57 protein-coding genes (2 of these 57 running past the window's edge) are annotated in these 56,116 nt (G+C 68.9%); 41 read left to right on the top strand and 16 right to left on the bottom strand.

Annotation, left to right across the window (positions count from 1 at the left end):
- The 3 genes in view from hisD to HDC37_RS05570 are tightly spaced (at most 12 nt apart) and all read left to right on the top strand, a layout consistent with a single transcriptional unit that may run on beyond the window.
- Positions 1-306, top strand: partial view of a histidinol dehydrogenase gene (hisD, locus tag HDC37_RS05580; protein ID WP_179559406.1) — the final stretch only. 993 nt of this gene lie to the left of the window's left edge; 306 of the gene's 1,299 nt are visible here — the last part of the coding sequence; its start codon lies off the left edge, out of view; it ends in the stop codon at positions 304-306.
- A gap of 12 nt (positions 307-318) precedes the next feature.
- Positions 319-804: a transcriptional regulator NrdR gene (gene nrdR / locus HDC37_RS05575; RefSeq protein WP_179559405.1), complete on the top strand. Its 486-nt coding sequence runs from the start codon at positions 319-321 to the stop codon at positions 802-804.
- A gap of 10 nt (positions 805-814) precedes the next feature.
- Positions 815-1,855, top strand: a complete 1,041-nt coding sequence (locus HDC37_RS05570) for a quinone-dependent dihydroorotate dehydrogenase (RefSeq protein ID WP_179559404.1) — start codon at positions 815-817, stop codon at positions 1,853-1,855.
- A 1-nt stretch (position 1,856) separates the two neighbouring features.
- On the opposite strand, the gene HDC37_RS05565 is transcribed toward HDC37_RS05570, so the two are convergent.
- Entirely contained in the window at positions 1,857-2,456 is a 600-nt protein-coding gene (locus tag HDC37_RS05565) for a DUF3043 domain-containing protein (protein ID WP_308472105.1), read from the bottom strand.
- Between the two features lie 49 nt (positions 2,457-2,505).
- Between HDC37_RS05565 and HDC37_RS05560 the strand changes: the two genes are divergently transcribed.
- The 6 genes from HDC37_RS05560 to HDC37_RS05535 all read left to right on the top strand — a co-directional run bounded on the left by HDC37_RS05560 (position 2,506) and on the right by HDC37_RS05535 (position 8,449).
- The gene (locus tag HDC37_RS05560; protein ID WP_179559402.1) at positions 2,506-3,900 is read left to right on the top strand and encodes a dipeptidase; all 1,395 of its coding nucleotides are present in this window, start codon (positions 2,506-2,508) and stop codon (positions 3,898-3,900) included.
- Positions 3,901-3,990: 90 nt separating this feature from the next.
- Complete coding sequence (gene erpA, locus HDC37_RS05555; RefSeq protein ID WP_179559401.1) at positions 3,991-4,353, top strand: iron-sulfur cluster insertion protein ErpA; 363 nt, start codon at positions 3,991-3,993, stop codon at positions 4,351-4,353.
- Between the two features lie 156 nt (positions 4,354-4,509).
- Positions 4,510-5,439 (top strand): cytochrome c oxidase subunit II, encoded by a 930-nt coding sequence (gene coxB / locus HDC37_RS05550; protein WP_179559400.1) that lies wholly within the window; start codon positions 4,510-4,512, stop codon positions 5,437-5,439.
- 2 nt (positions 5,440-5,441) lie between these two features.
- On the top strand, positions 5,442-7,205 hold the full coding sequence (ctaD, locus tag HDC37_RS05545; protein ID WP_179559399.1) for a cytochrome c oxidase subunit I: 1,764 nt from the start codon (positions 5,442-5,444) through the stop codon (positions 7,203-7,205).
- Complete coding sequence (locus HDC37_RS05540) at positions 7,206-7,646, top strand: cytochrome c oxidase subunit 4 (RefSeq protein WP_179559398.1); 441 nt, start codon at positions 7,206-7,208, stop codon at positions 7,644-7,646.
- A gap of 2 nt (positions 7,647-7,648) precedes the next feature.
- Positions 7,649-8,449 (top strand): PP2C family serine/threonine-protein phosphatase, encoded by an 801-nt coding sequence (locus HDC37_RS05535; RefSeq protein WP_179559397.1) that lies wholly within the window; start codon positions 7,649-7,651, stop codon positions 8,447-8,449.
- Positions 8,450-8,475: 26 nt separating this feature from the next.
- On the opposite strand, the gene HDC37_RS05530 is transcribed toward HDC37_RS05535, so the two are convergent.
- The 5 genes from HDC37_RS05530 to HDC37_RS05510 form a co-directional block, all read right to left on the bottom strand.
- On the bottom strand, positions 8,476-8,901 hold the full coding sequence (locus HDC37_RS05530; RefSeq protein WP_179559396.1) for a rhodanese-like domain-containing protein: 426 nt from the start codon (positions 8,899-8,901) through the stop codon (positions 8,476-8,478).
- Positions 8,902-9,040: 139 nt separating this feature from the next.
- Positions 9,041-10,837 carry a cytochrome bc complex cytochrome b subunit gene (locus HDC37_RS05525; RefSeq protein ID WP_374939150.1) on the bottom strand — a complete coding sequence of 599 codons (1,797 nt, stop codon included), beginning with the start codon at positions 10,835-10,837 and terminating at the stop codon, positions 9,041-9,043.
- A gap of 44 nt (positions 10,838-10,881) precedes the next feature.
- Positions 10,882-11,961 carry a ubiquinol-cytochrome c reductase iron-sulfur subunit gene (locus tag HDC37_RS05520; RefSeq protein ID WP_179559394.1) on the bottom strand — a complete coding sequence of 360 codons (1,080 nt, stop codon included), beginning with the start codon at positions 11,959-11,961 and terminating at the stop codon, positions 10,882-10,884.
- 29 nt (positions 11,962-11,990) lie between these two features.
- Positions 11,991-12,791 carry a c-type cytochrome gene (locus HDC37_RS05515; RefSeq protein ID WP_179559393.1) on the bottom strand — a complete coding sequence of 267 codons (801 nt, stop codon included), beginning with the start codon at positions 12,789-12,791 and terminating at the stop codon, positions 11,991-11,993.
- A 20-nt stretch (positions 12,792-12,811) separates the two neighbouring features.
- Positions 12,812-13,456, bottom strand: a complete 645-nt coding sequence (locus HDC37_RS05510; RefSeq protein ID WP_179559392.1) for a heme-copper oxidase subunit III — start codon at positions 13,454-13,456, stop codon at positions 12,812-12,814.
- Positions 13,457-13,602: 146 nt separating this feature from the next.
- Between HDC37_RS05510 and trpD the strand changes: the two genes are divergently transcribed.
- The 6 genes from trpD to HDC37_RS05480 all read left to right on the top strand — a co-directional run bounded on the left by trpD (position 13,603) and on the right by HDC37_RS05480 (position 19,466).
- On the top strand, positions 13,603-14,667 hold the full coding sequence (gene trpD, locus HDC37_RS05505; protein WP_179559391.1) for an anthranilate phosphoribosyltransferase: 1,065 nt from the start codon (positions 13,603-13,605) through the stop codon (positions 14,665-14,667).
- Positions 14,664-15,659 carry a PHP domain-containing protein gene (locus HDC37_RS05500; protein WP_179559390.1) on the top strand — a complete coding sequence of 332 codons (996 nt, stop codon included), beginning with the start codon at positions 14,664-14,666 and terminating at the stop codon, positions 15,657-15,659. The genes trpD and HDC37_RS05500 overlap by 4 nt, the downstream gene beginning before the upstream one ends.
- Entirely contained in the window at positions 15,620-16,954 is a 1,335-nt protein-coding gene (locus HDC37_RS05495) for a CynX/NimT family MFS transporter (RefSeq protein ID WP_218869377.1), read from the top strand. The genes HDC37_RS05500 and HDC37_RS05495 overlap by 40 nt, the downstream gene beginning before the upstream one ends.
- Positions 16,951-17,475, top strand: a complete 525-nt coding sequence (locus tag HDC37_RS05490) for a hypothetical protein (protein ID WP_179559388.1) — start codon at positions 16,951-16,953, stop codon at positions 17,473-17,475. The genes HDC37_RS05495 and HDC37_RS05490 overlap by 4 nt, the downstream gene beginning before the upstream one ends.
- Positions 17,476-17,599: 124 nt before the next feature.
- Positions 17,600-19,003, top strand: a complete 1,404-nt coding sequence (locus HDC37_RS05485; RefSeq protein ID WP_179559387.1) for a DUF222 domain-containing protein — start codon at positions 17,600-17,602, stop codon at positions 19,001-19,003.
- Positions 19,004-19,031: 28 nt separating this feature from the next.
- Positions 19,032-19,466: a hypothetical protein gene (locus HDC37_RS05480; protein WP_179559386.1), complete on the top strand. Its 435-nt coding sequence runs from the start codon at positions 19,032-19,034 to the stop codon at positions 19,464-19,466.
- Positions 19,467-19,645: 179 nt separating this feature from the next.
- On the opposite strand, the gene HDC37_RS05475 is transcribed toward HDC37_RS05480, so the two are convergent.
- From HDC37_RS05475 to HDC37_RS05465, 3 genes are read right to left on the bottom strand one after another with little or no spacing between them, the layout of a single operon-like run.
- A complete protein-coding gene (locus tag HDC37_RS05475) occupies positions 19,646-20,575 on the bottom strand; it encodes a 5'-3' exonuclease (RefSeq protein ID WP_179559385.1) in 930 nt (309 codons plus the stop codon).
- A gap of 42 nt (positions 20,576-20,617) precedes the next feature.
- On the bottom strand, positions 20,618-21,385 hold the full coding sequence (locus HDC37_RS05470) for a hypothetical protein (RefSeq protein ID WP_179559384.1): 768 nt from the start codon (positions 21,383-21,385) through the stop codon (positions 20,618-20,620).
- The gene (locus HDC37_RS05465) at positions 21,376-21,879 is read right to left on the bottom strand and encodes a hypothetical protein (RefSeq protein ID WP_179559383.1); all 504 of its coding nucleotides are present in this window, start codon (positions 21,877-21,879) and stop codon (positions 21,376-21,378) included. Before HDC37_RS05465 ends, HDC37_RS05470 begins: the two co-directional genes overlap by 10 nt.
- Positions 21,880-22,092: 213 nt before the next feature.
- Here HDC37_RS05465 and HDC37_RS05460 point away from each other — a divergent pair, with 213 nt between their 5' ends.
- Genes HDC37_RS05460 through HDC37_RS05445 form a run of 4 tightly spaced genes read left to right on the top strand, consistent with a single transcriptional unit; the run spans position 22,093 to position 26,370 of the window.
- Positions 22,093-23,028 carry a hypothetical protein gene (locus HDC37_RS05460; protein WP_179559382.1) on the top strand — a complete coding sequence of 312 codons (936 nt, stop codon included), beginning with the start codon at positions 22,093-22,095 and terminating at the stop codon, positions 23,026-23,028.
- Positions 23,025-24,224: an acylneuraminate cytidylyltransferase gene (locus HDC37_RS05455; RefSeq protein ID WP_179559381.1), complete on the top strand. Its 1,200-nt coding sequence runs from the start codon at positions 23,025-23,027 to the stop codon at positions 24,222-24,224. Before HDC37_RS05460 ends, HDC37_RS05455 begins: the two co-directional genes overlap by 4 nt.
- Positions 24,221-25,093: an N-acetylneuraminate synthase family protein gene (locus HDC37_RS05450; protein WP_179559380.1), complete on the top strand. Its 873-nt coding sequence runs from the start codon at positions 24,221-24,223 to the stop codon at positions 25,091-25,093. Before HDC37_RS05455 ends, HDC37_RS05450 begins: the two co-directional genes overlap by 4 nt.
- Positions 25,090-26,370 (top strand): DUF6716 putative glycosyltransferase, encoded by a 1,281-nt coding sequence (locus tag HDC37_RS05445; protein WP_179559379.1) that lies wholly within the window; start codon positions 25,090-25,092, stop codon positions 26,368-26,370. The genes HDC37_RS05450 and HDC37_RS05445 overlap by 4 nt, the downstream gene beginning before the upstream one ends.
- Here HDC37_RS05445 and HDC37_RS05440 read toward each other — a convergent pair.
- From HDC37_RS05440 to HDC37_RS05430, 3 genes are all read right to left on the bottom strand, one after another.
- Positions 26,331-26,498, bottom strand: coding sequence for a methionine/alanine import family NSS transporter small subunit (locus HDC37_RS05440; RefSeq protein ID WP_179559378.1), 168 nt, complete (start codon positions 26,496-26,498; stop codon positions 26,331-26,333). The two genes, HDC37_RS05445 and HDC37_RS05440, sit on opposite strands and share 40 nt — an antisense overlap.
- The gene (locus HDC37_RS05435; protein ID WP_308472104.1) at positions 26,495-28,087 is read right to left on the bottom strand and encodes a sodium-dependent transporter; all 1,593 of its coding nucleotides are present in this window, start codon (positions 28,085-28,087) and stop codon (positions 26,495-26,497) included. The genes HDC37_RS05440 and HDC37_RS05435 overlap by 4 nt, the downstream gene beginning before the upstream one ends.
- Before the next feature lie 91 nt (positions 28,088-28,178).
- Positions 28,179-29,222 carry an aromatic acid exporter family protein gene (locus HDC37_RS05430; RefSeq protein ID WP_179559376.1) on the bottom strand — a complete coding sequence of 348 codons (1,044 nt, stop codon included), beginning with the start codon at positions 29,220-29,222 and terminating at the stop codon, positions 28,179-28,181.
- A gap of 85 nt (positions 29,223-29,307) precedes the next feature.
- On the opposite strand from HDC37_RS05430, the gene HDC37_RS05425 reads away from it, so the two are divergent.
- The 8 genes from HDC37_RS05425 (at position 29,308) to HDC37_RS05390 (ending at position 38,430) form a co-directional block, all read left to right on the top strand.
- The gene (locus HDC37_RS05425) at positions 29,308-29,967 is read left to right on the top strand and encodes an SDR family oxidoreductase (protein ID WP_179559375.1); all 660 of its coding nucleotides are present in this window, start codon (positions 29,308-29,310) and stop codon (positions 29,965-29,967) included.
- Positions 29,968-30,015: 48 nt separating this feature from the next.
- A complete protein-coding gene (locus tag HDC37_RS05420) occupies positions 30,016-30,513 on the top strand; it encodes a MarR family winged helix-turn-helix transcriptional regulator (RefSeq protein WP_179559374.1) in 498 nt (165 codons plus the stop codon).
- An 81-nt stretch (positions 30,514-30,594) separates the two neighbouring features.
- Positions 30,595-30,984, top strand: a complete 390-nt coding sequence (locus HDC37_RS05415; RefSeq protein WP_179559373.1) for a hypothetical protein — start codon at positions 30,595-30,597, stop codon at positions 30,982-30,984.
- Between the two features lie 206 nt (positions 30,985-31,190).
- Positions 31,191-32,645: a 30S ribosomal protein S1 gene (rpsA, locus tag HDC37_RS05410; RefSeq protein ID WP_179559372.1), complete on the top strand. Its 1,455-nt coding sequence runs from the start codon at positions 31,191-31,193 to the stop codon at positions 32,643-32,645.
- A 100-nt stretch (positions 32,646-32,745) separates the two neighbouring features.
- Entirely contained in the window at positions 32,746-33,954 is a 1,209-nt protein-coding gene (locus HDC37_RS05405) for an MFS transporter (RefSeq protein ID WP_179559371.1), read from the top strand.
- Between the two features lie 9 nt (positions 33,955-33,963).
- Positions 33,964-35,565 (top strand): MFS transporter, encoded by a 1,602-nt coding sequence (locus HDC37_RS05400; protein WP_179559370.1) that lies wholly within the window; start codon positions 33,964-33,966, stop codon positions 35,563-35,565.
- Positions 35,566-35,569: 4 nt separating this feature from the next.
- Entirely contained in the window at positions 35,570-37,252 is a 1,683-nt protein-coding gene (locus HDC37_RS05395) for a cell wall metabolism sensor histidine kinase WalK (protein WP_257021319.1), read from the top strand.
- On the top strand, positions 37,252-38,430 hold the full coding sequence (locus tag HDC37_RS05390; RefSeq protein WP_179559369.1) for a hypothetical protein: 1,179 nt from the start codon (positions 37,252-37,254) through the stop codon (positions 38,428-38,430). Before HDC37_RS05395 ends, HDC37_RS05390 begins: the two co-directional genes overlap by 1 nt.
- A 3-nt stretch (positions 38,431-38,433) precedes the next feature.
- On the opposite strand, the gene HDC37_RS05385 is transcribed toward HDC37_RS05390, so the two are convergent.
- Entirely contained in the window at positions 38,434-38,787 is a 354-nt protein-coding gene (locus HDC37_RS05385) for a response regulator (protein ID WP_308472103.1), read from the bottom strand.
- A gap of 136 nt (positions 38,788-38,923) precedes the next feature.
- Between HDC37_RS05385 and coaE the strand changes: the two genes are divergently transcribed.
- The 14 genes from coaE to HDC37_RS05315 all read left to right on the top strand — a co-directional run bounded on the left by coaE (position 38,924) and on the right by HDC37_RS05315 (position 54,221).
- Positions 38,924-39,550 (top strand): dephospho-CoA kinase, encoded by a 627-nt coding sequence (gene coaE, locus HDC37_RS05380; protein WP_179559368.1) that lies wholly within the window; start codon positions 38,924-38,926, stop codon positions 39,548-39,550.
- A 40-nt stretch (positions 39,551-39,590) separates the two neighbouring features.
- The gene (locus HDC37_RS05375) at positions 39,591-40,199 is read left to right on the top strand and encodes a hypothetical protein (protein ID WP_179559367.1); all 609 of its coding nucleotides are present in this window, start codon (positions 39,591-39,593) and stop codon (positions 40,197-40,199) included.
- A gap of 37 nt (positions 40,200-40,236) precedes the next feature.
- A complete protein-coding gene (gene uvrB / locus HDC37_RS05370) occupies positions 40,237-42,315 on the top strand; it encodes an excinuclease ABC subunit UvrB (protein WP_179559366.1) in 2,079 nt (692 codons plus the stop codon).
- Positions 42,308-42,745: a VOC family protein gene (locus tag HDC37_RS05365; protein WP_257021318.1), complete on the top strand. Its 438-nt coding sequence runs from the start codon at positions 42,308-42,310 to the stop codon at positions 42,743-42,745. The genes uvrB and HDC37_RS05365 overlap by 8 nt, the downstream gene beginning before the upstream one ends.
- 109 nt (positions 42,746-42,854) lie before the next feature.
- Positions 42,855-45,773, top strand: a complete 2,919-nt coding sequence (gene uvrA / locus HDC37_RS05360) for an excinuclease ABC subunit UvrA (RefSeq protein ID WP_179559586.1) — start codon at positions 42,855-42,857, stop codon at positions 45,771-45,773.
- Between the two features lie 7 nt (positions 45,774-45,780).
- Entirely contained in the window at positions 45,781-47,691 is a 1,911-nt protein-coding gene (uvrC, locus tag HDC37_RS05355; RefSeq protein WP_308472102.1) for an excinuclease ABC subunit UvrC, read from the top strand.
- A gap of 25 nt (positions 47,692-47,716) precedes the next feature.
- Positions 47,717-48,595 carry an RNase adapter RapZ gene (gene rapZ, locus HDC37_RS05350; RefSeq protein ID WP_179559365.1) on the top strand — a complete coding sequence of 293 codons (879 nt, stop codon included), beginning with the start codon at positions 47,717-47,719 and terminating at the stop codon, positions 48,593-48,595.
- A gap of 68 nt (positions 48,596-48,663) precedes the next feature.
- Positions 48,664-49,641 carry a DNA-binding protein WhiA gene (gene whiA, locus HDC37_RS05345; RefSeq protein WP_179559364.1) on the top strand — a complete coding sequence of 326 codons (978 nt, stop codon included), beginning with the start codon at positions 48,664-48,666 and terminating at the stop codon, positions 49,639-49,641.
- A gap of 119 nt (positions 49,642-49,760) precedes the next feature.
- Entirely contained in the window at positions 49,761-50,387 is a 627-nt protein-coding gene (locus HDC37_RS05340; RefSeq protein WP_179559363.1) for a superoxide dismutase, read from the top strand.
- Positions 50,388-50,499: 112 nt separating this feature from the next.
- Complete coding sequence (gene gap / locus HDC37_RS05335) at positions 50,500-51,510, top strand: type I glyceraldehyde-3-phosphate dehydrogenase (protein WP_179559362.1); 1,011 nt, start codon at positions 50,500-50,502, stop codon at positions 51,508-51,510.
- Between the two features lie 8 nt (positions 51,511-51,518).
- On the top strand, positions 51,519-52,736 hold the full coding sequence (locus HDC37_RS05330; RefSeq protein WP_179559361.1) for a phosphoglycerate kinase: 1,218 nt from the start codon (positions 51,519-51,521) through the stop codon (positions 52,734-52,736).
- A complete protein-coding gene (tpiA, locus tag HDC37_RS05325; RefSeq protein ID WP_308472101.1) occupies positions 52,733-53,542 on the top strand; it encodes a triose-phosphate isomerase in 810 nt (269 codons plus the stop codon). Before HDC37_RS05330 ends, tpiA begins: the two co-directional genes overlap by 4 nt.
- Before the next feature lie 73 nt (positions 53,543-53,615).
- A complete protein-coding gene (gene secG / locus HDC37_RS05320) occupies positions 53,616-53,864 on the top strand; it encodes a preprotein translocase subunit SecG (RefSeq protein WP_124293074.1) in 249 nt (82 codons plus the stop codon).
- 3 nt (positions 53,865-53,867) lie between these two features.
- On the top strand, positions 53,868-54,221 hold the full coding sequence (locus HDC37_RS05315; RefSeq protein WP_179559359.1) for an RNA polymerase-binding protein RbpA: 354 nt from the start codon (positions 53,868-53,870) through the stop codon (positions 54,219-54,221).
- A 27-nt stretch (positions 54,222-54,248) separates the two neighbouring features.
- Here the strand turns inward: HDC37_RS05315 and pgl are convergent, their stop codons facing one another.
- The 3 genes in view from pgl to zwf are tightly spaced (each overlapping or abutting the next) and all read right to left on the bottom strand, a layout consistent with a single transcriptional unit that may run on beyond the window.
- The gene (pgl, locus tag HDC37_RS05310; RefSeq protein ID WP_179559358.1) at positions 54,249-55,022 is read right to left on the bottom strand and encodes a 6-phosphogluconolactonase; all 774 of its coding nucleotides are present in this window, start codon (positions 55,020-55,022) and stop codon (positions 54,249-54,251) included.
- A complete protein-coding gene (locus HDC37_RS05305; protein WP_179559357.1) occupies positions 55,015-55,968 on the bottom strand; it encodes a glucose-6-phosphate dehydrogenase assembly protein OpcA in 954 nt (317 codons plus the stop codon). The genes pgl and HDC37_RS05305 overlap by 8 nt, the downstream gene beginning before the upstream one ends.
- Positions 55,965-56,116, bottom strand: the end of a protein-coding gene (gene zwf, locus HDC37_RS05300; RefSeq protein ID WP_179559356.1) for a glucose-6-phosphate dehydrogenase. 1,441 nt of this gene lie beyond the right edge of the window; only the last 152 of its 1,593 coding nucleotides appear in the window; the start codon falls outside the window, past its right edge; its stop codon occupies positions 55,965-55,967. The genes HDC37_RS05305 and zwf overlap by 4 nt, the downstream gene beginning before the upstream one ends.

The raw sequence follows: 56,116 nt of genomic DNA, 5'->3' as shown, positions 1-56,116 counted from the left end.
CACCTCGAACTCCACCTCGCCGACCCTCGCCCCGAGGACTTCGTCCACGCCGGCGCGATCTTCGTCGGTCGCCACACGCCGGTGAGTCTCGGCGACTACCTCGCAGGCAGCAACCACGTCCTTCCGACCGGGGGACAGGCCCGCTACGCAGCCGGCCTGTCCGCCTCGACGTTCCTCCGGCCGCAGCAGGTGGTGACCTACGACGAGCAGGCGCTGGCCGATGTGCGTGACGCCATCGTGACGCTTGCCGACGCCGAGGACCTGCCCGCGCACGGCGAGGCCGTGACCGCCCGCTTCCCGGCGTAACCTGTTCTCGCCATGCATTGTCCCTTCTGCCGCCATCCCGACTCCCGTGTCATCGACTCGCGAACCAGCGACGACGGCCTGAGCATCAAGCGCCGCCGGCAGTGTCCGCAGTGCGGCGGCCGGTTCTCGACCATCGAGACGGCGAGCCTGAACGTCATCAAGCGGTCGGGCGTGATCGAGCCGTTCAGCCGCGAGAAGGTCATGTCGGGTGTCCGCAAAGCCTGCCAGGGTCGCCCGGTCACCGAGGGGGACCTCGCGGTGCTCGCCCAGAGCGTCGAGGAGTCGGTGCGGCAGACCGGTGCCTCCCAGATCGACACCAACGAGATCGGCCTGGCGATCCTCGGCCCGCTTCGCGAACTCGATGAGGTCGCCTTCCTTCGTTTCGCGAGCGTGTATCAGGCGTTCGATTCCCTGGAGGATTTCGAGTCGGCCATCGCCGGACTCCGCGCCGACCACGCCGATCGCGTGCGGGCGGGTGAGGGCGAGCCGACTCGCTAGCCTGGAGGGGATGTATCCCCTCCTCTTCCGTACGGTCCTCGCGCGAATGGACCCCGAAACCGCGCACCACGCGGCGGTCGTCGTGATCCGGGTGCTCGGCGTTCGTCCGTTGTCAGCGCTGACCGCGCGCCTCACCCGGCCGGCTCCGACGCTGAGGACCACGGCGCTGGGCCTGGAGTTCCCGACGCCGTTCGGTGTCGCCGCCGGGTTCGACAAGGACGTCCGCGCCGCACGGGGCATTGCCGCACTGGGATTCGGTCACATCGAGGTGGGCACGATCACCGCCCACCCTCAGCCGGGAAACCCCCGCCCGCGCCTGTTCCGGCTGATCCCCGATCGTGCGGTGATCAACCGGATGGGCTTCAACAACGCCGGCGCCGAGGCCGCGGCCGCGCGGTTGGTCGCACTTCGCCGACGGCGGCGGCGCCCCCTCATCGGGGTGAACATCGGCAAGAGCCGCGTCGTCGAGGTCGCCGACGCCACTGCGGATTACGTCCGCAGCACGCGACTGCTCGCGCCCCTCGCCGACTACCTCGTGGTCAATGTGTCCTCACCCAACACTCCGGGCCTGCGCGACCTGCAGGCCGTGGCGAGCCTCGGGCCGCTGCTGGCGGCGGTCAAGGATGCCGCCGGCGATACGCCCCTGCTGGTGAAGATCGCGCCGGACCTCGCGGACGAAGACATCGCCGAGGTCGCCCGGCTCGCCGTCGAGGGCGGTCTCGCCGGCATCATCGCCACGAACACCACGATCGGTCGTGAGGGGCTCATCACCGACCCGCAGACCGTCGCCGCCGCCGGCGCAGGCGGCCTGTCCGGTGCGCCGCTGCGCGCGCGGTCACTCGAGGTGCTGCGGCTGCTGCGTCAGAGCGTTCCCGCATCCTTCGCAGTCATCTCCGTCGGCGGGGTGGAGACGGGGCGGGACGTGCGTGAGCGTCTGGACGCCGGCGCCACCCTCGTCCAGGGGTACACCGGGTTCCTGTACCGCGGTCCGCTCTGGGCGCGTCAGATCAACCGAGCGCTGGCGCGCTCGATGGCTCGCGAGTCCCCCTGAGTCAGGCGGTGCGCCCGCCGCGGAATCCGCGGCGCTTCACCTGCGGCTTGGGAAGGCGCAGGAACCGCATCTGGATGCTGCGCATCGCGGCGTACCATCCCAGGCCCTTCTCCATCTTGTCGGCGCCGAACTTCTCCCGTGCGCCCCGCTTGACGCGGATGGAGGTGATGATCATGTCGCCGATGACGAAGAGGATGAAGATCCACAGCACCACGAACGACCAGTACTGCACGGCGAGGACGGGGACGAACGTCGCCACGATCACCAGGACCATGGCCGGCATGACCGCCTCGCCCAGGTGGAATCCCGAGTCGACGAAGTCGCGCACCCAGCGCCGCTGCGGACCCTTGTCACGGACCGGGAGGTAGCGCTCGTCTCCCGCCGCCATACCTGCGCGCGCCTTCTCGCGCTGCGCGGCGAGGTCGGCGCGGGCGCGGGCCTTGGCCTCTTTGGTGTCGGGAACCAGGGGGCGCTTGCGCGCGGCCTCGCGCTCGGCGCGGGTCGGAGTGGCGCGACCCTTCCTCGCTGCGGATGCGGCGCCCTCGGGCGCGTCCTGGGGAGTGGAGGCTGCGGGGGTGGGGGCGCCGGGAGTCTTGGCCACGGGGAGATCCTTGAAAGCGGAGAACGGGTGTCCGCTTAAGATTACCCGCATGACCTCCACCACCACCCGGCGTGACGCCGTCCGCGACGCCGCGCTCTCCGGCATCCCCACCGCCCTGGCAGATCTCGGCTCGCTCGTGCGCATCCCCTCGGTGGCCTTCCCCGGCTTCGATCACGCCGAGGTGCGGCGTTCGGCGGAGGCGGTGGCCGCGCTCGCGCGGGAGACCGGCGTCTTCGACGATGTGCGGATCGTCGACGCCGCCGTCCCCGACACCACAGAGCGGGGGATGCCGGCAGTGCTCGCCACGCGTGCCGCGGCGCCCGGGCGGCCGACCATCCTGCTCTACGCCCACCACGACGTCCAGCCCGTCGGCGACGAGGCGCTGTGGGATTCGCCGCCCTTCGAGCCCACCGTGCGCGACGGGCGGCTCTACGGGCGGGGCGCCGCCGACGACAAGGCCGGCGTGATGGCCCATATCGCTGCGGTCCGGGCGCTCCGCGACGCCGCGGGCGACGACCTGGGCCTCGGCATCGCCCTCTTCATCGAGGGGGAGGAGGAGGCGGGCTCGCGCTCGTTCGCGCAGTTCCTCTCCGACAACGCCGAGACGCTGCGCGCCGACGTGATCGTCGTGGCCGACTCGGGCAACTGGGACGCCCGGACGCCGGCCCTGACCGTGTCGCTGCGGGGCAACGTGCGCTTCACCCTGACGGTGCGAACCCTGGAGCATGCCTCGCACTCCGGCATGTTCGGCGGTGCGGTTCCCGACGCCATGCTCGCCACCATCCGCCTGCTGTCCACCCTCTGGGACGCCGACGGTGCCGTCGCCGTCGAGGGTCTCGCTCGCCGGGACGCGGCGACACCCGAGTACACCGAGGAGACCCTGCGCGATGAGGCAGGTCTCCTCGACGGCGTCAGCCCGATCGGCTCGGGGACGATCCTCAGCCGCATCTGGAACCAGCCGTCCGTGACGGTCACCGGCATCGACGCACCGAGTGTGAAGAACGCCTCCAACACGCTCAGCCCGGAGGTCTCGGTCGTCGTCAGCGCGCGCATCGCGCCGGGCCAATCGGCGCCGGAGGCCTACGATGCCCTCCGCGCCCACCTCGAGCGGCACGCGCCGTTCGGCGCCCGGCTCGACTTCGGCGACGTGGACCTCGGCGACGGCTTCCTCGTCGACACGAGCGGCTGGGCGGTGGAGTCGGTGCGGGCCGCGTTCGCCGAAGGCTACGGCGTCGACCCGGTCGACCTGGGCGTGGGCGGTTCGATTCCCTTCATCGCCGACCTCGTCCGAGAGTTCCCCACCGCGCAGATTCTCGTCACCGGCGTCGAAGACCCCCACGCCCGCGCCCACGCGCCGAACGAGTCGCTTCACCTGGATACGTTCCGCAACGCGGTCGTCTCCGAGGCGCTGCTCCTGGAGGAGCTCGATCGCAGAGTGTCTTGATGGGCGTGCTATCCCGTCCCGCACGGGGGGTCGGGGCGTAGAATCGGTTCACCGAGCCCTGTCTCGCGCACTGCACCCGGAGGATCTGAAATGACCGACACCGCTCTGTCCACCGACACCGCGCGCGCACACGGCGTGCTTCTCACCGACGCCGCCGCGCTGAAGGTGAAGAACCTGCTCGACCAGGAAGGTCGCGACGACCTGCGACTTCGCGTCGCGGTCCAGCCGGGCGGATGCAGCGGACTGATCTACCAGCTCTACTTCGACGAGCGGGTTCTCGAGGGAGACAAGACCGTCGACTTCGACGGCGTCGAGGTCATCGTCGACGACATGAGCGTCCCCTACCTCGACGGCGCGACGATCGACTTCAAGGACACCATCTCCGAGCAGGGGTTCACGATCGACAACCCGAACGCCGCCGGCAGCTGCGCCTGCGGCGACAGCTTCCACTGACCCGCTCGTGGCCGCTCCCCCCACTCTCGGCGACGCATCGTCGGAGGCGGTGATGGGCGTGTCCTCGCGGTCGAACAACCTGGGCGTCAGGCCAGAACGCGCCCAGAGGTTGCCCTAGACTGGCCACGGAAACACACTGAACGGAAAGGTGCGCACGTGCCCTCGAAACGCCGTCTCCGCTGGGCGTTCGTCCCGGTCGGGATCGCCGCGGCCCTCGTGCTCGCGGGATGCACTCCGACCGAGTTGAACGGGTACCTGCCCGGCTTCGTCGAGGAGGGTACGCCGGCCACCAACCGGACCGAACTCGTCTCGGGTCTCTGGGTCAACTCCTGGATCGTCCTCCTCGCCGTCGGCGTGGTGACCTGGGGTCTCATGGGCTGGGCGGCGATCGCCTACCGTCGGCGCAAGGGCCAGACGGGCCTTCCCGTGCAGCTGCGGTACAACATGCCGATCGAGATCTTCTACACGATCGTGCCGCTGATCCTCGTCGTCGGCTTCTTCGCCTTCACCGCCCGCGACCAGGCGATCATCGAGACGCAGTACGAAGACCCCGATGTCTCGATCACCGCGATCGGCAAGCAGTGGGCGTGGGACTTCCAGTACAACGGCGAGAACGACGACAACTCCGACGCCGTGTGGAGCATGGGCGTGCAGGCCGAGCCCGACGCCCGCGGCGACTACGACCAGGCCGCGCTGCCCACTCTGTACCTTCCCGTGAACCAGACGGTGAAGATCGATCTCGAGGCCCGCGACGTCATCCACAGCTTCTGGATCATCGACTTCCTCTACAAGAAGGACATGTACATCGGCAAGGACAACGAATGGTCCTTCACGCCGACCCGCGAGGGCACGTACGCCGGCAAGTGCGCCGAGCTGTGCGGCGAGTACCACTCGGCGATGCTGTTCAACGTGGAGGTGGTCAGCGAGGCCGAATACGAGCAGTACCTCGACTCGCTCCGCGACCGCGGCCAGACCGGTGACATCACCGACGCCTACGACCGGCTGCAGAACCTGCCGGGCACCGGGGTGAGCCCCGACGACGAAACAACCCCCGGCGGGGGACCCATCACGGAGAATCAGGGCTGATCATGGCGACGACACTGCCACTGCAGGAATCCACACCCGGCCGCTCCTCGACGCTGCCGCCGCGGCAGGCCGCCCTGCTGAGCTCCTCCCGCGTCGAGCAGAAGGGCAACATCGTCGTCAAGTGGATCACGTCCACTGACCACAAGACGATCGGGTACATGTACCTGATCGCGTCGGTGGTGTTCTTCATGTTCGCCGGCGTGATGGCCCTCATCATCCGCGCCGAGCTGTTCGAGCCCGGCATGCAGGTCGTCCCGACCAAGGAGCAGTACAACCAGCTGTTCACGATGCACGGCACCGTGATGCTCCTGATGTTCGCGACGCCGCTGTTCGCCGGCTTCGCCAACGCCATCCTGCCCCTGCAGATCGGCGCCCCCGACGTCGCCTTCCCTCGCCTGAACGCCTTCGCCTTCTGGCTGTTCCTGTTCGGTTCGCTGATCGCGGTCTCGGGCTTCCTGACGCCGGCCGGTGCCGCCTCGTTCGGCTGGTTCGCCTATCAGCCGTTGGCGAGTGAGACCTTCTCGCCAGGCGTCGGCGGAAACCTCTGGATGCTCGGCCTCGGTATGAGCGGTTTCGGCACGATCCTGGGTGCGGTGAACTTCATCACCACCATCATCACGATGCGCGCCCCGGGCATGACGATGTGGCGGATGCCGATCTTCACCTGGAACACCCTCGTCACCAGCATCCTGATCCTGATGGCCTTCCCGGTCCTCGCCGCAGCGATCCTCGCCGCCGGGTCGGACCGCATCTTCGGGTCGCACATCTACGACCCCGAGAACGGCGGCGTGCTGCTGTGGCAGCACCTGTTCTGGTTCTTCGGTCACCCCGAGGTCTACATCATCGCGCTGCCGTTCTTCGGCATCGTCTCCGAGGTGTTCCCGGTGTTCAGCCGGAAGCCGATCTTCGGCTACAAGACGCTCGTCTACGCGACCATCGCCATCGCGGCGCTCTCGGTGGCGGTGTGGGCGCACCACATGTACGTCACCGGCGGCGTGCTCCTGCCGTTCTTCGCGCTGATGACGATGCTGATCGCGGTGCCCACAGGCGTGAAGATCTTCAACTGGATCGGCACCATGTGGCGCGGGTCGGTCACCTTCGAGACGCCGATGGTGTTCGCGCTGGGCTTCCTGGTCTCGTTCGTCTTCGGCGGTCTGACCGGCGTCATCCTCTCGTCCCCGCCCCTGGACTTCCACCTCTCCGACTCGTACTTCGTCGTGGCGCACTTCCACTACGTCGTCTTCGGCACCGTCGTGTTCGCCATGTTCGCAGGCTTCTACTTCTGGTGGCCGAAGTGGACGGGTCGCATGTTGAACGAGCGCCTGGGCATGATCCACTTCTGGCTGCTGTTCATCGGCTTCCACATGACCTTCCTCATCCAGCACTGGCTGGGTGTGGACGGCATGGTCCGCCGCTACGCCGACTACTCGGCGGCCGACGGGTGGACCTGGCAGAACCAGGTGTCCACCATCGGTGCCATGATCCTCGGCGCGTCCATGATCCCGTTCTTGTTCAACGTCTGGATCACCGCGCGCAAGGCGCCGAAGGTCACCGTCAACGACCCGTGGGGCTACGGCGCCTCGCTCGAGTGGGCGACGTCGTGCCCGCCGCCGCGGCACAACTTCACCTCGATCCCGCGGATCCGCAGCGAGCGACCGGCGTTCGACCTGAACCACCCCGAAGCGGGCCTGCCCGTCGGTGTGGGTCCGGCCAAGGACGCTCCGGACACGCCCGTGGTCGACCTGGCGCAGGGAGAGGTCAAGTAAGTGCGTACCAACGTCGGACTCTGGTGGCTGCTCAGCGGCTTCTTCCTCGTCGTCTTCGCGTTCTACACGGTGTGGAACATCATCTCCTACACGACCGCCGAGGTTCCGTGGTTCTCGGCGATCGAGTGGGTCGGCTCCGTCGCGCTGCTGTTCACGGCATTCATGGCGGCCCTGATCGCGTTCTACATCCAGCGCGTGCATGTCGCGCAGGGGGGCGAACTGCCCGAAGACGTGCTGACCGCCGACATCGATGACGGCGACCCGGAGATGGGCGAGTTCAGCCCCTGGTCGTGGTGGCCCATCGTGCTCGCCTTCTCGGCGGGTCTGGCCTTCATCGGTCTCGCCGTCGGGACGTGGATGGTGCCGATCGGCCTCGGCGTCTTCGCGGTCGCGATCGTCGGCTGGGTGTACGAGTACTACCGCGGATACTTCGCCCGCTGACAGTGGCAATCCGGCTGGAGTCGGTCGCGGCATCCGCTTCGGGTCCGCGACCGAGCAACCAGGACTCGGCGTTCGCCGCGTCCTGGGGTGCGGGCGTCGCTGACGGCGTAGGCGGCGGCCCCGCCGGCGACCTCGCGTCAGCTGCTTTCGTGCACCGTCTGGTGGCCGGATGGCACCAGTCTCCCGACGCCGAGATGCTGACCGAGCGGACACTGATGGCCAACTGGGACATCGCCGCCCACGCGCACCGTGATCCGCGGGTCGCGGGTATGGCGACGACCTTCACCGGCCTGTTCGTCGGGCACCGGGACCGGTTGCTCCTCGCCCACATCGGCGACTCCCGCGCATACTCGCTGCGGTCGGGCACGATGAGCCGGATGACACGGGATGACTCGTTCGTCCAGGCGCTGGTCGACGGCGGCCACGTGCGCGCCGAGGACGCTATGACCCATCCGCACCGCAATCTCATCACCGCCTCGATGTCGGGTGGTCCTGACGACCTGCCGCTGGTGACGTGGATCGATCCCCGCCCCGACGATCGCTGGCTCCTGTGCAGCGACGGTCTCACCGATTACGTCGACGACGCAGCGGTGAGCGACGTCTTGGGTCGGGATGACCGCGAGGGCGCGGCATCCGAGCTCATCGGTCTGGCGCTGGAGGCGGGCGCCGCCGACAATGTCACCGTCGTCATCGCCGATGTGATCGCCTCCGACGACGCGCCGGCGCGGACGACGCCGCTGTTCGTCGGCGCCGCGGCTCACCGTTTCACCATCGACGATCCCTTCCGCGAGAGCGCCGTCTGAGCCCGCCTGCGCGGCGTGAGCGCCTCTCAGGGAACCTCTGCGGTTTCGGCTCGCACGACCATCACCTGCGGGTCGAAGGTGCGGGGGAGCGGGCCATCGTCGTTCTCCGTCGGCTGTCCTTCCCGGACCCAGTACTCGTATCCGCCTATCATCTCGCGTACGGCGATTCCGAGTCCCGCGAGGGCGGCCGCCGCCTTCGTGCCGGCGTTGCATCCGGGGCTCCAGCAGTACACGATGACCTCCTCCACTCCCGCCAGCTCTCGAGCTGCCCGTGCCGGGATCTCGGGGTAGGGGAGGTGTCGGGCACCGCGGATGCGGCCCTGCCGCCAGGCCTCGTCGCTGCGGACGTCGAGGAGGACGATGTCATCGCCCGCGCGCTGGGCGGCGTAGACGTCTGAGGCGTCGGTTTCGTAGGCGAGCTTGGCGGCGAAGTACGAGGCGGCGTCGATCATGAGTCCACGGTAGGGTCCTGCGCCCGGTGTCACGATCGGCGTGACGGTCAGCGACCCGTGGATTCCTGCCGTTCACGTCGCCGGTACGAGGAAGGGTCCTGCACCCCGGGGGAGTGCAGGACCCTTCATCGAGAACGGATCAGTCCTTGTCGCCCTTCGGCGGACGGGTCTCCTCGGCGACGATGACGTTCGAGGGACGCACGGCCGTCTCCGAGCGGCTGCCGTCGTCGATCGGCACGTGCGGAGCGTCAGGGACCCCTGCGCGCTCGTGGGCACCCTGGAGCTCGGCGTCCTTCTCGCTGGCCACGTGGTCGAGCGTGTGGTGCTGGTGCTCCAGCGCCGCGTCGAGTTCCGTCTGCGTGAGCGGGGTGAGGCGGTCTTCGAAGAACCACCGCGAGATCGAGGCGCGAACGTTCTGGTGCCACGGGATGCGGCCCTTCGCGTTCGGACGCACGACGAGAGGCTCGTAGACGTCGGTCTCGATGAGCTTCCACCGCTCGTACTCGTCGACCGGCTGGTGGACCTCGATGTACTCGCCGCCCGGGAGCCGCACGATGCGGCCCGACTCGTAGCCGTGCAGGAGGATCTCGCGATCCTTCTTCTGCAGCGCGATGCAGATGCGCTTGGTGACGAAGTAGGCGATCACGGGACCGAGGATCAGCGCGACCTGCAGAGTGTGGATGACACCCTCCATGGTCAGCCAGAAGTGGGTCGCGATCAGGTCGGACGACGCCGCCGCCCACATCACCGCGTAGAAGGTCACACCGGCCGCGCCGATGGCGGTGCGGGTGGCGGCGTTGCGGGGACGCTGGGCGATGTGGTGCTCGCGCTTGTCACCCGTGATCCACGCCTCGATGAACGGGTAGAGGGCCACCACGACGAGGAAGAGGCCGAGGACCGTGATCGGGATGATGATGTTCCACGACCAGGTGCGGTCGAGGAAGACCGTCTCCAGGTGCGGCGGGATCAGGCGCAGCATCCCGTCGGCGAAGCCGATGTACCAGTCGGGCTGCGTACCCGCCGACACCGGTGACGGGTCGTACGGGCCGTAGTTCCAGATCGGGTTGATCGTGAACAGGGACGCCACCAGCACGATCACACCGAACGTGATGAAAAAGAAGCCGCCCATCTTGGACATGTAGACCGGCATCATCGGGTAGCCCACGACGTTGTCGTTCGTGCGGCCCGGGCCGGCGAACTGCGTGTGCTTGTTGATGATCATCAGCATCAGGTGCGCCACGAGCAGTGCGACCAGGATGGCGGGCAGCAGCAGGATGTGCAGCGCATAGAGGCGACCGACGATGGCGGTGCCGGGGAACTCGCCGCCGAACAGCAGGAACGAGGTCCACGTGCCGATCAGGGGGATGCCCTTGATCATGCCGTCGATGATGCGCAGGCCGTTGCCCGAGAGCACGTCGTCGGGGAGCGAGTAGCCGGTGAAGCCCTCACCCATGGCGAGGACGAACAGCACGAAGCCGATGACCCAGTTGAGTTCGCGGGGCTTGCGGAACGCGCCGGTGAAGAACACCCGGAGCATGTGCACGCCGATGCCGGCGATGAAGACCAGCGCCGCCCAGTGGTGGATCTGGCGGACCAGGAGGCCGCCGCGGATGTCGAACGAGATCTCCAGCGTCGAGGCCATCGCCGCCGACATCTCGATGCCGCGCATCGGCAGCCAGGAGCCGGTGTAGTGGGTCTCGACCATGGACGCGTCGAAGAAGAACGTCAGGAACGTCCCCGAGATGAGGACGACGACGAAGCTCCACAGCGCGATCTCGCCGAGCATGAACGACCAGTGGTCGGGGAAGATCTTCCGGCCCAGCTCTTTGACCAGGCCGGAGACGCTGGTGCGCTCGTCGACGTAGTTGGCCGCCCAGCCGACGAATCGTCCTCCCAGCGGCTTGCCGTCCGGCATGCCCTGGGTTCCGTCCGTCATGGCCGGCTCGAGGGTCACGTTCTCTGTGGGGTGGTTCCCGGTGCTCATCGGCGCTCCCAGAAGCTCGGGCCAACGGGTTCGGTGAAGTCACTCTGGGCCACGAGGTAGCCCTCGTCGTCCACCGTGATCGGTAGCTGCGGCAGCGGCCGAGCGGCCGGGCCGAAGATCACCCGCGCGCCGTTGGCCACGTCGAACTGCGACTGGTGGCACGGGCACAGCAGGTGGTGGGTCAGCTGCTCGTAGAGAGCCACGGGGCAGCCGACGTGCGTGCAGACCTTGGAGTAGGCGACGATTCCGTCGTAGGTCCAGTCCAGGCGGTTGGTCTCGGCCGGCAGGTCCTCGGGGCGCAGACGCATGAGGAGGACGATCGCCTTGGCCTTCTCCTCGAGGTAGCCCTCTTCGTGCGAGAGCTCGGCGAGAGGCTCGGGGATGACATGGAAGGCGGAGCCGAGGGTGACGTCGGCTGCGCGGATGGGCTCGCCGGTGGGGTCGAGCGCCAGACGCATGCCCTCCTCCCACATCGTGTGCTCGAGGAGCGCGACGGGGTTCCCCGCGATCGGGTTCTCGGTCGAGTTGAACGGCGCGAGGCCACGGAACAGCGTGATGCCGGGGAGGATCGAGGCGACCAGTGCGGCGAACAGACCGTTGCGGATCAGCGCGCGGCGACCGAAGCCGGACTCCTCGTTCGCGGTGCGGAACGACTCCACGACCGCGGCGCGGGTGGTGTCCTTCCCGCGAGTGGCGTGGCGGGGCTCGATGTGCTCCTTGTCGGCCATGATCGCCTTGGACCAGTGGATGGCGGCGATGCCGATGGCCAGGAGCGCCAGCGCGATCCCCAGGCCGATGAAGAGGTTGTTGTACCGGATGTCGGTGAGGCGACCGCTCTCGATCGGGAACGCGAAGTACGCCACGATCGCTGCGATGCTGCCGGCGACCGACAGGTAGAACAGGGTGTAGACCGTGCGGACCGCCCGCTTCATCGCGGCGGGATCCTTGTCCGTCATCCGCTCGCGGTGGGGCGGCAGAGCCGGTGCCTTCACCGGATCCTTGACGGCCACGGCAAGACCGCTCGAGGGCTGCCAGGAAGCCCTCTCGTGGGCGAGCGCGTCGTCCTCGTGTGCCATGGTGCTCCTCGTTGCTGTGTCGTGTCGGGTCAGTTGGATTTCGCCGTGACCCACACGGTGATGGCGATCAGCGAACCGATGCCGAAGATCCAGATGAACAGACCCTCGGAGACCGGGCCCAGCGAACCGAGCTCGAACCCGCCGGGGGACCGGTTTTCCTGTATGTAGAGCAGGTAGGTGATGATGTCCCGCTTCTCCTCGAGGGAGAGGTTCATGTTGTTGAAGACCGGCATGTTCTGCGGGCCGGTGACCATCGCCGCGTAGATGTTCAGCGGCGACGTCCCGTCCAGGCCGGGGGCGTACTTGCCCTCCGTCAGCGCGCCACCGGCGCCGGCGACGTTGTGGCACATGGCGCAGTTGATGCGGAAGAGCTCGCCGCCGTGGGACGCATCGCCTTCACCGTCGAGGACCTCGTCGGCCGGGAATTCGGGACCCGGGGCGACCGACTGCACGTACTCGGCGAGGGCCTGCGTCTGCGCGTCGGTGAACTGCACGGGCTTCTGCGGAGCCTGCGGCCCCTGCGCCTGCAGCGGCATGCGTCCGGTGCTGACCTGGAAGTGGACCGACAGCTCGCCGACGCCGTAGAGCGATGGGCCGGCCTCGGAGCCCTGGAGGTCCAGGCCGTGGCAGGTGGCGCAGTTGGCCTGGAAGAGCAGCTCGCCGTCCTCGACGGTCAGCTCCTGCGTCGAGGCACCCTCGTCGGTGGCCGCGACCGCGGCGGATGCGCCGGCGTAGACGCCGCCGGTGATGAGCAGGCCGATGCCGATGAGGGCTGCGGCGGCCCAGGGGCTGCGGCGACCGGTCGCGCGGTGCGTTTTCTTGCGTGCCATGTCGGGGTTCAGCTCCGCTCTCACTTGAGGAAGTAGATGACGAGGAAGAGGGCGATCCAGACGACGTCGACGAAGTGCCAGTAGTACGACACCACGATCGCCGACGTCTCTTCCTTGCGTCCGAAGTTGCGGACCGCATAGGCGCGACCGATGACGAGGAGGAAGGCGATGAGACCACCCGTGACGTGCAGGGCGTGGAACCCGGTCGTCAGATAGAAGGCCGACGCGTACGAGTCGGAGTCGATCGACATGCCTTCGTAGACGAGCTGGGCGTACTCCCACACCTGGCCCGACACGAAGATCGCGCCGAGCGCGAAGGTGAGCCAGAACCACTCGACCATGCCCCAGCGGTTCCAGAAGCGGTTCGACTTCACCGTGTACGGCTGCGCCCGCTCGGCGGCGAAGACGCCCATCTGGCATGTCACCGATGACAGCACCAGGATGATCGTGTTGACGGTCGCATACGGGACGTTCAGCAGCTCGGTGCGCTCGGCCCAGAGCTCGGGCGAGGTGCTGCGGAGAGTGAAGTAGATCGCGAACAGTCCCGCGAAGAACATCACCTCCGAACCGAGCCATACGATCGTTCCGACGGCGACCGGATCGGGTCGCTTGACGGACCGCATGGCCTGGGAGTAGGTGGCAGGGGTGGTCGTCACGCTCCCCATTATGTCTGAGATCGGGCCGTCGATCGCCCAACGGATCAGGTCGATCTCTCACCGTCGAACCAATCCACGGACTGCACGATCGCTGAGGTTCGCCTCACAAAAGCCTTCGAAATGCCCGGACGAGGCTCGACAGTAGGCTGATGGCCATGGCGGAGCTCTTTTCGTGGCCGGGTGTGCTGACGAGCCTGTTGGATCGACGCGACCTCAGCGTGTCCGAATCCACCTGGGCGATGCGTCGGATCATGTCGGGCGACGCGACGCCCGCGCAGATCGGCGGCTTCCTCCTCGCACTGCGCGCGAAAGGCGAGACCGTCGACGAGATCGTGGGTTTCCGCGACGCGATCCTCGAGGCGGCGGTGCCCCTCGACGTTCCCGCTGACGTGCTCGACATCGTCGGCACGGGCGGCGACAGGTTCGGCACGGTGAACGTCTCGACCATGGCCGCCATCGTCGCCGCGGCATCCGGAATCCCCGTCGTCAAGCACGGCAACAAGGCGGCCAGCTCGTCGTCGGGATCGTCCGACGTGCTCTCGGCCCTCGGCATCGATCTCACCCTCGACCCTGCGGCCGTGGCCGAGAGTCTTTCGCGCGCGGGCATCACCTTCGCCTTCGCGACGGCCTTCCACCCCGGATTCCGCCACGCCGGCCCCGTGAGGCGTGAGCTCGGCGTCCCCACGGTGTTCAACTTCCTCGGGCCGCTCTGCAACCCCGCCCGCGCCGAGGCGAACGCCGTGGGGGTGGCGAACCTCGACCGCGTCCCCCTCATCACCGGCGTCTTCCGCACGAGAGGGGCGACCGCACTGGTCTTCCGCGGCGACGACGGACTGGATGAGCTCACCACCACCGGGCACAGCCGCCTGTGGGAGATCAGCCTCGGCGACGTGCACGAGCACGACCTCGACCCGCGAGACCTCGGTATCCCGCTGGCAGACATCGACGATCTGCTGGGTGGACAGCCCGAGGACAACGCCGCGGTCGTACGCCGCGTGTTCGACGGCGAGAGCGGTCCGGTCCGCGACATCGTGCTGCTCAACGCCGCTGCCGGCATCGTCGCGTATCGGCTCTTCCGCGATCCCGGCCAGGCGGGCCGCCCGATCCTGGAGCGGCTCGCCGAGGCACGGGATGCGGCGGCAGCCGCCATCGACGACGGCGAAGCCGCCCGCAAGCTCGATGAATGGGTCACCACCTCACAGGCGCTCGCGGGGGCATGAACCCACACGATGCGCTGACCGAGATCGCGCGACTCCTCGAGCGCGAGCGGTCGTCGCGGTACAAGTCCAAGGCTTTCCGCACCGCCGCCGACGCCATCGCCGGCCTCGACGACGCGCAGCTGCGCGACACGGTTTCGCTGAAGCGGCGGAGGGGCATCGGAGACTCGACGTTCGCCGTCATCCAGGAGGCCCTTTCCGGCCGGGTTCCGCAGTACCTGACGGATCTCCGGGCAAAAGCCGGCGAAGAGCGGATGTCGACGCTGCGGCCCCTCCTCAGAGGAGACCTCCACGCGCACAGCGAGTGGTCGGACGGTCTCACCTCGATCGACCTGATGGTCGCCGCCGCGAACGACCTCGGACACGAGTACTTCGCGCTGACCGACCATTCTCCGCGTCTGCGCGTGGCGAACGGACTGTCGGCTGAGCGGCTGCGCGAACAACTGGGGGTCATTCGTTCGCTTCCCTCCGGCGGTGTCACGGTCCTCACCGGAGTCGAGGTCGACATCCTGGACGACGGCGGTCTGGATCAGGAGACCGACCTTCTGCGCGAGCTGGACGTGGTCGTCGCCTCCGTGCACTCCCATCTGCGCATGGAGCGCGGTCCGATGACGCGGCGGATGGTCGCGGCCGTCTCGAGCGGCCGCGTGGACGTGCTCGGCCATGTGACGGGGCGGCTTGTGGAGGGATCGCGCGGGACGCGTCCGCCGTCGGAGTTCGACGCGCGCGCGGTGTTCGACGCCTGCGCGGAGCACCGGGTCGCGGTGGAGATCAACTCCCGCCCGGAACGCCAGGATCCGCCCGACGAGCTCATCGCCGTCGCCCTCGACGCCGGCTGCCTGTTCTCCATCGACTCCGATGCCCACGCACCGGGACAGCTGTCGCTGCTGGACTACGGCGCCGAACGCGCCGAGAAGGCCGGCGTGCCCGCGGAGCGGATCGTGACGACCTGGCCGTGGGAGAAGCTCCGGGAGTGGACGGGCGCGCGGCGGTGAGACGTGCGTTCCCCTGGTTCGTCATCGCCGGCGTCCTCACCGCCTCACTGAGCCTGCGCGGCCCCATCGTCTCGCCGACGCCGGTGCTGCGCGACATCGAGGCGGACCTGGGCATCACCGGTGCGACCGCCGGTCTTCTCACTACCGCGCCCGTGCTGATGTTCGCACTGCTCACCCCGCTTGCGGCGATCTTCGTCCGTCGGACGGGCGCCGAGACCGCTCTCCTCGTCTCGCTGTCCGGCGTGCTCCTGGGCACCGTGATCCGCTCGGTTCCCGACTTCGGATTCATGCTCGCCGGAATGGTGGTGATCGGAGCATCCATCACCATCGGGAACGTCGTGATCCCCGTGATCATCCGCCGCGACGTACCGCCCGAGCGGGTCGCGGTCGTCACGGCGGCGTACACGGCGACGATGAACGTCGGGTCCCTCCTCACCTCCTCGCTGACCGCGCCCCTGGCATCCCTCATCGGGTGGTCATGGGCGCTGCTGGCATGGTCGTCGATCACCATCGCCGGCATCGTCCTCTGGGGGATGCATCTCGCGCGGTCGCGGCGTCAGGGCGAGGACGCGGAGCGGTACTCCGGCGACCTGGCACCGTCGCGCGACGATGCGGGCGCGGCATCCGCTCTCGACATCAATCCCGCCACGATCACCGGCCCCTTGCCGGTGGTGGCCTCGCGTCGGGCGGAGCGGTCGATGATGCGTCGGCCGGTCACCTGGCTGCTCGTGGCATCCTTCGGGCTGCAGAGCTTCCTCTACTACGGCCTCTCGACGTGGATGCCCGCCATCGCGTCGGACGAACTCGGCGTCGGGCCGGACGCCGCCGGGGCGCTCGCCTCCATCTACCAGGGCGCCGGCATCGCCGGAGCGTTCGTGGTGCCGTTCCTCGCACGTTGGACACCGCGGTTGGTGCCGCCGACCGTGGTCTGCATCTCGTGGGTGGTGCTGGGTGTCGGACTGCTCGCGGCGCCCGAGCTGCTCGCGCTGTGGCTCGCGATCGGCGCGATCGGCCACGCGGGCGGGTTCGTCGTGATCTTCTCGGCGCTCGTGGCCGTGGCGCGCAGCGACAGCGAGGCGGCAGGCCTGTCGGCGTTCGTGCAGGGCGGCGGGTACGTCGTGGCCGCAGCGGGAGGGCCGCTGTTCGGCCTCCTGCACGATCTCAGCGGAAGCTGGACCCCCGCGCTCGTTCTCGTCCTCGCGCTCGTCGGGGTCTATTCCGCGGTGCTCATCGGGGCTAGTGTCGCGGCCATGCGGAGTGGACCGCGCGGCGGGAAGAGGGGCAGACGAGGATGACGCGGCATCGGCGTCTCGCGGATGCGGCCGGCCTCGGTGTCGTCCTGGGGTGCGTGGCGACCGCCGTCACCGGGTGCGCCGGCGGGGGAGCGGGGGTCTCGGGCGAGACCGGGGCGGGGAGTGTGTCGCCGACGGCGGCGTGTCCTGCTGTGCCGGGCGTCGAGCTGCCGCCGGAGTGCGCTCCGTACGACCCCGACGCCGCCATGGCCGCCAACGACGGCTACCGCGAGCGGATGCCGCTCTCGGATGACGCTGTCGCGGCGAACCGCGAGGTCCTTCCCGAGGTGGTCGTGGCGTTGGACTCGCTGCGCAGCGATGGCGCGGTCACGCCGGAGTCGGTCGTCGCGACGCTGCACGATGCGGGGTTGACGGACGTGCAGACGCGGGGCGAATCAGACGGTTTCCTCTTCGGTGCGATGGGCGCGGCCGGTGGGTGCTTCTACGGGGAGATCTCCGCGCAGGCGGTGCAGATCGAGGTCGGCGGGCTCCTTCTCGACGGGGGCTGTCTGCCGGCCAAGTAAGGGCCGGCGTCTCCAGCGCATGTCGTCTCCTGCACACATGGGGGTCGAAGCGACGTGTCCACCGGTCTGCGGTGGCACGTGAATACGGGGGATCGATGTCGGAGGCCTCTGCCATCATGGGAACATGTCTTCGACAGTGACACCGGGAGCATTCGAAGGTGATGACGAACTGGTCGCCCTCGTTGCCGGTATCGAGCGCACGACGAAGCTGATCGCTGCGGCGCAGGCGGAACAGTCGCGCTATCTCGCCGAGGTGGGACAGCTGGCGCAGCGACTGACGGCGTCGTCGCCGCAGAACGTGCGCGACCACGACATGCTGATCCGTTCGTATGCGGCCGAGATCGGCGGGGTGCTGCGGGTCTCAGACCGGACCGTGCAGGCCCGGATCGGCCGGGCGAGGATGGTGGCGGAGGACTATCCCGCGACGTTGGAGGCATGGGAGACGGGCCGGATCGGCCCTGGGCACGTCACGGTGATCACGGATCTCGGGGCCGGGCTGCCGCCGGAGGCACGGGAACGATTCGAGGAAGCCGCGCTGGTCGAGTGCGAGGCGACCACACCCGGACGTGCCCGGCAGGCGCTCCAGCTGCTGGCCGAGAAGGCGATGCCGGAGTCGATGGAAACCCGTCACCGACGCGCGCGCGAGACCCGGTCGGTACGCGTGGTGCCGCTGCCGGACGCGATGAGCGAGATGATCACGATCCTTCCCACCGTGGTCGCCGCGGGGAGCTTCGACCGGCTCACCGAGATGGCGCGGACCATCATCGACCACCGTCAGGCGTCGAAACGGGAACTGCAGGCGCTGCGGAAGGAATGGGTCGACGGGCTCGGCCAGGAAATTCCCGGCATGCCCGACGAGGTGCGGGAACGCCGGGAGGAGCTGGAGCTGATCGCGTCCGATACGCGTACCCTCGATCAGATCCGCGCCGATATCTTGGGGCAGCTTCTCGTATCGGGGGTCCCCGACGGCGACCCGACCGCGGCAGGTGACGGCCCGGGAGTCCTCGGCGGCATCCGCGGGCGGGTACAGGTCGTCGTCGCGGCCACGACGCTGCTCGGGGTCGATGACGACGCCGCCGATCTGGTCGGAAAGAGCCCCGTCGACCCCGACACTGCGCGCGAGATGGCGGGGTCGCCGGCGAACGAGTGGGAGCGGGTCCTCACCGACCCCGTCACGGGGGCCGTGGTGGCCGTGGACACCTACCGGCGGCCCAAGCCGATGGACCGGCTCCTCAAGGCCAGAGACCGCACCTGCCGCTTCCCGGGATGCATCATGCCCGCCATCAGCTGCGACTGCGATCACACCGACGACCACCATCACGGCGGCGAGACCAGCACCTGCAACCAGGCGCACCTCTGCAGACGCCACCACAGCCTGAAACACCATACGAGATGGCAAGTCCGCCAACTCCCCGGCGGAGTCCTCGAGTGGACCTCTCCCCTCGGACGCGTCTACACCGATATGCCGCCGCCACCCACCGTCATGGTCTCGTTTCGACCATCCGACGACACCCCTGCGCCCTTCTGAGAACCGACGCGTTCGGTAGCGTGAGCCGATGAGCATCGACGGCCCACGCGAGATCCGGGTCCGCGCGGGGCGCGCGCAACCGTCCGGCTCTTGGATCTATGTCTGGATCGATGTCGTGGCGGAAGCAGTGGCATACGTCGGTGGCACGGGATTCGATCCCGAGCTGCGAGCGTACCTGCACGTCACCAGTGAGGAGCCCGATACCGGCCGTATCCGCGCAAGCATCCCGGATTATGACAAGAAGGACTTCGATGTTCTCGCGTTCGCGGTGCCTTGGAGAATCGGCCGGACCGAGGTGAAGAACGCGCTCATCTCGGCGCTGGTGAGCGGCGAGGGCCTGACGGCGTCTGGGTCGCCGCACGTCGCGGAGTTCGTTGCACGCGTCCTCAGCCATCTCGATGATCGCGGGATAAAGAGGTCGGTCCTTGGTGCGGCCGGGCCGGAGGACGGGATACCCAGGTGACGAGCGCGCCTCTGTCGCTGCTGGCCGTCCGAGACCGTGGACCGGACGGCCGATCATTCGCGGTATCCCGAGGGCAGGGCATGTCGCGGGAAGACGCTCAGACGGCCCCGGACACCCTTCGGAATACCTCCGGACCATAGTCTGCCTGGTTTCCCACCTCGACGGTGGGGGAGGGGAAGCTACGCGTCCTCGACGCCGATCGCCGCCAGGACCCGATCCATCGAACCACCCAGCGCCCAGCGCTCGGCGAGCTCGCGCGCGGTCTCCGTCGCCGGCGGATCGAGGGGCGTCAGGTCGTCACCGGTGACGGTGATGTCGAGGTCACGGGCCACGGCGACGACCCGCGGAGCCACCTCGAGGTAGGGGAGTGCGGCCAGGATCTTGGATCTGAGGCCCGCAGACATGCCCTCGCCGGCCTCGGCCGCTGCGATGATCCCGGCGAGATCGTCATGCTGCGACAGCAGACTTGCTGCTGTCTTCTCGCCGACGCCACTGACACCGGGAAGACCGTCGGACGTGTCTCCGCGGAGAGTGGCGAAATCCGCATACTGGTCGGGTCGCACCCCGCACTTCTTGGTCACCACGTCACCGGTGATCACGTCGAGATTGCTCATGCCGCGGGCCGTGTAGATGACCCGGACGTCGCGGCCATCATCCACGAGCTGGAAGAGGTCCCGATCACCCGTGACGATGTCGACCGGGATCGTCGCTGTCGTCGCCAGCGTGCCGATGACGTCGTCCGCTTCGTAGTCGGTCGCGCCGGCGATCGGGATGCGCAGCGCGTCGAGCGTCTCGCGGATCATGGGTACCTGCACCTCCAACGGATCGGGCACTACCTCGACGTCGTGCCCGCCCGCGACGATCTCAGCGACGCGATGCGCCTTGTAGGAGGGAATGAGATCGACACGCCACTGGGGCCGCCAATCGTCGTCCCAGCAGGCCACCAGTCGCGTCGGTTCGTAGGTCGTCACCAGCTTGGCGATGATGTCGAGGAATCCGCGCACCGCGTTCACGGGCGTGCCATCGGGCGCCTTCACCGTGTCGGGCACGCCGTAGAACGCGCGGAAGTACAGGGACGCGGAGTCGAGCAGCATCAGGCGATCCGGCATGCGCACATCCTGTCACGTCGACCGGCGCTCGCTCGCGCGAGGTCAACAGCCCGGACCGCCTGGGTCTTCCTGGCACGTCCGATCGACCAGTGCCGTGCGCACCGCGCGGACGTCTACGGCGTAGCCGCCGGCCGAAGAGGTGACGACGCCCGGAACAGGGCGCCACGTCGATCCGAAGGTCACGGCAGCGGTGTACTCCACTGTCACCGACACCGGGTACACCCCCCGCTCGGCGTACACGTGACTGGTAGCGGTCGGAGTGAACTGTGGCTGACCGAGCGCCGACCATGACGACCCGCCCGAAGAGGATCGTGCGGTCGTGCCGTCCCCGTAGGAGAAGACGTACGCCGCCGGCTCGAACCGGACCACGACGTCCCAGCCGAGGATCTCACCGGGGATCTCCTGCGCGGTCGCGGATGCGTAGACATTCGTCGGCATTCCGACCACACCGAACCCCGCGGGGTCGCCGCCGAGCTGCGGCACCGCAGGGCGGAACGATGCGAGGTCCTCGATCGTCACCTCGGGCGGAGCCTCGACCTGGTAGTTGATGTCGCACCGCCGAAGCTCGACGACGCAGTCGGGTTCCGCCGGCTCGGCGTCTCCGACGCTCTCGGATCCGCTCCCGCGAGGAGCATCACCGTTCTGCGAACCGCCTCCGCCCGAGCCCGTGCTGGCGCCGACGTTGACCTCGGTGCCGGTGTTCTCAACGCAAGTCGACGTCCAGGTCCCAACGTCGTTGCACTGGGTGGAGGACGGCACTGCTGCCAGCAGCGTGGAAGCGACGAGTACAGCAGAGAGCGTCAACCGCATGTCGGTTCACCTTGCCGCCCGGAGATGGCGGAGAGCTTCAGTCCGGTTCCCGATTCGTTGTCCTCAACAAGCTCCACCGTGAGGCTTTGAATCGGTACTCGATTCGGGTCGACGAGGGACGATCCATCGGCGTCCTGAACGGTGACCGTCGACACGTCCAAACAGACCGCTAGGTCGACGTGACCTGCTTCCGGGTCCACCGTGACTGGTTCGATCATCACCGGCGTGGAGGTACCGCCGACCTCCGCTCCGGCCGCATGGTACTGGCTAAGGCCTTCGCGATCGCTTGCGTTGAGGTCGCCGGTCGTCCATTCGTAGACAGGCTCGAAGGTCTCGGGATCGCTCAGGTCGACGGCATTCAGGGCGTCGACGTAGTTGCGATAGGTCTCCTCGGCGGCGGCGAAGGCCTCCTCCTCCGTGGCGAAGGGCGCCTGCGACTCCACCGGCTCGGGCTGCGGCGTGCACCCGGTGACGAGCACCAGGCTGAGCGCCATAGCCGCGACACCCGACAGCGCGCCGCGCGTCCCTGATCCGACCCGGCTTTTCACGGACACCACCGTAATGCGCCTCGGCGCGAAGGCTCGAAGTTATCCACACCCCGCACCCGCCCCGGCACCGGCCGTTCACCTGCCCGTCGTCCTACCGACCCTCAGGGCACCACCCCGTGTTCACCCGCGCACTCGAACCTGGACCCTCCAGGAGGTGGCATGAACCAAGACGCGGTGCTGGCGTGGGTGGAGTCACCCCTGCAGCTGATCGGTGCCGCCGAGTGGGCCGCAACACATCGGAGGACCGTTCCCGTCGCCGGCCGCCTGACGCCGCAGATGTCCGAAACCGCCGACCTCCTCCTCGCGCGCGGAGCGCGCTTCGGCGAGATGGAGCCCTACCTCGGCGTTCCGTGGAAGCTGCTGTCACAGCATCCGCACTGGCTCGTCGGCGACGGATTCTCCGGACAGTTCCGCCTCGCCGCCGCCGTCCTGCGTCCCCGCACCCTCACCTTCCTCGACGACGGCGCCATCGCCCTGCCCTTCGCCGACACCCTTCTGCAGCGCCGCCCCTACGCGCGCCCACACGTCACCGAGCGGGGGCTGACCTCCCTCGCCGCACCGTTCGCCGCCGAGTCGATCGCCCGCCGTGCCCGAACAGGCGCTGCCCACCTCTTCACCGCCTTCGACCTCGGAGAGGACCGATTGGCGGCCCTGGCAGACCGCGGGTTCGGCATCGCGCAGCACACCTTCGCCTGGACGCGCGCCACCGCTCCCGCATCGGCAGATCTCGGCACCCGCGTCATCCTCGGAAGCGCCAGACCGATCGATGGACGGATGCCGCGCGAGACCTATCTGGCGTGGCTCACCGCCCTGGCCGCCTCAGCACCGGCGGACACGGGACCCACGACGTATCTCCCGCACCGCCGCGAGACCGCCGAACAGCTCGAGGCCGTTCGGCGCATTCCGGAACTCACGGTCACCGCGACATCCGTCCCCGTCGAGCTGATCCTCGCCGGAGCGACCCGACCCGTGCACCTTCACACACTTCCGTCAACGACTTCGACCACTCTGCGACTCGTGCTCGCCGGCAGCGGCTCGACCATCAATGGTGAGCCGGTGCCGGCGGCCTCGCGCCAGGCGGGGTTCCAGACGTGAGCGACGTCGTCGCGATCATCCCTGCCCGGGGCGGGTCGAAGGGGGTTCCCCGCAAGAACCTCCGCCGCGTCGGCGGCATCCCTCTCATCGGTCGCGCGATCCAGGCGGCCCGGCGCTGCGATCTCATCGACCGCGTCTGCGTCTCGACCGACGACGACGAGATCGCCGCCGTCGGCGAAGAGTGGGGAGCTGAGGTCATCCGGCGCCCCGCCCACCTTTCCGGCGACACCGCAAGCTCGGAGTCGGCGATCCTCCATGCGCTCGATGAGCTCGAGGCGCGCGACGTCAACGTCGGGGTCGTCGTGTTCCTTCAGGCCACTTCGCCGTTCATCGACAGCGAAGCGCTCGCCAGTGCCATCCGCCTTGTGCAGCACCGCCGCCGTGACAGCGTGTTCTCGGCGATCGAGACGTACGGATTCCTGTGGCGCAAGGGCACCGGAGACTGCGCCGAGGCGATCAACCATCAGGCCGATCATCGACCACGCCGGCAGGAGCGAGAACCCCACTACCTTGAAACGGGCGCGTTCTACGTCATGCGAGCCCGCGGTTTCCGCACAGTCCGTCACCGCTTCTTCGGCAGCGTCGGGATCGCCGCGGTGCCCGAGCGCACAGCGATCGAGATCGACTCCTTCGCCGAGTTGGAGGTCGCTCGCGCCCTCGCTCCTCTCATCGACGCACCCGAACCTCTCGATGTCGACGCCGTCGTCACCGACTTCGACGGCGTGCACACCGATGACACCGTCACCGTGACCGAGTCCGGTGTCGAAGCGGTGCGCGTCAGCCGCTCCGACGGCATGGGCGTCGCGCGCCTCCGGCGCGCCCACATCCCCTTCCTCATCCTCTCCACCGAGGAGAACCCGGTCGTGGGCGCCCGAGCACGCAAGCTCCGCGTTGAGGTCCTTCAGGGGGTCGACGACAAGGCCGGCGCCCTCCGCAGCTGGGCCGACGCCGCACGCATCCCGCTGTCGCGGATCGCCTACCTCGGCAACGACGTCAACGACGTGCCCGCGATGGACCTCGTGGGATGGCCCGTCGCCGTCGGCGACGCCGACCCCGTCGTCCTGAGCGCGGCGCGCGTCGTCCTCGACCGCCGCGGCGGCGACGGTGCCGTGCGAGAGCTCGCCGAGCGCGTCCTCCGCGCCCGCCGCGGTTCGACACCCGTCCCCGCCCTCCACGAGAACAGGACCACCCCATGACCGTCACCATCGGCTCCCGCGTCATCGGAGGCGGCCACCCCGCCTACATCATCGGCGAGATCGGACTGAACCATAACGGCGATGTCGAGACCGCCAAGCGCCTGATCGACATCGCCGCCGACGCGGGCGTCGACGCGGTGAAGTTCCAGAAGCGCACTCCCGAAATCTCGACCCCGGAGCACATGCGCGACATTCCCCGCGAGACGCCGTGGGGCACGATGAGCTATCTCGACTATCGTCGCCGTGTCGAATTCGACCGCGACCAGTACATCGAGATCTCCGACCACGCGATCCTGCGCGGACTGGAGTGGTTCGCATCGCCGTGGGATGTGCCGAGCGTGGCGTTTCTGGAAGACCTCGGCGTCGGCGCGCACAAGGTGGCCTCGGCGTGCCTCACCGACCGTGCCCTGCTCGGCGCCCTCCGCGACACCGGCAAGCCGGTCATCCTGTCCACCGGCATGTCGACCATGGCGCAGATCGGCGCGGCCGTCGACGCCCTCGGCACCGATGACCTCGTGCTGCTGCACGCCACCTCGACCTACCCGATGGAGCCGGAGGAGGCCAACCTCCGCATGATCCCGGCGCTGCGCGACCGGTTCCCGGGCGTACCGGTCGGATACTCCGGCCACGAACGCGGCCTGCAGGTCTCGCTCGCCGCCGTCGCGCTGGGCGCCGTCGCCGTCGAACGCCACATCACGCTCGATCGCACGATGTGGGGCTCCGACCACGCTGCGTCGCTCGAACCCGCCGGTCTGCAGCACCTCGTGCGTGACATCCGGATCATCGAGGCGGCCCTCGGCGACGGCGTCAAGCGCGTGTACGACAGCGAGCGTGGCCCGCTGGCGAAGCTCCGACGCGTCACGACGTGACGGCAGGGAGCATCCGGATCGTCGGCATCGCCGACACCGATTCCTATGTGAAGTGGGCGGCGGCGCTCGTCGGGAGCGCTCCGGCCACCTGGGAGCGCTCGATGAGGATCCTCGACACGCCTCTCGCGGTATCGGACGACCAATTGCGCGCGGCTCTGGCCACGAGCGGTCTCCCCGCCGACGCCGTCGAACGGCTGACCCTCGCCGAGCTGCAGCGGAGCGTGGTCGACGATCCGCCGGACGTCGTCATCGTCGGGGCGCGCGGCCCGCTCGCACGGGTTCTCGTGCGTCTGCTCGCAGCCGGACCTGCGCGACCGGTCGTGGTGACGGGCCTTCCCGGCATCTCCGTCCCCGCCACCCGGAAGGCCCTGTTCTACCGGCAGGGAGCCGATCTGTTCGTCGTGCACTCCCGGCGCGAGCGCGCGGACTTCGCAGCGCTGTCGGTGTCCACGTCCATCCGTCACCGGTTCGCCTTGGCCACGCTGCCGTTCGCTGCGGCTGCCGTGCGGGCGGGCGGTCGGGGGCGCGTCGGCGAGGCGACCGACATCGTCTTCGCCGCCCAGGCCGTCGTGCCGAGCGAGCGCGACGACCGCGTACGAGTGGCGGATATGCTCCGGCGCCTCGCGTCGGCCGACGTAGCACGGCGGGTCGTGGTCAAGCTGCGGGCCGCAGCGGGCGAGCACCAGACCCACCGCGAGAGTCACTCCTACCCCGAGCTCCTGCGCTCCCTCGGCCCGCTTCCGGAGAACCTCGTCCTCTCCACCGCACCCATGCAGTCGGCCCTCGATGAGGCAACCGGGCTCGTCACGGTCAGCTCGACCGCGGCGATCGAGGCGATCGCCCGTGGCATCCCGGTCCTCGCCCTGGACACGTTCGGCGTCTCACCTGCCCTGATCAACGTGGTCTTCGAAGGCAGCGGTGTCCTCGGCGGCGAGGACGATCTTCTCGCCGGCCGATTCCGGCTCCCCCCGACGTCGTGGTCGCGGGAGAACTACCTGCACGACGCGGAAGAGGATGACTGGACCGCGGCCATCGAGCGGTTGGTCGACCTCCGGCGGCGAGGACTGCTGGCCCACCCCATCCTCCCGACGGGCCGCGGGGGACGCCTGCGCCTGGCTTGGGAGCGCAAGAGCGTCCTCGGGAGGATGGATCGCTCACCGGCAGGGCGGTGGGCACTCGTGGTCGGCATTCCCGTGCGCAGCATCGTGCGGACGATGCGGCGCGCCGGCAACCGGCTTCAGGTGTCGCGTTCGGCCGGACCGATGTCTTCGCGGTGATCGTCCACCCCGCCCGGAGGGTACTCGGCGGGCTCGGGGCGCGAGCGCAGGAAGAGGATGCTGACGGCCAGACCGCCCCACACGATGACGATCGACAGGATGAGGAATGCGATGGCGAGACCGGTCATTTCGCCTGCTCCTTCCGGGTCGCCGCCTGACCCTCCGGCGGGAACGGGGGCCACGGGCGGAACCCATCCGGCGAGTCGCGCCACTTCAGCGCCGACATCACGACGGCCGCGACCACGATGAACGCGATCGTGCCCCAGCCGAACACCAGCAGATACCACTCCGGAAGGCCGCCGTACCCTTCCAGGATCAGCACGACGATGCGCTGGATCAGCATGTAGGCCAACACGATCGGCGCCAGAACGCCCACGAGCAGCACCCACACGCGTCCGACCTGGAAGGTCGACACCGCATTGAGGTGGTAGCGCAGTTCGGGGCCGCCGCGCAGCACCCAGACGACCACGATCGTGGTGAGGATCGCCGAAGCGACGATGCCGACGTTGTTGGCGTACTGATCCGTGACATCCAGCGCCAGAAGGCCGGTGGTGGTGGAGAAGAGCAGGATCGACAGCACCGCGGAGACCGAGCCCACGGCCGTGGCCGCCACACGCGGTGTCAGTCGGAACTTCTCCTGGAAGGCGGCCGAGACCACCTGCAGCACCGAGATCAGCGACGTGAAGCCGGCGAGGGTGAGCGAGCCGAAGAACAGGCAGCCGAACAGCGGCCCACCGGGCATCTGCGACACGATCGCCGGGAAGGTGATGAACGACAGCCCCACGCCGGTCAGGCCCTCGAGCTCGGCGACCTGAATGCCCTGCTGGAAGGCGAAGAACCCCAGCGTGGCGAACACGCCGATGCCGGCGAGGATCTCGAACGACGAGTTCGCGAACGCCACCACCAGGCCCGGGGAAGTCAGATTCGATCGTCGGCGTCGGTAGGAGGCGTAGGTGATCATGATGCCGAAGGCGATCGACAGCGAGAAGAAGATCTGGCTGTACGCCGCGATCCACACGTTCGGATCGCCCAGGGCCGTCCAGTTCGGGGTGAACAGCGCGTTCAGCCCGTCGGCCGCGCCGTCGAGGAAGAGGGCGCGCACGACCAGCACCAGGAAGGCCACGATGAGGATGGGGAGGAAGATGACGTTCGCCCGCTGCAGTCCCTTGGCCACGCCCGCGGCGAGAACCGCGATCGCGGCGATCCACACCAGCGCGAGGGGGATGAGCACGCCCGGCACGAACTCCAGGCTCAGCCCGGGGTCGCCGACCTGGAGGTAGTCGGCCTGGAAGAAGGTGGCCGGGTCATCGCCCCAGCGCAGATCGAAAGAGAAGACGAAGTAGCTGAGCGCCCAGGCGATGACCGCCGTGTAGTAGAGGCCGATCACGAAGGCGATCGCCACCTGGAACCAGCCGAGCGACTCGGTGAAGCGCCCGATCGATCGGCCGATCCGGCGGAATGCGGTGGGTGCGGCACCCCGGAACCGGTGCCCGAGGGCGTAGTCCAGGAAGAGGATCGGGATACCTGCGGTCAGGAGCGCCACCAGGTAGGGGATGAGGAAGGCACCACCGCCGTTCTCATAGGCGACCCCGGGGAAGCGCCAGATATTGCCGAGGCCGACCGCCGATCCGATCGCCGCGAGGATGAAGCCGACCTGTCCGGTCCACTGTTCCCGGGGCCGGGCTGCTGCCGTAGGGGAGGGGGCGTTCTGGGTCACTGTCGTCCTCCGTCGTGGCTGTGGTGCGTCACCGCGGTGCCCCCGCACGCTATCAGCCCCGGGGGCGGGCCACATCCCCCTCCACGGCCGGTCACGGATTCCCTTCGCTGAGCTGATCGTGGATGCGGCGCAGGTCCTCCATGAGCGAGCCCACGACGATCCAGTTCGTCGCCGACGGCGCGGTGAGCCGCAGGGGAGCGGTGAGCGCGGGGATCGTGGTCGTCGCCGTCGGCCCCGCGTCGCCCGCGCGCGGGGCGCGCCGCAGATCCAGACGGATGTCATGCGCCGCGCGGCGCAGCTGATCGGCGATCGCGAGGACCGCGGGCTCGGTGGCGAGGCTGGCGTCGTAATGGTCGTAGACCGCACGTGTCATCCCGATCGTCTGGGTCACGATCGGGCTGAAGCGAGCGAGGAGCTGCTCGATCTCATCGAGCTCCGCCCGATACCGCCGGGCGCGGGGATTCAGGGACAGGGAGTCGCGGGCGGTCACGATGGCCTCGTCGGCATCGACCACCATGGGCCTGAGCAGCCGGACGGTGAGCATGAGCTCTTCGATCTGCGGACGCGTCTGCTGCGCGGTGAGCGCACCCGCGAGACGTTCGAGCGATCGGGCGAGTTCTTCGCCGACCCTGTCGACGGCTTCGTGCGCGGGGGCCACCGCGACCGGCGGCACCATCACGATGTGCACCACCATGCCGATGATCGCGCCGATGATCGTTTCGAGGATGCGGTCGACGGCGTAATCGGGGGTCGTGGCGCCGAGGGCCAGCACGAGCACCGCGCTGATGGCGACCTGGTTCGCCGTCCCCGCGGTCACGCGGGCCGCCCATGCCACGATCAGGGCGACGATGATGGCGACCAGGACGACCCAGGTGGCGTCACCGAACACCATCCCGAGCCCGGAGGCGATGGCGACGCCGACGATGACGCCGACGCTTCGTTCGATCGCCTTCGCGAACGACTGGTTGAGGCTCGGCTGCACCACCAGAAGCGCGGCGATCGCGGCGAACACCGGGGGAGGGCCCTGGATGAGCCAGCCCGCGATGAGCCAGGCCGCCACGGTCGCGATCGCGGATTTGGCCACCTGCAGCAGGGGCGCTCGACGCGGGGCGCGGATCGCCGAGGTCAGTCGCATACCTCAACGCTAGCCACGTCGGGCGGGGTTGACAGCGCCGACGACGCCCGGTGGGCTGAGGGTTCGTCGAAGAGAAGGAGAGCGGATGTCTCGGGTGCTGGTTTTCGGTGGACACGGCAAGGTCGCGATGCTTCTGGCGCCGCTGCTGATCTCGCGCGGGGACGAGGTGACCGCGGTCATCCGCAATCCCGCTCACGTCGACGAGGTCGAGGGCACCGGAGCGACGCCTCGCGTGGCCGACATCGAGCAGCTTGGCGCCGAAGCGCTCGCCGAGCTCGTCGCGGGCCACGACGCGATCGTGTGGTCGGCGGGTGCCGGCGGTGGCGACGCTGCGCGCACGTACGCGGTGGACCGCGACGCGGCGATCCGCTCGATGGACGCCGCCGGCCGCGCGGGGGTCGCGCGTTACCTCATGGTGTCCTGGCTGGGGTCCACGGCCGACCATGGTGTGCCGGAGGACGACGACTTCTTCCCGTATGCCGACGCCAAGCTCGCCGCCGACGATCATCTGCGCGGCACCGACCTCGAGTGGACGGTGCTCGGACCGGGCGCACTCCTGGACGACCCGGGCACAGGGCGCATCACGGTCGATCCGGAGGGCCGCGGCGCGGTACCGCGCCAGGACGTCGCCGCGGTCATCGCCGCAGCGCTGGACGAGCCCGCCACCATCCGGCGGACGCTGCGCTTCGGCGGGGGAGAGCAGCCGATCGCCGAGGCCGTCGTCGCGTCATCCGACGCGCGTTAGCGCCGGGAGACGCGGCTCACCCCTCGTGGCGTCCGCTACGGTCGGAGTATGAGCGGGGAGGCCCGGGAGAGGGATGACGACGTCGATCTGCTGATCGACGCGTGGTCCCGTCGGCTCCCCGACGTCGATCTCACGCCGCTCGACGTCATGTCCCGGCTGCGGCGCGTCGCCTTGCGACTGGCCCGTCTCCGCGCCGAGGCCTTCTACAGCGCAGGTCTGTCGGTGTGGGAGTTCGACGTGCTCGCCGCCCTCCGCCGCGCGGAGGATCCCCACGAACTGAGCCCCGCGCAGCTGATCGAATCCACCATGATCGGCAGTGCAGCGATGACCAACCGCCTGGAGAAGCTCGCCGCACGGGGCCTGGTCGAGCGTCGGCCGAACCCGCGCGACGGTCGGGGCGTGCTGGTGCGACTGAGCCCCGAGGGCACGGAGCGGGTCGACGCCGCGATGACGGAGCTCGTCCGGCGCGAGGCCGAGGAGCTCGCGGGCCTGTCCCGCGAGGAGCAGGGCCTGCTCACCCGTCTCCTCGGGCGTCTCCTGGTCTGAGGCGGGCGCGGGCGGCGTTGCGCACCGGCCCGCGGCGGCGCATCCTTCCCTTTCGCCGACCTCACCTGCCAATGTGAGAGCATGCGCAGCCCGAAGCTCGTCCTCGCCGTCCTCTCCGCCGCCGCATTCGCCGTCGTGCTCACCGCGTGCGCGCCCGGCGAGCCGAGCCCCGAGACCTCATCCGTGATCGCCCCCGTCACGGAGTCGGCGAACGATCTGCAGGGCGCCACGGTCGAACTCATCGTCGGTCAGGTGCTGAACATCGACACCGGCGACCTCGCGATCGACAGCTACGAGGGGAAGGTCGCCGATCCTGCCGTGGCGGAATTCGTGCAGGGCAGGGATGACGGCAGCGCCACCTTCAACCCCGGGGTGCGTGCGCTCGCCGAGGGGACGACGACGGTGACGATGACCAATCAGGACGGCGGGATCCAGCCGCTGGAGTTCACGGTCGAGGTCTCCGCGGGCTGACGCACTCTGATAACCTGAAGTGTCACGCGTGTGACGGTTTCCGCCATGCCCGGGTTTCGAGCTCGGGGTGACGCGTGGGCCTGCACGCTACATGTGACACCGTACGACCACAATCCGCTCCGCCTCGGGGTCGGAGACCGTCCGCTTTCGCGTGCGACTCAGGCAGCCGAGGCCCGAACACCACACCACCAAGGACAACCCACTACATGACTACCGCAACGACCGCCCCGGCCACCAAGCAGGTCGCGATCAACGACATCGGATCTGCCGAGGACTTCCTGGCCGCGGTCGAAAAGACCCTGAAGTTCTTCAACGACGGAGACCTCATCGAAGGCACCGTCGTGAAGATCGACCGCGACGAGGTCCTCCTCGACGTCGGCTACAAGACCGAGGGCGTCATCCCCTCGCGCGAGCTCTCGATCAAGCACGATGTCGACCCCAACGAGGTCGTCGGCGTCGGCGACCACGTCGAGGCGCTCGTCCTCCAGAAGGAGGACAAGGAAGGCCGCCTCATCCTGTCCAAGAAGCGCGCGCAGTACGAGCGCGCCTGGGGCGACGTGGAGAAGATCAAGGAGACCGACGGTGTCGTCACCGGCCAGGTGATCGAGGTCGTCAAGGGTGGCCTCATCGTCGATATCGGCCTGCGCGGGTTCCTCCCCGCCTCGCTCATCGAGCTGCGCCGCGTCCGTGACCTCACCCCCTACCTGGGTCAGGAGATCGAGGCGAAGATCCTCGAGCTCGACAAGAACCGCAACAACGTCGTCCTCTCGCGTCGTGCTCTGCTGGAGCAGACGCAGTCCGAGTCGCGCACGACGTTCCTCAACAACCTGCACAAGGGTCAGGTCCGCAAGGGAACGGTCTCGTCGATCGTCAACTTCGGTGCCTTCGTGGACCTCGGCGGCGTCGACGGCCTCGTGCACGTCTCCGAGCTGTCGTGGAAGCACATCGAGCACGCGTCCGAGGTCGTCGAGGTGGGCCAGGAGGTCACCGTCGAGATCCTCGAGGTCGACCTCGACCGCGAGCGCGTCTCCCTGTCGCTGAAGGCGACGCAGGAAGACCCGTGGCAGGTGTTCGCCCGCACCCACGCGATCGGTCAGATCGCACCGGGCAAGGTCACCAAGCTCGTGCCGTTCGGCGCGTTCGTCCGCGTCGCGGACGGCATCGAGGGTCTCGTGCACATCTCCGAGCTCTCGGGCAAGCACGTCGAGCTCGCAGAGCAGGTCGTCTCGGTCGGTGAAGAGGTCTTCGTCAAGATCATCGACATCGATCTCGAGCGTCGCCGCATCTCGCTGTCGCTGAAGCAGGCCAACGAGTCGGTCGACCCCTACGGCACCGAGTTCGACCCGGCCCTCTACGGCATGGTCACCGAGTACGACGAGAACGGGGAGTACAAGTACCCCGAGGGCTTCGACCCGGAGACCAACCAGTGGAAGGAAGGCTTCGACGAGCAGCGCGAAGCCTGGGAGCAGGACTACGCCGCCGCACAGGCGCGCTGGGAGGCCCACAAGGCCGCCGTCGTCAAGGCCCTCGAGGCCGAGGCGAACGCGCCCGCGGCCGAGTCGACGGGTTCGTCGTCGTTCTCGTCCGACTCTTCGGCCGGCGGTACTCTGGCTGACGACGAGGCGCTTGCCGCGCTTCGTGAGAAGCTGTCGGGTCGCTGAGCCCGCACCACCCGCGCAGAGGGCCGGAACCCGCCCAGGGTTCCGGCCCTCTGCCGTGCAGGTACTGAGGCGACGGGATGCGTCGCGAAGCGTCGGACCGATGAGCGATGCGACCGGGCACGTGCCGGGATCACGCGCCTACCGACGTCTCCTCATCGCCCTGTTCTTCGCCGGGATCGCCACCTTCGCGCAGCTGTACTCACCGCAGGCGGTGCTGCCGCTCATCGCCGCCGACCTCGGCGTCTCGCCGCCGACCGCCTCTCTCGCGGTGTCGGCCACGACCCTGGGACTGGCCGCAGCCGTCATCCCATGGTCCATCGTCGCCGACCGCTACGGGCGCGTTCCGGCGATGACGATCGGGATCTGCGCCGCCACGCTTCTCGGACTGCTCGCGCCGCTGTCGGGCGATGTCGGCGTCTTCCTCGGCATCCGGCTCGCCGAGGGTGTGGCGCTCGGGGCCATACCGGCGATCGCCCTGGCCTATCTGAGCGAGGAGGTCGACGCGCGCTTCACGGCGTCGGCGGCGGGAAGCTACATCGCCGGCACGACCGTCGGCGGGCTGTCGGGGCGGCTGGTGTCAGGCCCCGTCGCCGACATACTCGAATGGCGGAGCGGTCTGTGGGCGGTGGCGATCCTATGCGCAGCGTCGGCCGTCGTCTTCCTCTGGCTCGTCCCGCACGCGCAGGGTTTCGTCGCCCACCGCCATCGGCCGGAGCGCCGACTCGGCGAGCGCCTCGCCGCCGTCCTGCGCACACCCGCCCAGCTCGCGATCGACGCGCAGGGATTCCTCCTCATGGGGGCCTTCGTCGCCGTGTTCAACTACCTCGGGTTCCACCTCGCAGAGCCTCCGTTCTCGCTGCCCGGATGGCTGGCGACCCTGCTGTTCCTCTCCTACCTCGCCGGGACCGTCTCCTCGCCCTGGGCGGGCGCACTCGCCGTACGCCACGGGCGACTCCCGGTGCTCCTCGCCGGCATCGCGGCGATGCTCGTCGGACTGGCGGCGCTGCTGACGCCGTCGACCGCGATCGTCCTGATCGGCCTGCTCGTCTTCACCGCGGGGTTCTTCGCGGCCCACGCCGTGGCGTCGGGTTGGGCCCCTGCAGCCGCGTCCGCCGACACGCGGGCGCAGGCGTCCGCGCTGTACTACCTCGCCTACTACGGCGGATCCAGCCTGTTCGGCTGGTGCCTCGGCTTCGTCTACGCGGGGTCGGGCTGGACCGCCTTCATCACCGCGCTCGCGGCGATGTGCGCCGCTGCCGCGGTCGCCGCCGCCGCGGTGCTGCGCACCGCAGGTCGTGCGCCTCGATAAAGTGAGCGCGTGACGCAGACACGCGCGGGCGACGCCGACCTCGACACCGTCCCGCCCCGGGCACCGCTCGTGCTGACCGCTCTGATCCTGGCCGCACTGGTCTGCAACATCAACCTCGCCGCCGCCAACGTCGCCCTTCCCGATGTCGGAGACGCCTTCGGCGCCACGCAGACCGCGCTCAACCTCGTCGCCGTCGGATGCGGCCTGGGGCTTGCCATGTCGGTGCTGTACCTCGGGGCGCTCGCCGACCGCTATGGACGCAAACAGCTGCTGATGCTCGGCCTGGCACTCACCGTCGTCGCGAGCTTCCTCTCCGCCTTCTCCCCGTCGGTGGAGGTGCTCATCGCCGCGCGGGTCTTCACCGGGGTCGCGGCGGGCATGGCCTTTCCCACCACGCTGTCGCTGATCACGGCGCTGTGGGCCCAGGGGCCCCGGCGGACCGTGGCAATCGCGCTGTGGTCGGGCGTCAGCGCCACGGCTGCGGTCATCGGCTCCGTGCTCGCCGGTCTGCTGCTGACGATCTGGTGGTGGGGCTCGGCCTTCCTGCTGGCTGCGCCCATCGCGGCGACCGCCCTGGTGCTCGTCGCGGTCTTCGTCCCCTCGCACGTGAAAGAATCCGACGACCCCGTCGATCACCTCGGCGGAATCCTCGCGACCCTCGCGATCGCGGCGCTCGTCCTCGGGGTGAGCCTGGTCTTCGCGCCCGGCCAGACCGCCCTCGGACTGATCCTGCTGGGGGCCGCGGTCGCACTCTTGGCGCTCTTCGCCTGGCGCCAGGTCGCGGCGCGGCATCCGATCTACGAGCTGAAGGTCGCTCGTCGCAGGATGTTCTGGGTGCCGGCCACCGGCGGCACGATCGTCTTCGGCTCCCTGATGGGGGCGATGTTCGTCGGGCAGCAGTTCCTGCAGAACATCCTCGGCTACAGCACGCTCGACGCAGGGCTCGCGGTGGTGCCGGCCGCGGTCGGGCTCCTCCTGTGCGCACCGCTGTCGGCGCGGCTCCTCACCGCCCGAGGGTCGCGCACGACCATGCTGGCCGGATACGCGCTCGTGCTGCTGGGCTTTCTCACCACCCTGCTCTGGGGAGAGTCGACGCCGTACGTGCTCGTCGGCGCCGGGTTCCTCTTCATCGGCAGCGGTGCCGCGTTCGCGATGACGCCGGCCTCGCGTGCGCTGACCGAGAGCACCCCGGTGAGGCGGGTCGGGATGGCCTCGGCGACGTCGGACCTGCAGCGCGACCTCGGCGGATCGATCATGCAGGCACTTCTCGGCGCGGTCCTCGCCGCCGGGTTCGCAGCCTCCTTCGCCCGGCAGATCGCCGCGTCGGCGCAGGCGCAATCGGTGAGCGCCGAAGTGACGCAGGCGCTGCAGGCCTCTTACGCCTCAGCACTGCGGGTCGCCGAGCAGTACCCGCAGTACGCCACGGAGATCACACAGGGTGCGACGCAGTCGCTGCTCGACGGCGCGTTCTTCGCCTATCTCATCGGGGCGATCGCGATCGTCCTCGGCGCGACGGTCGTGGCGGTCTTCCTCCCCGGCTTCGCCCGCGAGCAGGAGCTCGTCGCAGGGTACACGCGCGAAGACGCCGAACTGCCGGCGGAACGGTCGTAGTCGCATGGACGTCACCTCCACCGCATCCCTGCCTGCGGCCGTCCAGCCGCGGCGCTGGGTCGACGTCGTCCTGGCCGATCGCACCCGTGGGCGTTCGCCCGCCCTCACCCAGCTCCTCCTCGGCGCCCTCGTGCTCGCGGTCGCGATCGCGGTGCTGGCCACCGACCTCGTCGGGAGCATGGCGGCCTTCTTCGCGGGCGTGATCGCGGTCTTCGTTCTCACCGGGCTTGCGCTCGTGGTGCCGTGGGAGCGGATGTCGTCGTGGTGGCTGATCGCCATCCCCCTCGCCGACATCATCGCCGTCGGCGTCATCCGAGGCGCAGCTCCCGCACTCGGGACGGGGCTGCTGCTCATCTTCCCGGTCATGTGGTTGGCCACCGGGTTCGGGATGGTGGGACTCATCTCCGGGGTACTCACGGCCAGCATCACATACTGGATCACCGTCGCGTTCGGCCCGCCGAATCCCGCGATCCTCAGCACGGTCCTCCTTCCCGTGGTGCTCGTCGCCGTCGGCATCACCTCCTTCCTCGCCGCGCGACGGGCGGCCGCGCAACGGATGCTGCTGGACAAGCAGGCAGCGCTGCTTCGGCAGTCGGCCGAGCGAGCCCGGCGTCAGGAGCAGATCGTGACCGAGGTGCTCGACGCCGTCGACTTCGGCATCATCCGCATCGATGAGACCGGCGCGATCACGGTCACCAACGACGCCCACGCGCGCCTGCAGCAGGTGATCGCCGACGTCGAGGGGGACGATCAGCTCGAGGCGTACCGCGCCGACCGCACGACCCCCCTCCCGCGCGATGAGCTGCCGCTCGAGAGGGCGCGCCGGGGCGCGGTCTTCCAGGACGAACGCGTGTGGTTCGGCACGCCCGGCGGTCCGCAGCGGGCGTTGAGCTTCACAGCGCGCCGATTGCGTGACGCCGACGGTCGCGACGCCGGTGCTGTCGTCGTCTCCCGGGACGTCACCATCGAGATGCTTGCAGCCCGGGCGCGCGACGAGGTGATCTCGTCGGTGTCGCACGAGCTGCGGACTCCGCTGACGTCGATCCTCGGATACATCGAGCTCGCCATCGACGACCCCGAGACGCCTGCGCGCATCCGGTCCAACCTGCAGATCGCCGACCGCAACGCCGAGCAGCTGCTCGAACTCGTCTCCGACGTCCTGACTGCGTCGGCGGCGGCCGACGACCGCGTCGAACTCGTCATGCAGCCGGAGGTGGTGGAGGTCTCCGACGTCGTCCGGGCCGCGGTGGAGTCGCTGGTTCTCCGTGCCGGCGAGCGCGGTGTGACGATCGACACGACCCGCCTGCGGCCGGCGCACGCCTACGTCGATCCCCGTCGGCTCGCGCAGGTGATCGACAACCTGCTCTCCAACGCCGTCAAGTACAACCGGGAAGGCGGACGAGTGTCCCTGCAATCCGCCACCACCGGGCGATCGACCGCGATCGTGATCGAAGACACCGGGGTGGGCATGACCGAGGAGGATGTCGAGGCACTCTTCCAGCGCTACTACCGCGGTGTGGCGGTGCGCTCCTCGCCGGTCTCGGGCACAGGCCTCGGCCTTGCGATCAGTCGCGACATCGTGCGTGGACACGGCGGCGACATCACGGTCAGCAGCGTGCTCGGGGTGGGGTCGACCTTCACCGTGACCCTGCCGGCAACCCGTCCCGGCGGGACGGAGGAGGCCTGATGCTCGCAGACCTCGATCTGGTCACGGCGGCGGTGATGACCGCTCTCGTCGTGTTCGTCGCGGGCACTGTCTTCCTGCTGGAGACCGTGCTCCGCCGAGATGACCGGGCCGGGCGGGCCTGGGCGCTCGGATTCCTCGGCGCCATCCTGACGTCGCTGCTCTACCTCGCCTGGGCCGCCGATCCCACCGCCTTCTGGGCGGTTGTGGCAGGCAACTCCGCGTTCGTCGCCGGGACCGGCGCGATGTGGATCGGCTGCCGCCTCTACAACGGTCGCCGAAACGGACGAGCGATCGCCGTGGTCGGCGGACTCACGGCGGTCACCGCCGTCGCTACCCTGCTCGAGAAGCCGATCCTCGGCGACTGGGCGGGTGCGGCGTGGACGTTCGGGGCTCTCGTCCTCGTCGCTGCGGCGGCGGGCATCGAGTGCTTCCGAGGCTCCCTCGGCGGGATGCGGACGGCCTGGGTGCTCGGGGCGGTGTTCGCCATCGAGGCCGTCTACTTCGTCCTCCGTCTCGTCGCCTTCCTCCTTCTCGGCCCCGACGACCCGGCCTTCCGGACCTGGTTCGGCAGTGTTGCCGTGGGGATGCTGACCGTTCTCCTGATCATCGTCGCGGTGGTCGTGACCTCCGTGCTGCGAGCGGGGCGGGCGGAGCTGCGTCATCAACGTGCGCTGGCCGGAGTGGAGGACGCCGTGACCGGGATCCTCACCGAGAAGCGGTTCCCGGCCGCCCTGGACGCCCTGACATCCACGGCCCTGGCCCGGGGGGTGTCGCTCGCGGTGATCGAGGTCCGACTCGACGACCTGGCGCACATCGCCACCGCTTTCGGCGAGGAGGCGCGTCGCGAGGCGATCGTCGTGTGGCGCGAGGCGGTCCGTCACCACGCGCCCCTGTTCTCGGTGATGGGGGAGGACGGCGAAGGCGGGATCGTTCTCGTCACCGCCGCGACCTCGCCGAGCACTGCCCGCCGGGAAGCCATGACGCTCTATCGCGGCAGTTTCGACGCCCTCGGCCAGCTCTCCGGTGTCGGCCTTCCCGTCGTCGGCGTCGGCGTCGCACTGACCGATGTGATCGGATACGACCCCGAAGCGCTCCTGCGGGTGGCGCGTGCCAGCGCCGTGAGCGGATTCTCCAGCGCCGATTCGGCCGTGGTGGTCGCGCGCAGCGCCGACGGCTGAGGCCTAGTCGGGACGGCGGGTCGTCGTGAGGGCCTCGATGCGGGCTCGCAGCTCTCGCGGGCGGAAGGGTTTGCGGAGGTACTCGTCGGCACCGGCGTCCAGTCCCTCCTGCGCGTCGGATTCCTGCACGAAGGCCGTGATCATGATGATGTGGGTGGCGCTGAACCGGCGGATGCGCCGGGCGGTCTCGTAACCGTCGATCCCCGGCATGCTGACGTCGAGGGTGACCACTTCCGGCGACACGCGGCGCACCAGCTCGACACCGTCCAGGCCATTGTCGGCGGCGTGGACGGCGTAGCCGGCCGACTCCAGGACGAGGGAGATGAGCGACCGGATGTCGGCCTCATCTTCGATCACGACGGCTGACTGTGGCACCGTGCTGCCTCGCTCGCTTCGGTCGCGTTCGGGGGTGCGACCGATCGACCCAGTCTAGAGTGCGCCGGCCTCCGGCGCCCCCTGACCCTGGCGTGGCATGACGTGGCATGCTCGGAGGATGCCGCTGCTTGCGCTCACCGGAGGCATCGCCTCGGGGAAGTCGACCATCTCCCGGCGTCTGTCCCACCGCGGCGCCGTGGTCGTCGACGCCGACGCGATCGTCCGCGACGTGCAGAGACCGGGCTCGCCGGTCCTCGCAGCGCTCGCCGATGACTTCGGCGGCGACATCCTCCGCGAGGACGGATCGCTGGATCGGGCCGCCCTGGCCGGCCGCACCTTCGGCGATGCCGCGGCGGTCGAACGCATGAACGCCATCGTGCATCCGGCGGTTCGCGAGGAGTCGGCCCGACGCTTCGCCGAGGCCGTCACGGCGGACCCCGCGGCGGTCGTCGTCTACGACGTGCCGCTGCTCGCGGAGGCGCGGGCCGACGATCCGTGGGACCTCATCGTGGTCGCCCATGCCCCCGCCGAGACCCGACGGCGACGGCTGATCGAGCTCCGGGGCTTCACCGAGCAGGAGGCCACCGCCCGCATCGCCGCGCAGGTGACCGATGACGAGCGGCTCGCCCTCGCCGACGTCGTCGTCGACACCGCGGTGCCGCTGGCCGACACGCTCTCCCAGGTCGACCGGCTCTGGCAGGAGCTGCCCCGACTGATCGCCGAGAAAAAGGCCGCCCGCCGCTGAGCACGGCGTACCCTGTCGCTATCGACCAGGAGGAGCCGACATGGGTGTGCTCTCGAGATTCCGTCGGCGGCGGAAGGCTCCGTACCGCGCGGTCACCGAGGAGGAGCAGATCTCACGGTACGTGTACCTGCTGAACACGCTGCCGGCATCGGTCATCGAGAGCGCGCACGCCGCGGCGTTCCGCGATCTGCCTCTCGAGCGCCGACAGGAGATGCTCGCCGAGCTCCGGCCGTTCATGAACGACGAGGAGCGAGGGGATGCCGAGGCCGAGCCGGGTCTTCTCGCGAAGCTCGTCCGTCGTGCCGAGCAGTACCGGCGTGAGCGCGCGGACGGTCGGATGACGCTCGACGCGGGTGACCCGCGGGAGGCGGTCGACCCCCGGTCGATCATGATGAGCGCCGGGGTGATGACCGTCATCGCGCAGCAGTTCCTCCTGACGCAGGCGGTCACGGCCTACTTCACCGTCGGCGCAGGATCGCTCATGCTCGCCGAGCAGCCCGGATGGCTCGTCGACACCGTCGATCCGATGGCGGCGTCCGTCGACGCCGCGGGGTACGGCGGCGACGGGGCGTTCGGGGGCGGGGGATTCGGCGACGGCGGCGGCGTGGGCGGGATGGACGCGGGGGGATTCGGCGGCGGATTCGGCTGACGAGCCGGATGTCGGAGGGCGCGCCTACCCTGGAACAGTGCAGACCACACGATCCGTCAGGCCCTTCGAGGTCGTCAGCGAATACGAGCCGTCCGGTGACCAGCCGCAGGCGATCGCCGACCTCGCCGCCCGCATCAACGCCGGCGAGACCGACGTGGTCCTGCTGGGGGCGACCGGAACGGGCAAGTCCGCCACCACCGCCTGGCTGATCGAAGCGGTGCAGCGGCCCACGCTGGTGCTGGCGCACAACAAGACCCTCGCCGCCCAGCTGGCCAACGAGTTCCGGGATCTCATGCCGCACAACGCGGTCGAGTACTTCGTGTCGTACTACGATTACTACCAGCCCGAGGCCTACGTGCCGCAGACGGACACCTTCATCGAGAAGGACTCCTCGATCAACGCCGAAGTCGAGCGGCTGCGCCACTCGACGACGAACTCGCTGCTGTCCCGCCGTGACGTCGTCGTGGTCTCGACCGTGTCCTGCATCTACGGTCTCGGCGCGCCGGAGGAATACCTGCGTGCGATGGTGGCCCTGCAGGTGGGTGAGGTGTACGACCGCGACGCGCTGATCCGCAAGTTCATCTCGATGCAGTACAACCGCAACGACGTCGACTTCTCCCGCGGCAACTTCCGCGTGCGCGGTGACACGATCGAGATCATCCCGGTGTACGAGGAGTACGCCATCCGCATCGAGATGTTCGGAGATGAGATCGAAGCGCTGTACATGCTCCATCCCCTCACCGGCGATGTGGTTCAGCGGATGGATTCCGTGCCGATCTTCCCCGCCTCGCACTACGTCGCGGGTACGGAGACCGTGCAGCGGGCGATCGGAACCATCGAGCACGAGCTCGCCGAGCGTCTGAAGGAGCTGGAGTCGCAGAACAAGCTCCTCGAGGCGCAGCGGCTGCGGATGCGGACGACCTTCGATCTCGAGATGCTCCAGCAGCTGGGCTTCTGCTCCGGCATCGAGAACTACTCCCGTCACCTGGACGGACGGATGCCGGGTGAGCCGCCGCACACGCTGCTGGACTTCTTCCCCGACGACTTCCTGATGGTGATCGACGAGTCCCACGTCACCGTGCCGCAGATCGGTGCGATGTACGAGGGGGATGCGTCGCGCAAGCGCACCCTGGTCGAGCACGGCTTCCGGCTCCCCAGCGCGCTGGACAACCGACCGCTGCGCTGGGACGAGTTCAAAGAGCGGATCGGGCAGACGGTCTACCTGTCGGCAACCCCCGGACGCTACGAGATGGGCATCGCCGACGGGGTGGTCGAGCAGATCATCCGACCCACCGGACTGATCGACCCGCAGATCGTGGTCAAACCGTCGAAGGGCCAGATCGACGACCTGCTGGAGGAGATCCGCCTGCGGGTGGAGCGCGATGAGCGCGTGCTCGTGACGACCCTGACGAAGAAGATGGCAGAAGAGCTCACCGACTTCCTCGGTGAGCACGGCGTGCGCGTGCGGTACCTGCACTCCGACGTCGACACCCTGCGGCGGGTGGAATTGCTGACCGAACTGCGCGCCGGCGTGTACGACGTCCTGGTCGGCATCAACCTGCTCCGCGAGGGCCTCGACCTTCCCGAGGTGTCGCTGGTGTCGATTCTGGATGCCGACAAGGAGGGCTTCCTGCGATCCGGCACCTCGCTCATCCAGACCATCGGACGTGCGGCGCGGAACGTCTCGGGTGAAGTGCACATGTACGCCGACACCATCACGGATTCGATGCGCAACGCCATCGACGAGACCAACCGTCGACGCGACAAGCAGATCGCCTACAACCTCGAGCACGGCATCGACCCGCAGCCGCTGCGCAAGCGCATCGCCGACATCACCGAGGTCCTCGCCCGTGAGGCGGATGACACGAAGGCTCTGCTGAACCGCAAGGACTCGCGCGTGAAGTCCGGGAAGGGCAAGTCGCCGACGCCGCAGCTGCGACGCGAGGGCATCGCGGCCGAGGGTGCGGAGCAGCTGGAAGCCACGATCGCCGATCTCTCCGGCCAGATGCTGGCGGCGGCGGGGGAGCTGAAGTTCGAGCTCGCAGCGCGCCTGCGCGACGAGGTGCAGGACCTCAAGAAGGAGCTCCGCGCGATGGAGCGAGCCGGTCATGCCTGACCCGTCGATGGCGCAGCGGATCAGCCTCATCACCCTGGGCGTGGGCGACCTCGATCGTGCGCTGGCGTTCTACGGCGCACTGGGGTGGACGCCGCACGAGAAGTCGATCGACGGCGTCGTCGCCTTCTTCCCGCTCGACGGTTTCGTGTTGGCGCTGTGGGGGAGGGCCGAGCTCGCCGAAGACTCGGGCGTCGACGACCCCGGCGGATGGGGCGGGGTGACCCTGGCGCACGATGTCACCTCCCCGGCCGAGGTCGACAGCATCCTCGCAGCCGCCGCGGACGCCGGAGCCCGGATCGCGCGCCGGGCCGGAGCGACACCGTGGGGTGGCTACTCCGGTGTGTTCGTCGACCCCGACGGTCATCCGTGGGAGGTCGCACACAATCCCGGATGGCGGCTCGACCCGGCGGGGCGGGTGACGATCGGCTGACGGGAACGTCCGCCGGTTCTCGCTCCACGCGAACGCCGGACCCCGTGTCGGAGGCCCCACCTACACTTGACGGGTGCCCATCGTTCCCGTCGCCCTGCCCGGTTCTCCCGTGTCCGCAGACCTTCCGACCGGCTCCGCATCCGGCGGAAGCCACTCGTTCGGGTCATCCGGAAAGCTCAGTGTCCGCGGCGCCCGCGTCCACAATCTGAAGGACGTCGACCTCGACATCCCCCGTGACTCGCTCGTCGTCTTCACCGGCCTGTCGGGCTCGGGCAAGTCCAGCCTCGCCTTCGATACGATCTTCGCCGAGGGCCAGCGCCGGTACGTCGAGTCCCTGAGTGCCTACGCCCGCCAGTTCCTCGGTCAGGTCGATCGGCCCGACGTGGATTTCATCGAGGGCCTGAGCCCCGCGGTCTCGATCGATCAGAAGTCGACCAACCGCAACCCCCGGTCGACCGTGGGCACCATCACCGAGATCCACGACTACATGCGTCTGCTGTGGGCCCGCATCGGCATACCCCACTGCCCCGAGTGCGGCGAGATCATCCAACGACAGACCGTGCAGCAGATCGCGGATCAGCTCATGGAACTGCCCGAACGCACCCGGTATCAGATCGTCGCGCCGGTGGTCTCGCAGAAGAAGGGCGAGTTCGTCGACCTCTTCAAAGAGCTGAGCGCGAAGGGGTACTCGCGCGCGATCGTGGACGGCGAGATGGTCCAGCTCGCCGACGCCCCGGCGCTGAAGAAGAGCTACAAGCACGACATCGCGGTCGTCGTCGACCGCCTGGTCGCAAGTCCCGACATCCTCTCCCGAGTCACCGACTCGGTCGAGACCGCGCTGGGGCTCGCCGGCGGTGTCATGCAGGTCAACTTCGTCGACCGCGAGGGCGATGAGGCATGGCAGTCCTTCTCCGAGAAGCTGGCGTGCCCGAACGGGCACCCGCTGCAGCTCACCGAGATCGAACCCCGCACCTTCTCCTTCAACGCCCCCTTCGGCGCCTGTCCCGCCTGCTCGGGCCTCGGAACCCGCATGTCGGTGGATGTCGAGCTCATGATCGGCGACGAGGACCTCTCGATCCGCGACGGCGTGCTGATCCCGTGGACGACACAGGGCAAGGGTCTCTTCCAGTACTACGAACGACTGCTGGAGGGGCTCGCGCGCGACCTGGACTTCTCGCTCGACACCCCGTGGCGCAAGCTCCCGGCCGACATCAAAGACGCGGTCCTGCGCGGCGAGAACTACAAGGTCACCGTCCGGTGGAAGAACCGGTACGGGCGGGAGATGCGGTACTCGTCCGGCTTCGAGGGTGTCGTTCCCTATATCGAGCGCCAGTACCTGCAGGCCGAGTCCGACACGCAGCGGCAGCGCTGGGCGGAGTTCCTCCGCGAGGTTCCCTGCCCGGTCTGCGACGGCGCACGGCTGAAGCCCGAGGTGCTGGCGGTGCAGGTGCACGGCCATTCCATTGCCGACGCCTCGCGGCTGAGTCTGGGCGACGCCCACGCGTTCTTCGCCGACCTCGAGCTCACCCCGCGCGAAGCCAAGATCGCCGCGCAGGTGCTGCGCGAGATCCGGCTTCGGCTGGACTTCCTCATCCAGGTGGGGCTGAACTACCTCAACCTCAGTCGCTCGGCCGGCTCGCTGTCAGGCGGAGAAGCGCAGCGCATCCGTCTCGCGACGCAGATCGGGTCGGGTCTCACCGGTGTGCTCTACGTCCTCGATGAGCCCTCGATCGGTCTCCACCAGCGTGACAATCGCCGCCTGATCGAGACGCTCATCAAGCTTCGCGACCTCGGCAACACCCTCATCGTCGTCGAACACGACGAGGAGACGATCCACGCCGCGGACTGGATCGTCGACATCGGTCCGCGCGCAGGGGTCGACGGCGGCGAGGTGGTGCACTCCGGGCCGCTGGACGCGCTCCTGGCCGACCCGCAGTCCATCACGGGCGACTACCTGTCCGGTCGCCGTGCGATCCCGACGCCCAAGAAGCGACGTCGGATCGATCGTTCGCGCAAGATCAGCGTCGTGGGCGCCCGGGCGAACAACCTCCGCAACGTCACCGTCGACTTCCCCCTCGGCGTGCTCACGGCGGTGACCGGTGTCAGCGGCTCGGGGAAGTCGTCGCTGGTGAACGACATCCTCTACCAGGTGCTGGCGTCCCGCCTCAACGGCGCTCGCACGGTGCCGGGCAAGCACACGCGGGTGACGGGTCTGGACAACCTCGACAAGGTCGTCCACGTCGACCAGGCACCCATCGGCCGCACGCCTCGCTCCAATCCGGCGACCTACACGGGCGTGTTCGACCGCATCCGCACCCTCTTCAGCGAGACGCTCGAAGCCAAGGCCCGGGGGTATCAGCCGGGCCGGTTCAGCTTCAACGTCAAGGGCGGACGCTGCGAGGCATGCTCGGGGGACGGCACCATCAAGATCGAGATGAACTTCCTCCCCGACGTGTACGTCGACTGCGAGGTCTGTCACGGGAAGCGCTACAACCGCGACACCCTCTCGGTGCACTACAAGGGGAAGAACATCGCCGAAGTCCTCGAGATGCCGATCTCCGAGGCGGCGGAGTTCTTCGAACCCATTCAGGCGATCCACCGTTACCTGAAGACCCTCGTCGACGTCGGGCTCGGCTACGTCCGGCTCGGTCAGTCGGCGACGACCCTCTCGGGGGGTGAGGCGCAGCGCGTCAAGCTCGCCACGGAACTGCAGCGGCGCTCGAACGGCCGGAGCATCTACGTCCTCGACGAGCCGACGACAGGTCTGCACTTCGAGGACGTGCGACGCCTGCTCGAGGTGCTGAACGGGTTGGTCGACAAGGGGAACTCGGTCATCGTGATCGAGCACAACCTCGACGTCATCAAGTCCGCCGACTGGGTCATCGACCTCGGGCCGGAGGGTGGATCGGGGGGCGGCCAGATCATCGCCACGGGCACCCCCGAGCAGGTCGCGCGCGTCGAGGAGAGCCACACCGGCGCCTTCCTGGCCGAGGTGCTCGGCGAGTCGGCGGTCCGCAAGGCCGGCTGAGTCGGCCGTGACGACCACCGAACGCGCCGGGCGACGGAGCCGCCCGCAGCTGTCCTACCGGCCGAAGGCCGGAGAGATCCCCACCAACCCGGGGGTGTACCGGTTCCGCGATGCTCAGGGTCGCGTGCTCTACGTCGGCAAGGCGAAGAATCTCCGCGCCCGGCTGTCGAACTACTTCGCCCCGCTGCACACCCTTCACGAGCGCACGCGACGGATGGTGACCACGGCCACCTCAGTGGAGTGGACGGTCGTTGCCACCGACGTCGACTCCCTCCAGCTGGAGTACCAGTGGATCAAGGAGTTCGATCCCCCCTTCAACGTCCGCTACCGCGACGACAAGTCCTACCCGTTCATGGCCATCACCCTGGGCGACGAGGCGCCGCGTGTCATGGTGACCCGCAATCACCGGATCTCGGGGGCCAAGTACTTCGGCCCGTATCCCAAGGTGTGGGCCGTCCACGACACGATCGACCTGCTCATCAAGGTCTTCCCGATCCGCACCTGCAGCGACGCGTCGTACAAGAAGGCGATGGCGTCGGGTCGCCCGTGCTTCCCCGGCCAGATCGGCCGGTGCGGCGGACCGTGTTCGATGAGGGTGACGATCGAGGAGCACCGCGCCATCGTCGACGACTTCGTCGCCTTCATGGCGGGTGGGGATCAGCGCTTCACCCGTGAGATGACAGCCCGCATGAACGAGGCCTCGGCCGCGATGGACTACGAATCCGCCGCCGTGTATCGAGACAAGCTCCAGGCCATCGACGCGGTCCTCAAGCGCAGCGCGCTCGTGCTGCCCTCCGACACCGACGCCGACCTGTTCGGCATCGCCGAGGACGAACTCGCCGCCGCCGTGCAGCACTTCGTCGTCCGCGGCGGCCGGGTGCGCGGTGTGCGCGCCACGACCATCGAGAAGGAGATCGACATCTCCGGTGCCGACCTCGTCGACCAGGTGCTGCAGCGCACGTACGGCGACGCCGCCGCAGCCGACATCCCGCGTCAGGTGCTCGTTCCCGAGCTGCCCGATGACGCTGAGGAACTCGAGCAGTGGCTCCGCGAGAGGCGCGGCAAGCGCGTCTCGATCGGCGTCGCCCAGCGGGGCCAGAAGGCGGAGCTGATGAAGACGGCGACGCTGAACGCTCAGCAGGCGCTCATGCTCCACAAGACACGCCGCACGAGTGATTACGTCGCACGCACCCAGGCGCTGACCGACCTGCAGGAGGCGCTGGGGCTGGAGGAAGCGCCGCTGCGGATCGAATGCTACGACGTCTCCCATCTCGGCGGGACCAATGTCGTGGCGTCCATGGTCGTCTTCGAAGACGGGCTGCCGCGGAAGGATCAATACCGCTCGTTCAAAGTGGAGCAGACCTCGGATGACACCGACTCGCTCCATCAGGTGCTCACGCGCCGGCTGACCTATCTCGATCGGCCGGAGGAGCAGGAAGAGACGACGGAGGAAGGAGTCGTCACCCGTAAACGACCCCGCTTCGCCTACCCGCCCCAGCTCCTCCTCGTCGACGGCGGTCAGCCCCAGGTTGCGGCCGCAGCCCGCGCCCTCGCCGACGCCGGACATCAGGAGATCGCCCTGGCGGGCATCGCCAAGCGGCTCGAGGAGGTGTGGCTCCCCGGTGACGACTTCCCCGTCATCCTGCCGCGCACGAGCGAGGCGCTGTACCTCCTCCAGCGCCTGCGCGACGAGGCCCATCGGTTCGCGATCAGGCATCAGCGCGGCCGCCGTCGGCGCGACATCCAGTCCGTGCTGACCGAGGTGCCGGGTCTCGGCGAGGCCCGCATCCGCGCTCTTCTCCGGCACTTCGGGTCGGTCGCCGCGCTGAAGAAGGCGACACCCGAGGAGATCACCGAGCTCCCCGGTGTGGGACCGAAGCTGGCCGCGGCGATCGTCGACCACCTCGCCGATGGGTAACCTGGAGCAGAGGACGGGGGAGGGCATGGCCGACGAACAGACGACGCCCGGTGAGATGCTCATCGTCTCGGGAATGTCCGGAGCGGGTCGTTCCACCGCGGCGAACGCCCTCGAAGACCTCGAGTGGTATGTCGTTGACAACCTGCCGCCGCAGATGCTGAAGCCGCTGCTCGATCTGACCGAGCTCGCCGCCCACGCGCTGCCCAAGGTGGCGGTGGTCGTCGATGTGCGCGGCCGCAACCTCTTCGCCGAGCTTCCGCAGGCCCTGCACGAACTCAGGGACCGACGTCAGCTGCGCGTCCTCTTCCTCGACGCCTCCGACGACGTGCTCGTGCGTCGGTTCGAGGCCGTCCGTCGACCGCATCCGCTGCAGGTCGAGGGAACGATCCTCGACGGGATCCGGCGCGAACGACAGCGTCTGGCCGCCATCCGTGAGAACGCCGACCTCATCATCGACACCTCGCGGTTCAACGTCCATCAGCTCGCGACCCACATGGTCGACCTCTTCTCCGAAGAGGGCGCGGCGCGGCACGTGGTGACCGTCATGAGCTTCGGGTTCAAGTACGGTCTTCCCCCCGACGCCGACCTCGTCGCCGACATGCGCTTCCTCCCCAACCCCTACTGGAACGATCAGCTGCGAGCGCTCACCGGGGTCGACGACGGTGTGCGCGACTACGTCCTCGACCAGGAGGGCGCGGTGCCGTTCATCGACGCGTACGCGGCCGCGCTCCGGCCGGTCCTGGAGGGATATCAGCGCGAGAACAAGCGGCACTCCGTCGTGGCGATCGGCTGCACCGGCGGCAAGCACCGTTCGGTGGTGATGGCGCGCGAACTCGCCGCGCGATTGGCCGAGGTGCCCGGTGTCGCGGTGCGGGTGAAGGATCGCGACCTGGGACGCGAGTAGCCCTGGTCGTGAGCGGCGGAGCGCCCGAGTAGGCTGGAGCGTCGTTCCGACCCACGCTGAGGAGTCCCGTGTCGCTGACCGCTGAGGTGAAGGCCGAATTGACCGCTGTCCGCGACCCGCGGCCGACGGCACGAGTGGCCGAACTGACGTCGCTGCTGAGGTTCGCGGGCGGTCTGCACTCCATCGCCAACCGGGTCGCCGTCGAAGCCGAGGTCGACACCGAGGCCCTCGCGCGCCGCGTGGCCCGGGATCTGGTCGAGCTGTACGGCGTCCGTCCCGAACTCGTCCACGTGCACGGCTCGGGAGCGCGCAACGGCAGCCACTACGCCGTGCGGGTCATCGACGGCGGTGAGACCCTCGCGCGCCAGACCGGACTGCTCGACCAGCGACGCCGGCCCGTGCGCGGTCTTCCGAACCGGCTCACCACCGGCGCCCGCCCCGACCTGGCGGCGATCTGGCGTGGTGCCTTCCTCGGCGCGGGCGCGCTGAGCGAACCGGGACGGTCGGCGGCGCTGGAGATCAGCTGCCCCGCCTCCGAGGCCGCCATGGCGCTCGTCGGCGCCGCGCACCGATTGGGCATCCCGGCGAAGGCGCGCGAAGTCCGCGGCATCCCGCGCGTGGTCGTCCGAGAGGGGGAGGGCATCCGCGTCGCCCTGGCCGAGATGGGCGCAGCCCGCGCGGCGGCGCAGTGGGATCAGCTCCGCCAGCGCCGCGAGGTGCGCGCCGGGGTGAACCGACTGGTGAACTTCGACGACGCCAACCTCCGCCGGTCGGCGCAGGCGGCGGTCGCCGCGTGCGCGCGTGTGGAGCGGGCGCTGGAGATCCTCGGCGACGAGGTGCCCGAGCACCTGCGGCAGGCCGGCGAGCTGCGTCTCGCGCACCGCGACGCCAGCCTCGACGAGCTCGGCCACCACGCCGACCCGCCGCTGACCAAAGACGCCGTCGCCGGCCGCATCCGTCGTCTGCTGGCGATGGCCGACAAGAAGGCTGAGACCGACGGCATCCCCGGCACCGAGTCCGCCGTGCCCGCGGGCGTCGACGACTGATACAACGTCTGCTCACGGGGAACAAGCCCAGAGGCCGGTTGTTGGCTCTCAGTAGGATGAAACCCGTCACCCTCGCTGCGCCGGGGAGCCTCGGCGCGCGCCGATAGGAAGAAGAGAACATGGCGAAGTACACCTTGCCCGACCTCCCCTACGACTACGCCGCGCTGGAGCCGCACATCAGCGGCAAGATCATGCAGCTGCACCACGACAAGCACCACCAGGCGTACGTCACCGGTGCGAACACCGCCCTGGACCAGCTCGCCGAGGCGCGCGAGAGCGGCAACCTCGCGAATCTGAACAAGCTCGAGAAGGATCTCGCGTTCAACCTCGGCGGCCACGTCAACCACTCCATCTTCTGGACGAACCTGTCGCCGGAGGGCGGCGGCCAGCCCGAGGGGGAGCTCGCGGCTGCGATCGCCGAGTTCTTCGGCTCGTTCGAGAAGTTCCAGGCCCACTTCACCGCCGCGGCGACCGGCATCCAGGGCTCCGGCTGGGCCGTGCTCAGCTGGGACCCGATCGGTGAGCAGCTGATCATCCAGCAGCTGTTCGATCAGCAGGCCAACACCGCGCAGGGGACGGTGCCGATCTTCCAGCTGGACATGTGGGAGCACGCCTTCTACCTCGACTACCTCAACGTCAAGGCCGACTACGTCAAGGCGGTGTGGAACATCGCCAACTGGCAGAACGTCGCACAGCGCCTCGACGCCGCCCGTGAGAAGACCTCGGGCCTGCTGGTACTGTCATAGCAAGCGCGGCGTCCCAGCGGGATCGTCCGCTGGGACGCCGTTGTTCCTTTCCCTTCCCCACCTTTCGCAACCCCTCGCGCTCGCGCGCACGACACAACAGGAGTCCTCTCTCGTGGCTGTCAAGATCGGAATCAACGGCTTCGGCCGCATCGGACGCAACTACCTTCGCGCGGCTCTCGCGCAGGGCGCTGACATCGACATCGTCGCCGTCAACGACCTCACCGACAACAAGACCCTCGCGCACCTGCTGAAGTACGACTCCGTCGGCGGGGTTCTCGACGCCGAGGTGTCCTACACCGAGGATTCCATCACCGTCGGTGACAAGACCATCAAGGTCTTCGAGGAGCGCGACCCCGCGAACCTCCCCTGGGGCGAGCTGGGTGTCGACATCGTCATCGAGTCCACCGGGCGTTTCACCAAGGCGGAGGACGCCAAGAAGCACATCGCCGGTGGAGCGAAGAAGGTCCTCATCTCGGCTCCCGCCACCGGCGACGACGCCACGATCGTCATGGGTGTGAACGAAGAGACCTACGATCCCGCGTCGGACGTCATCATCTCCAACGCCTCGTGCACCACCAACTGCCTCGCGCCGCTGGCGAAGGTGTTCAACGACGCCTTCGGCATCGAGCGCGGCTTCATGATGACCGCGCACGCCTACACCGCCGACCAGAACCTCCAGGACGGCCCTCACGGCGACCTCCGCCGTGCGCGCGGCGCCGCGATCAACATCGTCCCCGCCTCCACCGGTGCGGCCAAGGCCATCGGCCTGGTCCTGCCCGAGCTGAACGGCAAGCTGAGCGGCTCCTCCTACCGTGTTCCCGTCCCCACCGGGTCCATCGTCGACCTGACGATCGTCACCCCCACCGAGGGGCTCACGGTCGACCAGATCAACGCCGCCTACAAGGCCGCGGCTGCCGAGGGGCGCCTCGCCGGCATCCTGGAGTACACCGAGGACCCCATCGTCTCCAGCGACATCCAGGGGAACCCGCACTCGTCGATCTTCGACGCGGAGCTGACCAATGTCAGCGGCAACCTGGTGAAGGTCTCGGCCTGGTACGACAACGAGTGGGGCTACTCCAACCGTCTGGTGGACCTCACCGAGTACGTGGCCGAGCGTCTCTGAGTCGACGGATGGCACTGCGTACCCTCGGGTCCCTCGGCCCGCTGGCCGGTAAGCGCGTCCTCGTCCGCTGTGATCTGAACGTTCCCCTGCGGGACGGGCGCATCACCGACGACGGCCGCGTGCGCGCCTCGCTCCCGACCCTGAACATGCTCATCGATCAGGGTGCACGCGTCGTGGTCTGCTCGCACCTCGGTCGTCCCGACGGCGCGCCCGATGAGAAGTACAGCCTGGCACCGGTGGCCCAGCGCCTGTCGGAGCTCCTCGGAAAGCCCGTCGCGTTCGCGCGCGACACGGTGGGGGAATCCGCTCATGAGGCGGTCGCCGCCCTGGAGGATGGCGACGTCGCGGTGCTGGAGAACCTGCGTTTCCAGCCGGGCGAGACGGCGAAGGATGACGCGGAGCGTCGTGCGTTCGCCGCGGAACTCGCGGACCTGGCCGATGCCTTCGTCTCCGACGGGTTCGGTGTCGTCCACCGCAAGCAGGCGAGCGTGTTCGACGTCGCGGATCTGCTGCCCTCGGCAGCGGGGCTCCTCATCGAAAAGGAGCTCGACGTCCTCGACCGCCTCACCGAGAATCCCGAGCGTCCCTACACGGTCGTCCTCGGCGGCTCGAAGGTCAGCGACAAGCTGGGCGTGATCGAGCATCTCCTGCCGCGGGTCGACCGCCTCCTCGTGGGTGGGGGGATGATGTTCACCTTCCTCGCCGCCGAGGGGCACCGAGTGGGCAAGAGCCTCCTCGAGGAGGACCAGCTCGACACCGTCCGTCGCTACGTCGAGGATGCCCGGGCGCGCGGCGTCGAGCTGGTGCTTCCGGTCGACGCGGTGGTCGCCGCGTCGTTCGCCGCTGACGCCGACCACGTCGTCGCGCCGGTATCCGCGATCGAGGAGACACCGTTCGGTGCGGATGGGCTGGGCCTGGATATCGGGCCCGACACCGCCGCACTGTTCGCCGACCTCGTCGCCGACAGCCGCACGGTGTTCTGGAACGGTCCGATGGGCGTGTTCGAGATGCCCGCCTTCGCCGCCGGCACCCGCCGTGTCGCCGAGGCGCTGACCAAGGTCTCCGGACTGAGCGTGGTGGGCGGCGGCGACTCCGCCGCCGCGGTGCGCCAGCTCGGCTTCGCCGATGACCGTTTCGGCCACATCTCCACCGGAGGTGGCGCGAGCCTCGAATTCCTCGAGGGCAAGAAACTCCCCGGACTGGAGGTCCTCGGATGGCAGGCGTGAGTACTGATCCGGCTGCGTCGCAGACCAGGCGCACTCCGTTCATCGCCGGTAACTGGAAGATGAACCTCGACCACCTGCAGGCGGTCGCCTTCGTGCAGAAGCTGCACTGGACCCTGAAGGATGCCGGTCACGAGAACGGGAGCGTGGAGGTGGGGCTCTTCCCGCCCTTCACCGACCTCCGCACCGTCCAGACGCTCGTCGACGCCGACAAGATCCCCTTCGCCCTCGGCGCCCAGGATCTGTCCGCACACGACTCCGGTGCCTACACGGGCGAGATCTCCGGGGCTTTCCTGGCCAAGCTGCAGTGCCGCTACGTCATCATCGGTCACTCGGAGAGACGGCAGTACCACGGCGAGACGGACGAGATCGTCGCTTCGAAGGTCGCCGCGGCCCTGCGTCACGGGCTCGTTCCGGTCATCTGCGTCGGCGAGACGGCGGAGGATCTCGAGACCCACGGTGCCAGCGCCGTCCCAGTGGCCCAGCTGGAGAAGGCCCTCGCGGGTCTCGCGCAGGGGAGCGAGGTCGTGGTGGCCTATGAGCCGGTCTGGGCGATCGGATCCGGCCAGGCGGCGACCCCCGACCAGGCCCAGGAGGTCTGCGCGAAGCTTCGTGCCGTCGTCGGCGCGTCGCTCGGAGAGGAGGCGGCCCTGCGCACGCGCGTCCTCTACGGCGGCTCCGTCAAATCCGGCAACATCGCGCGCTTCATGCGCGAACCCGACGTGGACGGCGCGCTCGTGGGCGGCGCCAGCCTCGTCGTGGATGAGTTCGCCGCCATCATCCGGTATCAGAAGCACGTCGGGGTCTGACCTCGGCGACAACCCGACCTATACTTGACCCCTGTGCGGTTCGCCCGGATCGCGCTGAAAGGCCACTACGACTGTGCAGATCCTCGAGTTCGTCCTGCAGGTGCTCCTCGGCATCACGAGCCTCCTGCTGACCCTCCTCATCCTCCTTCACAAGGGGCGCGGTGGGGGGCTCTCCGACATGTTCGGGGGAGGGATGACGTCGGCACTGGGGTCGTCGGGGCTCGCCGAGCGCAACCTGAACCGCTTCACGGTGGTCCTTGCTCTGGCGTGGTTCGCCTCCATCGTGGCCCTCGGCCTCATCACCAAGTTCCAGGGACTGTAAGACATGGCAACCGGAGGAAACGCGATCCGCGGCACCCGAGTGGGCGCCGGCCCCATGGGCGAGCAGGATCACGGCTATCACGCAGAACGCATCGCCGTCTCGTACTGGGACGCGCTGGGCAACGAGACGGTGCGGTACTTCGCCGCGGGGATCCCCGACGAGGAGATCCCCGAGACGATCGACTCGCCGCACTCCGGTCTGCCCGCCGGGCGTGACCGCGAGAACCCGCCGGCGCTGGCGAAGACCGAGCCCTACAAGACGCACTTGGCGTACGTCAAGGAGCGTCGCACCGAGGAAGAGGCGGACGCCCTTCTCGAGGACGCGCTGAACCAGCTTCGCGAGCGTCGGGGCCAGTAACCCGCCGCCTGAGCTCTGTCGGCCCTCTCAGTAGTCGCGGTCGATCAGCTCAGGCGGCACCTGGGCGGCCGCTGCCTGATCGACGAAGAACACTGTTCGTCGCGTCCCCTTCGCGCCGGCCGCGGGCACGCTGGCGTAGCTCGCTCCTGCGAGGGCGAGACCGAGCGCGGACGCCTTGTCGGTGCCCGACAGCACCAGCCAGACCCGCTGCGACGAGTTGATCACCGGTCGGGTGAAGGTCAGCCGCTGCGACGGCGGCTTGGGGGAGTCGCGGACGGCCACCACCGACGCGTCTGTGACGAGGATCTCGGGCCGGTCGGGGAAGAGCGACGCGATGTGCCCGTCGGGTCCGACGCCGAGGAAGCTGATATCGAACGTCGGCCACTGCGGATGATCCGATTTCCCGTAGCGTGCGAGCTCGGCGGCGTACGCCCGGGCGGCCTCGTCGAGGTCCATACCCTCGTCACTGGCCGGAGCCGCGTGCACGTGCACTCCCGGGAGCGCGTCCAGCAGTGCCTCCCGGCTCTGACGCTCGTTCCGCTCGGGGTGGAGGCGCCGCACGAAGCGTTCGTCGCTCCACCAGAAGTGGACCCGCGTCCAGTCGACGGAGTGCCGGGGGGCCTGCGCGGCCGCGGCACGCAACACGGCGGCGCCACTGACACCGCCCGTCAGGGCGATGTGAACGTCGCGGGACGTCGACTTCTTCGCGACCCGGGTGAGGAAACGCTCGGCGACGGAGTCGGCCAGCGCGGCGGCGTCGGGGGTGATGACGACGCGCTTCTCGCCGGACGAATCAGCCATGTGTCTCCTGCGTCGTGGGCGGGTCGAGCAACGCCCAGCCCTCGGTGATCACTCGACCGTACAGGACATCGGGGTCGAGGCGCCGCAGCTCCTCCGCGAGGCACTCACGCAGGCTCCGCCGCGGGAAGGCCAGGTCGTGCTGGGGCTGACCGGGCTGGGTGAGGAGAGCCACGGCAGGACTCGGCCGCTCCAGGACGACGTTCCCGCTCTCGCGCACGAGTGTCACCGACTTGATCCCGTGCGGCCAGTCCTCGGTGGGGAGGTAGCCCCAGTCGACGGGAACATCGAGCGCCAGGCGCAGCCACGCGGCCAGGAGCGCCGTGGACGGCGAGTCGGCGGCGCCGCGCACCGTGATGCTCGTGACATTCTCGAACGGCGGCTGGTCGAGGATCGCCGCGAGCTGCTCGCGCCAGCGGGTGAGGCGGGTCCAGGCGAGGTCGGTGTCTCCGGGGCGGTACTTCTCGCCGAGGGAGGCGACCCATCCCGACGGATCCGGCTTGGTGGCGGCATCCGTGATCCGCCGCTGCGCGATCCTGCCGATCGAGGTCTGCGACGGGATGTCGGGGGTCTCGTCCGGCCACCACACGACGACCGGCGCGTCGGGGAGCAGGAGCCCCGTGACAAGGCTCTCGAGGTTCGTCGAGCCCGCCTCGCCGAGCGCGTGGAGGGTCACGACCTCGCTGGCTCCGGCGTCGCCGCCGACGCGGATCTGCGCGTCCAGCCGCGGCGGGGAGTCCTCGCCGTTGGTCATCACGACGATGACGCGCATCGGATGCTCCCGCGAGGCGGCGTTGGCGACGTCGATGACGTCTTCCTGTGCTCCCTGACGGGTGACGATGATGAGGGTCAGCACGCGACCGAGGGCGACCGCGCCGCCCTCCTCGCGGACGTTGACCAGGGCGCGCGAGATCTTGCTGACGGTGGTGTCGGGCAGGTCGACGATCATGGACGCCTCCAGGTGCGGCCGTCGCGGGCGAGCATGGCCTCGGCGGATTCCGGCCCCCACGAGCCCGGGGCGTACTGCTCGAGCGGTCCGCCCTGAGTGGCCCAGAACTGTTCGATGGGATCGAGGATCCGCCACGACAGCTCCACCT

Origin of the sequence: Microbacterium sp. AK009, from assembly GCF_013410955.1 — a bacterium.
GTDB lineage: Bacteria > Actinomycetota > Actinomycetes > Actinomycetales > Microbacteriaceae > Microbacterium.
Note: the sequence above shows the minus strand (reverse complement) of the source record. Positions and strands in the feature narration are given on the sequence as shown.

Excerpts from the sequence above, each read along its gene's own strand:
- nrdR (WP_179559405.1), top strand. The coding sequence starts at position 319 with ATGCATTGTCCCTTCTGCCGCCATCCCGACTCCCGTGTCATCGACTCG.
- HDC37_RS05570 (WP_179559404.1), top strand. The coding sequence starts at position 815 with ATGTATCCCCTCCTCTTCCGTACGGTCCTCGCGCGAATGGACCCCGAA.
- HDC37_RS05560 (WP_179559402.1), top strand. The coding sequence starts at position 2,506 with ATGACCTCCACCACCACCCGGCGTGACGCCGTCCGCGACGCCGCGCTC.
- erpA (WP_179559401.1), top strand. The coding sequence starts at position 3,991 with ATGACCGACACCGCTCTGTCCACCGACACCGCGCGCGCACACGGCGTG.
- ctaD (WP_179559399.1), top strand. The coding sequence starts at position 5,442 with ATGGCGACGACACTGCCACTGCAGGAATCCACACCCGGCCGCTCCTCG.
- HDC37_RS05530 (WP_179559396.1), bottom strand. The coding sequence starts at position 8,901 with ATGATCGACGCCGCCTCGTACTTCGCCGCCAAGCTCGCCTACGAAACC.
- HDC37_RS05525 (WP_374939150.1), bottom strand. The coding sequence starts at position 10,837 with ATGACGGACGGAACCCAGGGCATGCCGGACGGCAAGCCGCTGGGAGGA.
- HDC37_RS05520 (WP_179559394.1), bottom strand. The coding sequence starts at position 11,961 with ATGGCACACGAGGACGACGCGCTCGCCCACGAGAGGGCTTCCTGGCAG.
- HDC37_RS05515 (WP_179559393.1), bottom strand. The coding sequence starts at position 12,791 with ATGGCACGCAAGAAAACGCACCGCGCGACCGGTCGCCGCAGCCCCTGG.
- HDC37_RS05510 (WP_179559392.1), bottom strand. The coding sequence starts at position 13,456 with ATGGGGAGCGTGACGACCACCCCTGCCACCTACTCCCAGGCCATGCGG.
- trpD (WP_179559391.1), top strand. The coding sequence starts at position 13,603 with ATGGCGGAGCTCTTTTCGTGGCCGGGTGTGCTGACGAGCCTGTTGGAT.
- HDC37_RS05500 (WP_179559390.1), top strand. The coding sequence starts at position 14,664 with ATGAACCCACACGATGCGCTGACCGAGATCGCGCGACTCCTCGAGCGC.
- HDC37_RS05490 (WP_179559388.1), top strand. The coding sequence starts at position 16,951 with ATGACGCGGCATCGGCGTCTCGCGGATGCGGCCGGCCTCGGTGTCGTC.
- HDC37_RS05485 (WP_179559387.1), top strand. The coding sequence starts at position 17,600 with ATGTCTTCGACAGTGACACCGGGAGCATTCGAAGGTGATGACGAACTG.
- HDC37_RS05480 (WP_179559386.1), top strand. The coding sequence starts at position 19,032 with ATGAGCATCGACGGCCCACGCGAGATCCGGGTCCGCGCGGGGCGCGCG.
- HDC37_RS05475 (WP_179559385.1), bottom strand. The coding sequence starts at position 20,575 with ATGCCGGATCGCCTGATGCTGCTCGACTCCGCGTCCCTGTACTTCCGC.
- HDC37_RS05470 (WP_179559384.1), bottom strand. The coding sequence starts at position 21,385 with ATGCGGTTGACGCTCTCTGCTGTACTCGTCGCTTCCACGCTGCTGGCA.
- HDC37_RS05465 (WP_179559383.1), bottom strand. The coding sequence starts at position 21,879 with ATGGCGCTCAGCCTGGTGCTCGTCACCGGGTGCACGCCGCAGCCCGAG.
- HDC37_RS05460 (WP_179559382.1), top strand. The coding sequence starts at position 22,093 with ATGAACCAAGACGCGGTGCTGGCGTGGGTGGAGTCACCCCTGCAGCTG.
- HDC37_RS05450 (WP_179559380.1), top strand. The coding sequence starts at position 24,221 with ATGACCGTCACCATCGGCTCCCGCGTCATCGGAGGCGGCCACCCCGCC.
- HDC37_RS05440 (WP_179559378.1), bottom strand. The coding sequence starts at position 26,498 with ATGACCGGTCTCGCCATCGCATTCCTCATCCTGTCGATCGTCATCGTG.
- HDC37_RS05430 (WP_179559376.1), bottom strand. The coding sequence starts at position 29,222 with ATGCGACTGACCTCGGCGATCCGCGCCCCGCGTCGAGCGCCCCTGCTG.
- HDC37_RS05425 (WP_179559375.1), top strand. The coding sequence starts at position 29,308 with ATGTCTCGGGTGCTGGTTTTCGGTGGACACGGCAAGGTCGCGATGCTT.
- HDC37_RS05420 (WP_179559374.1), top strand. The coding sequence starts at position 30,016 with ATGAGCGGGGAGGCCCGGGAGAGGGATGACGACGTCGATCTGCTGATC.
- HDC37_RS05415 (WP_179559373.1), top strand. The coding sequence starts at position 30,595 with ATGCGCAGCCCGAAGCTCGTCCTCGCCGTCCTCTCCGCCGCCGCATTC.
- rpsA (WP_179559372.1), top strand. The coding sequence starts at position 31,191 with ATGACTACCGCAACGACCGCCCCGGCCACCAAGCAGGTCGCGATCAAC.
- HDC37_RS05405 (WP_179559371.1), top strand. The coding sequence starts at position 32,746 with ATGAGCGATGCGACCGGGCACGTGCCGGGATCACGCGCCTACCGACGT.
- HDC37_RS05395 (WP_257021319.1), top strand. The coding sequence starts at position 35,570 with ATGGACGTCACCTCCACCGCATCCCTGCCTGCGGCCGTCCAGCCGCGG.
- HDC37_RS05390 (WP_179559369.1), top strand. The coding sequence starts at position 37,252 with ATGCTCGCAGACCTCGATCTGGTCACGGCGGCGGTGATGACCGCTCTC.
- coaE (WP_179559368.1), top strand. The coding sequence starts at position 38,924 with ATGCCGCTGCTTGCGCTCACCGGAGGCATCGCCTCGGGGAAGTCGACC.
- HDC37_RS05375 (WP_179559367.1), top strand. The coding sequence starts at position 39,591 with ATGGGTGTGCTCTCGAGATTCCGTCGGCGGCGGAAGGCTCCGTACCGC.
- HDC37_RS05365 (WP_257021318.1), top strand. The coding sequence starts at position 42,308 with ATGCCTGACCCGTCGATGGCGCAGCGGATCAGCCTCATCACCCTGGGC.
- rapZ (WP_179559365.1), top strand. The coding sequence starts at position 47,717 with ATGGCCGACGAACAGACGACGCCCGGTGAGATGCTCATCGTCTCGGGA.
- HDC37_RS05340 (WP_179559363.1), top strand. The coding sequence starts at position 49,761 with ATGGCGAAGTACACCTTGCCCGACCTCCCCTACGACTACGCCGCGCTG.
- HDC37_RS05330 (WP_179559361.1), top strand. The coding sequence starts at position 51,519 with ATGGCACTGCGTACCCTCGGGTCCCTCGGCCCGCTGGCCGGTAAGCGC.
- HDC37_RS05315 (WP_179559359.1), top strand. The coding sequence starts at position 53,868 with ATGGCAACCGGAGGAAACGCGATCCGCGGCACCCGAGTGGGCGCCGGC.
- pgl (WP_179559358.1), bottom strand. The coding sequence starts at position 55,022 with ATGGCTGATTCGTCCGGCGAGAAGCGCGTCGTCATCACCCCCGACGCC.
- HDC37_RS05305 (WP_179559357.1), bottom strand. The coding sequence starts at position 55,968 with ATGATCGTCGACCTGCCCGACACCACCGTCAGCAAGATCTCGCGCGCC.